General features: G+C 61.1%; 56 protein-coding genes (2 of these 56 cut by a window edge). 35 read left to right on the forward strand and 21 right to left on the reverse strand.

Annotated elements, in window-relative coordinates:
* Both Q1A20_RS16700 and Q1A20_RS16705 read left to right on the forward strand, forming a co-directional pair.
* Positions 1-68, forward strand: the 3' end of a protein-coding gene (locus Q1A20_RS16700; protein ID WP_299917729.1) for an ABC transporter ATP-binding protein. The gene continues 616 nt to the left of window position 1, outside the view; the window shows 68 of its 684 coding nt (coding positions 617-684); its start codon lies off the left edge, out of view; it ends in the stop codon at positions 66-68.
* 74 nt (positions 69-142) lie between these two features.
* Complete coding sequence (locus tag Q1A20_RS16705) at positions 143-1,129, forward strand: Ldh family oxidoreductase (RefSeq protein WP_299631664.1); 987 nt, start codon at positions 143-145, stop codon at positions 1,127-1,129.
* Here the strand turns inward: Q1A20_RS16705 and Q1A20_RS16710 are convergent.
* The gene (locus tag Q1A20_RS16710; RefSeq protein ID WP_299917732.1) at positions 1,126-1,560 is read right to left on the reverse strand and encodes a DMT family transporter; all 435 of its coding nucleotides are present in this window, start codon (positions 1,558-1,560) and stop codon (positions 1,126-1,128) included. The genes Q1A20_RS16705 and Q1A20_RS16710 overlap by 4 nt on opposite strands.
* Positions 1,561-1,708: 148 nt before the next feature.
* Here Q1A20_RS16710 and Q1A20_RS16715 point away from each other — a divergent pair, with 148 nt between their 5' ends.
* A complete protein-coding gene (locus tag Q1A20_RS16715) occupies positions 1,709-2,089 on the forward strand; it encodes a c-type cytochrome (protein WP_299917734.1) in 381 nt (126 codons plus the stop codon).
* Here Q1A20_RS16715 and Q1A20_RS16720 read toward each other — a convergent pair whose 3' ends face one another.
* From Q1A20_RS16720 to parE, 3 genes are all read right to left on the reverse strand, one after another.
* Positions 2,090-2,767, reverse strand: coding sequence for a hypothetical protein (locus Q1A20_RS16720; RefSeq protein ID WP_299406350.1), 678 nt, complete (start codon positions 2,765-2,767; stop codon positions 2,090-2,092).
* Positions 2,768-3,121: 354 nt separating this feature from the next.
* On the reverse strand, positions 3,122-3,943 hold the full coding sequence (locus Q1A20_RS16725) for an NYN domain-containing protein (RefSeq protein WP_299406348.1): 822 nt from the start codon (positions 3,941-3,943) through the stop codon (positions 3,122-3,124).
* Positions 3,936-5,894, reverse strand: a complete 1,959-nt coding sequence (gene parE, locus Q1A20_RS16730; protein ID WP_299406345.1) for a DNA topoisomerase IV subunit B — start codon at positions 5,892-5,894, stop codon at positions 3,936-3,938. The genes Q1A20_RS16725 and parE overlap by 8 nt, the downstream gene beginning before the upstream one ends.
* Positions 5,895-6,043: 149 nt before the next feature.
* Between parE and Q1A20_RS16735 the strand changes: the two genes are divergently transcribed.
* Positions 6,044-6,652, forward strand: coding sequence for a carboxymuconolactone decarboxylase family protein (locus Q1A20_RS16735; RefSeq protein WP_299917737.1), 609 nt, complete (start codon positions 6,044-6,046; stop codon positions 6,650-6,652).
* A gap of 47 nt (positions 6,653-6,699) precedes the next feature.
* On the opposite strand, the gene Q1A20_RS16740 is transcribed toward Q1A20_RS16735, so the two are convergent.
* On the reverse strand, positions 6,700-7,983 hold the full coding sequence (locus Q1A20_RS16740) for a dienelactone hydrolase (protein ID WP_299917740.1): 1,284 nt from the start codon (positions 7,981-7,983) through the stop codon (positions 6,700-6,702).
* Positions 7,984-8,381: 398 nt separating this feature from the next.
* Here Q1A20_RS16740 and Q1A20_RS16745 point away from each other — a divergent pair, with 398 nt between their 5' ends.
* A complete protein-coding gene (locus tag Q1A20_RS16745) occupies positions 8,382-9,746 on the forward strand; it encodes an MATE family efflux transporter (protein ID WP_299917742.1) in 1,365 nt (454 codons plus the stop codon).
* Positions 9,747-9,807: 61 nt separating this feature from the next.
* Entirely contained in the window at positions 9,808-11,076 is a 1,269-nt protein-coding gene (locus Q1A20_RS16750; RefSeq protein WP_299917744.1) for a tetratricopeptide repeat protein, read from the forward strand.
* Here the strand turns inward: Q1A20_RS16750 and hutU are convergent, their stop codons facing one another.
* From hutU to hutI, 4 genes are read right to left on the reverse strand one after another with little or no spacing between them, the layout of a single operon-like run.
* Positions 11,077-12,741 carry a urocanate hydratase gene (gene hutU, locus Q1A20_RS16755; RefSeq protein WP_299917746.1) on the reverse strand — a complete coding sequence of 555 codons (1,665 nt, stop codon included), beginning with the start codon at positions 12,739-12,741 and terminating at the stop codon, positions 11,077-11,079.
* On the reverse strand, positions 12,738-13,523 hold the full coding sequence (gene hutG / locus Q1A20_RS16760; protein ID WP_299917956.1) for an N-formylglutamate deformylase: 786 nt from the start codon (positions 13,521-13,523) through the stop codon (positions 12,738-12,740). The genes hutU and hutG overlap by 4 nt, the downstream gene beginning before the upstream one ends.
* Complete coding sequence (gene hutH, locus Q1A20_RS16765; RefSeq protein ID WP_299917748.1) at positions 13,510-15,075, reverse strand: histidine ammonia-lyase; 1,566 nt, start codon at positions 15,073-15,075, stop codon at positions 13,510-13,512. Before hutH ends, hutG begins: the two co-directional genes overlap by 14 nt.
* A complete protein-coding gene (gene hutI, locus Q1A20_RS16770; RefSeq protein WP_299406325.1) occupies positions 15,072-16,274 on the reverse strand; it encodes an imidazolonepropionase in 1,203 nt (400 codons plus the stop codon). Before hutI ends, hutH begins: the two co-directional genes overlap by 4 nt.
* A gap of 76 nt (positions 16,275-16,350) precedes the next feature.
* Between hutI and Q1A20_RS16775 the strand changes: the two genes are divergently transcribed.
* Positions 16,351-17,715 (forward strand): formimidoylglutamate deiminase, encoded by a 1,365-nt coding sequence (locus tag Q1A20_RS16775; protein ID WP_299917750.1) that lies wholly within the window; start codon positions 16,351-16,353, stop codon positions 17,713-17,715.
* Entirely contained in the window at positions 17,712-18,410 is a 699-nt protein-coding gene (locus Q1A20_RS16780; protein WP_299406319.1) for a GntR family transcriptional regulator, read from the forward strand. The genes Q1A20_RS16775 and Q1A20_RS16780 overlap by 4 nt, the downstream gene beginning before the upstream one ends.
* A 4-nt stretch (positions 18,411-18,414) precedes the next feature.
* Here the strand turns inward: Q1A20_RS16780 and Q1A20_RS16785 are convergent, their stop codons facing one another.
* The 4 genes from Q1A20_RS16785 to Q1A20_RS16800 all read right to left on the reverse strand — a co-directional run bounded on the left by Q1A20_RS16785 (position 18,415) and on the right by Q1A20_RS16800 (position 22,162).
* A complete protein-coding gene (locus Q1A20_RS16785) occupies positions 18,415-19,248 on the reverse strand; it encodes an NAD(P)-dependent oxidoreductase (protein ID WP_299406316.1) in 834 nt (277 codons plus the stop codon).
* Positions 19,249-19,266: 18 nt separating this feature from the next.
* On the reverse strand, positions 19,267-20,460 hold the full coding sequence (locus Q1A20_RS16790) for an FAD-binding oxidoreductase (RefSeq protein WP_299406313.1): 1,194 nt from the start codon (positions 20,458-20,460) through the stop codon (positions 19,267-19,269).
* Between the two features lie 66 nt (positions 20,461-20,526).
* Entirely contained in the window at positions 20,527-21,138 is a 612-nt protein-coding gene (locus Q1A20_RS16795) for a 2-hydroxychromene-2-carboxylate isomerase (protein ID WP_299406311.1), read from the reverse strand.
* Positions 21,139-21,142: 4 nt separating this feature from the next.
* Positions 21,143-22,162 carry a phosphotransferase gene (locus tag Q1A20_RS16800; RefSeq protein WP_299406308.1) on the reverse strand — a complete coding sequence of 340 codons (1,020 nt, stop codon included), beginning with the start codon at positions 22,160-22,162 and terminating at the stop codon, positions 21,143-21,145.
* Positions 22,163-22,258: 96 nt separating this feature from the next.
* On the opposite strand from Q1A20_RS16800, the gene Q1A20_RS16805 reads away from it, so the two are divergent.
* From Q1A20_RS16805 to Q1A20_RS16820, 4 genes are all read left to right on the forward strand, one after another.
* Complete coding sequence (locus tag Q1A20_RS16805; protein WP_299406306.1) at positions 22,259-23,494, forward strand: acyl-CoA dehydrogenase family protein; 1,236 nt, start codon at positions 22,259-22,261, stop codon at positions 23,492-23,494.
* A 220-nt stretch (positions 23,495-23,714) separates the two neighbouring features.
* A complete protein-coding gene (locus Q1A20_RS16810; RefSeq protein ID WP_299917756.1) occupies positions 23,715-24,695 on the forward strand; it encodes a membrane dipeptidase in 981 nt (326 codons plus the stop codon).
* Complete coding sequence (locus Q1A20_RS16815; RefSeq protein WP_299917759.1) at positions 24,692-26,344, forward strand: hypothetical protein; 1,653 nt, start codon at positions 24,692-24,694, stop codon at positions 26,342-26,344. Before Q1A20_RS16810 ends, Q1A20_RS16815 begins: the two co-directional genes overlap by 4 nt.
* Positions 26,341-26,847: a hypothetical protein gene (locus tag Q1A20_RS16820; protein ID WP_299917762.1), complete on the forward strand. Its 507-nt coding sequence runs from the start codon at positions 26,341-26,343 to the stop codon at positions 26,845-26,847. The genes Q1A20_RS16815 and Q1A20_RS16820 overlap by 4 nt, the downstream gene beginning before the upstream one ends.
* 27 nt (positions 26,848-26,874) lie before the next feature.
* On the opposite strand, the gene truA is transcribed toward Q1A20_RS16820, so the two are convergent.
* Positions 26,875-27,648, reverse strand: a complete 774-nt coding sequence (gene truA, locus Q1A20_RS16825; protein WP_299917764.1) for a tRNA pseudouridine(38-40) synthase TruA — start codon at positions 27,646-27,648, stop codon at positions 26,875-26,877.
* Positions 27,649-27,761: 113 nt separating this feature from the next.
* Between truA and Q1A20_RS16830 the strand changes: the two genes are divergently transcribed.
* The 5 genes from Q1A20_RS16830 to ileS all read left to right on the forward strand — a co-directional run bounded on the left by Q1A20_RS16830 (position 27,762) and on the right by ileS (position 35,490).
* Positions 27,762-29,177: a YcjX family protein gene (locus Q1A20_RS16830; protein ID WP_299406293.1), complete on the forward strand. Its 1,416-nt coding sequence runs from the start codon at positions 27,762-27,764 to the stop codon at positions 29,175-29,177.
* Positions 29,174-29,623: a GNAT family N-acetyltransferase gene (locus Q1A20_RS16835; protein WP_298972122.1), complete on the forward strand. Its 450-nt coding sequence runs from the start codon at positions 29,174-29,176 to the stop codon at positions 29,621-29,623. The genes Q1A20_RS16830 and Q1A20_RS16835 overlap by 4 nt, the downstream gene beginning before the upstream one ends.
* Positions 29,623-30,627, forward strand: a complete 1,005-nt coding sequence (locus Q1A20_RS16840; RefSeq protein WP_299406290.1) for a YcjF family protein — start codon at positions 29,623-29,625, stop codon at positions 30,625-30,627. Before Q1A20_RS16835 ends, Q1A20_RS16840 begins: the two co-directional genes overlap by 1 nt.
* Positions 30,628-30,669: 42 nt before the next feature.
* Positions 30,670-32,286, forward strand: coding sequence for a cyclic nucleotide-binding domain-containing thioredoxin-disulfide reductase (locus Q1A20_RS16845; RefSeq protein WP_299917767.1), 1,617 nt, complete (start codon positions 30,670-30,672; stop codon positions 32,284-32,286).
* 237 nt (positions 32,287-32,523) lie between these two features.
* Positions 32,524-35,490, forward strand: a complete 2,967-nt coding sequence (gene ileS, locus Q1A20_RS16850; protein WP_299917770.1) for an isoleucine--tRNA ligase — start codon at positions 32,524-32,526, stop codon at positions 35,488-35,490.
* A gap of 41 nt (positions 35,491-35,531) precedes the next feature.
* Here ileS and Q1A20_RS16855 read toward each other — a convergent pair whose 3' ends face one another.
* Complete coding sequence (locus Q1A20_RS16855) at positions 35,532-35,915, reverse strand: nuclear transport factor 2 family protein (protein WP_299917771.1); 384 nt, start codon at positions 35,913-35,915, stop codon at positions 35,532-35,534.
* Between the two features lie 145 nt (positions 35,916-36,060).
* Here Q1A20_RS16855 and Q1A20_RS16860 point away from each other — a divergent pair, with 145 nt between their 5' ends.
* A complete protein-coding gene (locus Q1A20_RS16860) occupies positions 36,061-36,516 on the forward strand; it encodes a methylated-DNA--[protein]-cysteine S-methyltransferase (protein ID WP_299917773.1) in 456 nt (151 codons plus the stop codon).
* 22 nt (positions 36,517-36,538) lie between these two features.
* Here Q1A20_RS16860 and Q1A20_RS16865 read toward each other — a convergent pair whose 3' ends face one another.
* The 5 genes from Q1A20_RS16865 to fsa form a co-directional block, all read right to left on the reverse strand.
* Complete coding sequence (locus tag Q1A20_RS16865; protein WP_298972134.1) at positions 36,539-37,255, reverse strand: phosphatidylcholine/phosphatidylserine synthase; 717 nt, start codon at positions 37,253-37,255, stop codon at positions 36,539-36,541.
* 94 nt (positions 37,256-37,349) lie between these two features.
* The gene (locus tag Q1A20_RS16870) at positions 37,350-37,934 is read right to left on the reverse strand and encodes a cytochrome P460 family protein (protein ID WP_299406278.1); all 585 of its coding nucleotides are present in this window, start codon (positions 37,932-37,934) and stop codon (positions 37,350-37,352) included.
* Positions 37,935-38,039: 105 nt separating this feature from the next.
* Entirely contained in the window at positions 38,040-38,960 is a 921-nt protein-coding gene (locus tag Q1A20_RS16875) for a tyrosine recombinase XerC (protein ID WP_298972136.1), read from the reverse strand.
* Positions 38,957-39,664: a DUF484 family protein gene (locus Q1A20_RS16880; protein WP_299406275.1), complete on the reverse strand. Its 708-nt coding sequence runs from the start codon at positions 39,662-39,664 to the stop codon at positions 38,957-38,959. Before Q1A20_RS16880 ends, Q1A20_RS16875 begins: the two co-directional genes overlap by 4 nt.
* Before the next feature lie 154 nt (positions 39,665-39,818).
* The gene (gene fsa, locus Q1A20_RS16885) at positions 39,819-40,472 is read right to left on the reverse strand and encodes a fructose-6-phosphate aldolase (protein WP_298972141.1); all 654 of its coding nucleotides are present in this window, start codon (positions 40,470-40,472) and stop codon (positions 39,819-39,821) included.
* A 121-nt stretch (positions 40,473-40,593) separates the two neighbouring features.
* On the opposite strand from fsa, the gene Q1A20_RS16890 reads away from it, so the two are divergent.
* The 5 genes from Q1A20_RS16890 (at position 40,594) to Q1A20_RS16910 (ending at position 46,872) form a co-directional block, all read left to right on the forward strand.
* Positions 40,594-42,789 carry a primosomal protein N' gene (locus Q1A20_RS16890; RefSeq protein ID WP_299917776.1) on the forward strand — a complete coding sequence of 732 codons (2,196 nt, stop codon included), beginning with the start codon at positions 40,594-40,596 and terminating at the stop codon, positions 42,787-42,789.
* A 142-nt stretch (positions 42,790-42,931) separates the two neighbouring features.
* The gene (locus Q1A20_RS16895; protein WP_299406268.1) at positions 42,932-44,164 is read left to right on the forward strand and encodes an MFS transporter; all 1,233 of its coding nucleotides are present in this window, start codon (positions 42,932-42,934) and stop codon (positions 44,162-44,164) included.
* A complete protein-coding gene (locus Q1A20_RS16900; RefSeq protein ID WP_299406265.1) occupies positions 44,161-45,552 on the forward strand; it encodes an MATE family efflux transporter in 1,392 nt (463 codons plus the stop codon). Before Q1A20_RS16895 ends, Q1A20_RS16900 begins: the two co-directional genes overlap by 4 nt.
* Positions 45,552-46,427, forward strand: a complete 876-nt coding sequence (locus Q1A20_RS16905; RefSeq protein ID WP_299406263.1) for a 50S ribosomal protein L11 methyltransferase — start codon at positions 45,552-45,554, stop codon at positions 46,425-46,427. Before Q1A20_RS16900 ends, Q1A20_RS16905 begins: the two co-directional genes overlap by 1 nt.
* 103 nt (positions 46,428-46,530) lie before the next feature.
* On the forward strand, positions 46,531-46,872 hold the full coding sequence (locus Q1A20_RS16910) for a hypothetical protein (RefSeq protein WP_299406260.1): 342 nt from the start codon (positions 46,531-46,533) through the stop codon (positions 46,870-46,872).
* A gap of 145 nt (positions 46,873-47,017) precedes the next feature.
* Here the strand turns inward: Q1A20_RS16910 and Q1A20_RS16915 are convergent, their stop codons facing one another.
* Entirely contained in the window at positions 47,018-47,236 is a 219-nt protein-coding gene (locus tag Q1A20_RS16915) for a DUF1127 domain-containing protein (RefSeq protein WP_298972153.1), read from the reverse strand.
* Positions 47,237-47,566: 330 nt separating this feature from the next.
* Here Q1A20_RS16915 and ruvC point away from each other — a divergent pair, with 330 nt between their 5' ends.
* The 12 genes from ruvC to ybgF form a co-directional block, all read left to right on the forward strand.
* Positions 47,567-48,073: a crossover junction endodeoxyribonuclease RuvC gene (gene ruvC / locus Q1A20_RS16920; RefSeq protein WP_299406258.1), complete on the forward strand. Its 507-nt coding sequence runs from the start codon at positions 47,567-47,569 to the stop codon at positions 48,071-48,073.
* Complete coding sequence (gene ruvA, locus Q1A20_RS16925; RefSeq protein WP_299917777.1) at positions 48,070-48,729, forward strand: Holliday junction branch migration protein RuvA; 660 nt, start codon at positions 48,070-48,072, stop codon at positions 48,727-48,729. The genes ruvC and ruvA overlap by 4 nt, the downstream gene beginning before the upstream one ends.
* Positions 48,730-48,758: 29 nt before the next feature.
* Complete coding sequence (ruvB, locus tag Q1A20_RS16930; protein WP_298972159.1) at positions 48,759-49,781, forward strand: Holliday junction branch migration DNA helicase RuvB; 1,023 nt, start codon at positions 48,759-48,761, stop codon at positions 49,779-49,781.
* A gap of 57 nt (positions 49,782-49,838) precedes the next feature.
* Complete coding sequence (locus Q1A20_RS16935; RefSeq protein WP_299406643.1) at positions 49,839-50,462, forward strand: hypothetical protein; 624 nt, start codon at positions 49,839-49,841, stop codon at positions 50,460-50,462.
* The gene (locus tag Q1A20_RS16940) at positions 50,459-50,818 is read left to right on the forward strand and encodes a nuclear transport factor 2 family protein (RefSeq protein ID WP_299406252.1); all 360 of its coding nucleotides are present in this window, start codon (positions 50,459-50,461) and stop codon (positions 50,816-50,818) included. Before Q1A20_RS16935 ends, Q1A20_RS16940 begins: the two co-directional genes overlap by 4 nt.
* Positions 50,815-51,213 (forward strand): tol-pal system-associated acyl-CoA thioesterase, encoded by a 399-nt coding sequence (ybgC, locus tag Q1A20_RS16945; protein WP_299406641.1) that lies wholly within the window; start codon positions 50,815-50,817, stop codon positions 51,211-51,213. The genes Q1A20_RS16940 and ybgC overlap by 4 nt, the downstream gene beginning before the upstream one ends.
* Before the next feature lie 99 nt (positions 51,214-51,312).
* Positions 51,313-52,008 (forward strand): protein TolQ, encoded by a 696-nt coding sequence (gene tolQ, locus Q1A20_RS16950; protein ID WP_298972163.1) that lies wholly within the window; start codon positions 51,313-51,315, stop codon positions 52,006-52,008.
* Between the two features lie 3 nt (positions 52,009-52,011).
* The gene (gene tolR, locus Q1A20_RS16955; RefSeq protein WP_298972165.1) at positions 52,012-52,509 is read left to right on the forward strand and encodes a protein TolR; all 498 of its coding nucleotides are present in this window, start codon (positions 52,012-52,014) and stop codon (positions 52,507-52,509) included.
* A gap of 7 nt (positions 52,510-52,516) precedes the next feature.
* Entirely contained in the window at positions 52,517-53,638 is a 1,122-nt protein-coding gene (locus Q1A20_RS16960; protein WP_299917782.1) for an energy transducer TonB, read from the forward strand.
* Positions 53,635-54,966 (forward strand): Tol-Pal system beta propeller repeat protein TolB, encoded by a 1,332-nt coding sequence (gene tolB, locus Q1A20_RS16965; protein WP_299406247.1) that lies wholly within the window; start codon positions 53,635-53,637, stop codon positions 54,964-54,966. The genes Q1A20_RS16960 and tolB overlap by 4 nt, the downstream gene beginning before the upstream one ends.
* Positions 54,967-55,052: 86 nt before the next feature.
* The gene (gene pal, locus Q1A20_RS16970) at positions 55,053-55,568 is read left to right on the forward strand and encodes a peptidoglycan-associated lipoprotein Pal (protein ID WP_299406244.1); all 516 of its coding nucleotides are present in this window, start codon (positions 55,053-55,055) and stop codon (positions 55,566-55,568) included.
* Between the two features lie 4 nt (positions 55,569-55,572).
* On the forward strand, positions 55,573-56,229 hold the 5' portion of the coding sequence (gene ybgF / locus Q1A20_RS16975; RefSeq protein WP_299406242.1) for a tol-pal system protein YbgF. The gene runs 174 nt beyond the window's last position; only the first 657 of its 831 coding nucleotides appear in the window; its start codon is at positions 55,573-55,575; its stop codon lies beyond the right edge, outside the window.

The raw sequence follows: 56,229 nt of genomic DNA on the forward strand, positions 1-56,229 counted from the left end.
ACCTGCAGCTTGCCGCACGTATGGATCGTCAGATTCGTCTGGATGCCGGCGGTCTCGTCCCCGTCTGATGCGAAAGCCGCGCTTGACGGCGCGCGATTTTATCGAACAACCTGATCTGCAATGAACATTCGGATCGATATTTATGGCTCACCATACGCTGGACGAAATTGAAGCGCTCACCAAAAAAGCATTGTTGAACCATGGCGCAGCGCCCTTTCCAGCGGCCGAAGTCGCCCGCGCCGTGCGGGTTGCGGAAGGATACGGCAACAAGATCTGCGGTCTCTACTACGTGGAAAGCTATTGCCTGCAATTGGGGTCAGGCCGGGTCAAGGGCGACGTTACCCCCGTCGTCACAACGCCCCGCCCCGCAGTTGTTCATGTCGATGCGGGCTTCGGTTTTGCGCAACCGGCCTTTGCACATGGGTTGGTGCCGGCGCTCGATGCGGCGCGTCAGTATGGCACCGCGACCCTGGCGGTTGGCCATGCACATACCTGCACATCCCTGGGATACTTCACCGAACAGATTGCTCAGGCGGGTTGCATCGGGATCGGATTTACCAACGCATCGCCCATTGTTGCGGCCCCCGGTGGCAAGAGCCGTGTGATCGGCACCAATCCGATTGCGTTCTCCGTGCCGGATGGCGAGGGCGGCCTTGCGATGCAGTTTGATCAATCCACCAGCGCGGTTGCTCTGGGTAAAATCACGATGGCCAAGGCGCTGGGGGAGAAAATCCCCCTGGGCTGGGCGCTTGATGCAAATGGCAATCCGACTACGGATCCGGATGCGGCCTTGCAGGGGTCATTGGAGTCCGTCGGGGGTGCGAAAGGCTGGGGGTTTGGCCTGATGGCGGAGATATTGGCCGCGGGCATGACTGGCTCGGTTCTGTCACAAAACGTCAAACCGTTGAAGGCGCCGCAAGGTCCGCCCCATGATCTTGGCCAATATTACATCCTGATCGATCCCGATGCATCGACGGAGTTTCGGGCGCGGCTGGTCGCCCTGGCCAGCGTCGCCGGGCAGGATGAAGGGGCGCGCATGCCCGGTCAGTACCGGCGCATGGCGGAGGAGGTCGAAGTGAGCGAGCCGACCTGGGCGCGGTTGTTGGAGCTTGCCAACGACGCCCCTTAGGCTTTTTGGGTCACAAAAACGCCCGCTGCCATAAGCGCAATGCCAAACGCCCTTGTCGCGTCCATCGGCGTGACGCGGGCGCCGAAGAGGCCGAAATGATCAATCGCGGCGGTGCTGATCAATTGCCCCAGCAAGACAAAAAACACCGCGTTGCCGACGCCGAAAGTGGGGGCAATATAGGTGATTGTCAGCACGTAGAACGCAATTAAGACCCCGGCAAGGAAGAGGTGGCGCGGTGCAGATGTAACCTTTGCCAAAGCCTGCGGCCCGGTCAGTACCATCACCACGGCGCAGGTCAGAAAAGCGACGGCGAAAAGCACGGTTGCCGCCGCCGCCGGGGAGCCGATCCGGACGCCCAAAGCTGCATTCAGGGCAGCAAGCAGGGGGATACCGATCCCGGCCAGCAACATGATCGCGGCGTAATGAGCCATTCATACATCTCCTTTATGGTCGCGCGGGCATATCGGGACCATGGCGATGTGCCGTGTGATCGGCAAGCCTGATGAGCCCGGGATGATGCCGTAATGTCAGAATCGTGAGGGGTTCGTTGTGAACCGTATGTGTTTGATAGCTTTTGCAATGTCTCTGCTGGTCGCGGGCTGCGGTGGGTTTGGCCGTGACGATGCCGCAACGGGTGCGGCGCTTTATGCGGCCAATTGTGCCGTGTGCCACGGTGGCGATGCGCAGGGGGGTGGCGGTGCGGGCGTTGCCGGGCTCAGCAAAACACCCCCGGATCTGACGCGATTGAGCGCGCGCAACGGCGGCATCTTTCCGGCCACCGACACGCTGGAGGCGCTGCAAGGCTACGCCATGGGGGGGATGCGCGGGCGGCAGATGACAGGATTTTCCGGACTTCAGAGCGATCAGAAAACGCGCGTCAAGTTGGCAGAGGGCCGCTTGCGCACCACCGAGCCACTGGCGGAATTGCTACTGTATCTGCAGGCGTTGCAACGGCCCTGATCAGCTGCAGATGCCTTCCAGCTCAACACCGTCCCAGGGCAATCCAACCGAATATTCGCGCGCCTTTGGCAGGGGCGCGACCGGCATCGCCTGAGAGATCAGATCATGCAGGCGCTGCGTCCGCGACGCGGTCGGATCGAGCGCCCGGCAGCAGACAAATTCCTCCATGATCGCGCCCTGCTGTTCATACCCGAAATCGCTGAACTGCGGATCCGCGTCCAGCTCGAACAGATAGGGGTCGCTGGCCCCATCATGCTCGAAGGCCGCACGCAGTGGCGTATATCCCGTCTCCTTGCGGTTCTGCCACTGCCAGACGTGCACGACCTCATGGGCAAAGAGCATCGCCGCCACCAGACCGATGCTATCGGGATACTCGGGCAGGTAGTCGTCCAGATACCAATCCCGATCAAACAGGATGTGGTTGTAGACGGCGACGGCGGCGGGTTTCGAGGTGACGGTTTCCGATTTGATCGGCGGCAGGATGCGTTCGCGACAGGTTGTGCGCGGGCGTGGCTTGCGCTCGAAGGTGACGGCCCGGGTGGGCGCGCCGTCGACAAGACGCACTTTGCTGGTATCGAGCGTGTCCCCATGAATGGTGCGCGCAAAGGCGGTCTCGTTGGGGGTGAGGGGACGCCCGCAGGCGGCCAGCAGCAACAGGGAAATCAGAACAAAACGCATGAGTTAAGTGGGCCTGAATCCTCGGGTAGGATCAAGCCACTTTTTGCGCAGGGTTGGAAATGTGATCGCAGGCGGCGCGCCGAATGTAGCTGTTGTTACGCGAAGCGGTTGCTAAGGGCCGCGCCCGACCTCGGGCCGGAGGGCGTCTTGCAAAAGCTCCAGTGGAGCGTTTGAGCCCGGAGGGGGGCGTGAGCCCCGGGGAGCACGTATGTGCGCCCTCTCCGTGGCGGAGGGTGATGGGCTTCCCGGAAATCATCCGGGGGGTGATTTCGCCCAATCACGGGCGGAGCCCCGGATGAGCGCGGCCCGAGGCGGGGCCTCGAGCTACTGAGGATATACAGTTTCGGGCAATGCTTAGTTGAGAAGGTGATGATTGAAGATGTTCTCTTTGAATGGGGCGAGTTTGAGCCAGAGCCTTAAGTCATCTATTTCACTTGATGTAAAAAGATTGAGTGGGCGCTTGGCGTCTAAACATACTGCATATTCGCTACCAATTTTTCTAATCTCATATTCTTCATCTCCAAATCTATCGGAATAGATTTCTTCACTCGACAGCCAACTATGAATAAGATTTGGGCGGCTATGGACGGTACTCCTTTTCTCCGAAAGCGTTTCGTAGAGCCAAAATCGATTCATTCGAATGTATCTATCCGACGCTGCGCGCAATCGAGGAGCCACCTCTCCTTGCTCCGGGTCATTGAATGAGGCCACGTTCACAAGAGTGCCAGATTCGGTAATGGCTTCAACCAGCGGGATGAAATCACCATCTGCTCCATAAAGCGTACAGGTTTTTATTATGTTCGAAAAAGCAAATCTGGTAGCATCAATCGCTAGCTTTACGTCCACCCCCTCCTGCTTTAGTTCGTTTTTTCTGCGAACTAGCCTCCCTGTTTTCAGAATGAATCCATCCGTGTGCTCCAATTGTTCTAGCCAAAAGGGTTTTGGCCCTTCATCACGTATCGCGCAGTAGACGAAACAACGGTCGTGCGGGATCAATTTGAATAGTCGGGAAAACTCGAAGTGTTCTAATTCATCATTTGCAATACCGAACGAGCTAAGTTTCGACTCAAATGTTCTCCAGACATTATCCGCATCGATAAATGCGATATTTGGGTGGTGATGCGGAGGAAGGGTTGCTTCGGCAATTCTTGTAAGGAATTCGCGATTCCTAAACATCCAACTCCTCCACGAACTTCGCGTTTTCCTGGATGTACTGATAGCGCAGCTCCGGCTTTTTCCCCATCAACCGCTCGACCAGATCCCCCGTCTCACCCGGCATGTCCTCATCAATCGACACGCGGATCAGTTTGCGCGTTGCCGGGTCCATGGTGGTTTCTTTGAGGTCCTTCGCGTCCATTTCGCCCAGACCCTTGAACCGCGACACATCGATCTTGCCCTTGCCGCCCAGACCTTTTTCGAGCCATTCGTTCTTCTCGATCTCATCGAGGCAATAGACCCGTTTGGCGCCCTGGGTCAGGCGGAAGAGCGGCGGGCAGGCCAGATAGAGGTGGCCTGCGTCGATCAAGGGCCGCATCTGGGTAAAGAAAAACGTCATCAGCAGCGACGCGATATGGGCACCGTCCACATCCGCGTCGGTCATGATGATAATCTTGTCATAGCGCAGATCGTCGAGGTTGAACTTGGTGCCCATGCCGCAGCCAAGCGCCTCGCAGAGGTCGCTGATTTCCGCGTTTGTGCCCAGTTTGGACGAGGCAGCCCCCAGCACATTGAGGATTTTGCCCTTGAGAGGCAGCAGGGCCTGCGTGTTGCGGTTGCGCGCGCCCTTGCCGGAGCCACCCGCAGAATCGCCCTCCACGATGAAAAGCTCGGTGCCTTCGCGGGATTTCGAGGTGCAGTCGGTCAGCTTGCCGGGCAGGCGCAGCTTCTTGGTGGCGGATTTGCGGGCCGTTTCCTTTTCCTGACGGCGGCGCAGGCGCTCCTCGGCGCGTAGCACGAGGAAATCGAGGATGGCGCCCGCGGATTTCGTATCCGCCGCCAGCCAGTTGTCAAAGTGGTCGCGCACGGCGCCTTCGGTCATCTTTGCCGCCGCCTCGGTGGACAGGCGGTCCTTGGTCTGGCCGACGAAGGCTGGCTCCGCGATAAAACAGGACACCAGAGCGCAGCCGCCTGAGATCAGATCTTCCCGTGTGATCTGGCCGGCTTTCTTGTTGTTTGCCAACTCGCCGTAAGCCTTGATGCCCTTGAGGATCGCGGCCCAGAAGCCCGCCACATGGGTGCCGCCTTCGGGTGTGGGCACGGTGTTGCAATAGGACTGGATGAAACCGTCGCGCGACGGGGTCCAGTTGATCGCCCATTCCACCTTGCCGGCTGCGCCGAATTTCTCTTTGAAATCAACCGAACCGGCGAAAGGGTTATCCGCATAGGTGGTTGCCGATCCGAGCGTTTCGCGCAGGTAATCCGACAGGCCGCCGGGGAAGTGGAAGGTCGCTTCCTGCGGGGTTTCGCCATCGGCAATCGCGGATTTCCAACGAATTTCGACACCGGAGAAGAGGTAGGCTTTGGAGCGGATGGATTTGAAAAGCCGCGCGGGTTTGAACCGGTGCGAGCCGAAGATTTCCGCATCGGCGTGAAAGGTCACGGTGGTGCCGCGGCGGTTCGGGGCGCTGCCGACCTTTTCGACCGGACCCAACGGGATACCGCGCGAGAAGCGTTGTTCGAAGACCTGCCTGTCGCGCGCGACCTGCACGACCATGGAATCCGACAGGGCATTGACCACCGAGGCGCCAACGCCGTGCAGACCGCCCGAGGTCTCATAGGCTTTGCCGGAGAATTTGCCGCCCGCGTGCAGGGTGCACAGGATCACCTCCAGCGCGGATTTGTCAGGGAATTTCGGGTGCGGATCGATGGGGATGCCGCGCCCGTTGTCGCGGATGGTGATGGCGTAATCCTCGTGCAGTTCCACCTCGATCCGGTTGGCGTGACCGGCAACGGCCTCGTCCATGGAATTGTCGAGAACCTCCGCCACAAGGTGATGCAGGGCGCGCTCGTCGGTGCCGCCGATATACATGCCGGGGCGTTTGCGCACGGGCTCCAGCCCTTCGAGCACCTCGATGGAGGAAGCGTCATAGGCGGGGGCATCCGTATTGGACAGCAGATCATTGGGCATCGTGCTCGAACCTCTTTGTCTTGATTGCGCCTGAGTATGGCAGAGCGGGCAGGGCGGGGAAAGGGCTGCGCGCATGGCGTGTGCCTCTTTCCTTTCCTGACCACCTGAGCTCTCATGCAGGGCGATAGTCCTTAACGAAGTGTGAAGAAATGACCTGGATCGCAACCGTTCCCTTTGAGCAGGCCACCGGCAAACTGAAGCGGCTTTATGAACGCATCACCGGGCCGGGCAACAACGTCGACAACATTATGATGGCACACAGCCTGCGGCCCCACACGATGGAGGGGCATATGGCGATCTACAAACATGTGCTGCACCATTCGGGCAATACGGTCCCGAAGTGGTTTCTGGAAGTGCTCGGGGTCTGGGTCTCCGCGCTGAACAAATGCGACTACTGCGAAAACCACCATTTTGCGGGTATGAAGCGGTTGCTGGGCGATGACACGCGCGCCGATGCGATCCGGTCGGCGATTTCCGCAGCTGATGTTGAGGCCGCGCCGCTAGATACAGGCCAGCGGGCCGCGCTGCGCTATGCACAAAAGCTGACGCGCACGCCCGGTGACATGGAAATCACGGACGTTCAAAGCCTGCGCGCGGTGGGGTTTGACGACGGCCAGATTCTGGAGATCAATCAGGTGGTGAGTTACTTCGCCTATGCCAACCGAACGGTCCTCGGACTGGGATGCTCGACGGAGGGCGACATCATCGGGCTGTCACCCGGCAATTCCGATGATCCGGATGACTGGGGTCACCGGTAGGGCACGGAACCCGGCGCCTTCGTGATGCCGAAAAGCGCGGTTGTGGATCACTCGCCCTTGAGCAGTGTCTCGAATCGCAGCCCCTTGGCCGTGCGCGGCGCAAACCCTGTCCAATAGGTATGATCTTCGGTCGGATTGGCTTCCTCATCGAGTGCCAGAATGCCAGCCTCCGCATCCGGGATCAGTTCGAGGTAGGGGCGTTTGCTGACGTCGCCCTTGAGGTGCAGATCCATGAAGGCAGTCGCAAAATGCTGCGCGATGTTGTTCATGCGCGTGGTGTCCCAAACCGGGTCGGCGTAGTGCTCAAAGGGCACGAATTCCAGGTCTTCGACCGGCACCCAGGCCTCGCGCGGCGCCGGGATCGGGGCGGCGGCGTTGTGATTGGCGTGATCAAACGTCAAAAGATGGCGGTCCGTGCCGCTGGCCTCCTGAAAAATCGTGCGGATGGCGTCATAAACAGACACATCATCCGCGCCGCCTGCCATGAACATGGTGGGAACGCGCAGACCGCCCATGCCATTGGCATCCCAGAACCCTGCGTTTCGACCCCATGGGCCAATGGCAATGATCGCCCGGACGCGTGGATCGATCAGCGCCTCGTGGCTTTCAGATCCGGCAAGATGGCGGGACAGAAGCCCGTTGGGCGTGCCCCAGCTGTATTCGGTGGCCGATTGCGTGACCCCCGCGCCGCCAAAAATCAAAGCGCCATAGCCGCCCAGCGAATACCCGATCACACCAACGGCGCTGGCGTCGATGATTGCGCCTAGATCCCCCTCAAGGGCTGCCATCTGATCCAGCACAAACCGTTGATCGAGGGGCCTGTTGAAGAGGGTCGAGCCCAAAACGGCCTGATCGGAGTAGGTGCTGTCGGTATGGTCGATCGAGACCGTGACAAAGCCCTTGGAGGCAAGGTTTTCCCCCAGATGTGACATCAGGAAGCGATTGCCGGGATAGCCGTGGCTGATGATGATCAGCGGATAGCGTTCCCCAATGGCAGGGCGCGCGTCGCGCACCGCCCGCCCAGTGAGCGTTACCTCGGTTTTGCCGTCCCGCAGAATCGCCTGATAGCTGCCGCCGGGCTCGGTCCCGTCCGCCGCCGGGTACCAGATCTCCGCCGTGAGTGATCTGTCATAAACCGGCTCTTTGTCGCCATTGGTGTTGACGATATCGATCTGGCTCGCGTGCACCAGCTCAAGGGTTTGCACCCCGATTGGCAATAGCCCGTAGTCTGCAAGTTCGGGAGCATCTGGGCGGATCATGTCGATGGGATTGGCAAGCGCCGGCGCCGCCATGAAGGCTGCGATGGCAGCAAGGTTTCGTTTGGTCGTCATCGTCGTGCTCCGCGCGGATGTCTTATCGTACTCGCGCCGTCAGATTGACAGGTTTTCTCCGCCATTCAAGCACTTATGGTGTGTTATTTGTGTCGAACTCCAAGATTTTCGACCCGCTACAGAACAGCATGTGTTTCAGATTTGTGACCGGTGTCCCGGATTTGTTCCTGCTGCGGCCAGTGTCCATCGGGTTCTATCCCGTGCAAACGGCCTGTGGCCTTGCACCGTTTTGCTATTGCGGATGGCGTATCCAGCGGCATTCAGCGGTTTCGACATCAAGGCTGGAGCCTCGGTTTTCGGCTTCGAAGCTGAGATGTCCCCGCCACCGCGGCAGGTTTTTTGAGCGAGGATCATCGAGACCTCTTCCCCCCGGCGCGCACTGGGCGTAATGCAGTTTCATGCGCAAAGTGATGACATATCCCGAACACGGTCGCGCTATCCTGACCCTTGGCCTGCCGCTGATCGGCGGGCATCTGGCCCAGATGGCAATCGGTGTCACCGATACCGTCATGTTGGGGTGGTATGGCGTCGAGGCATTGGCCGCGGTGACGCTGGGTTCAACCTTCTTCTTTGTACTGTTCATCTTTGGCTCGGGCTTCGCATGGGCGGTGATGCCGATGGTCGCCTCCTTTGACGCGGAAGGCGATGAGGTCGGATTGCGTCGGGCCACGCGGATGGGGCTCTGGCTGAGTTTCGGATTTGCCGTGCTGGCACTGCCCGCCATGTTCTGGTCGGAGCCCTTGCTCATCGCTTTGGGACAGGGCGAGGGCCTTGCAGCCGATGCGAGCGCCTATCTCCGCGTCGCAGGCTTTGGCATTCTGCCGGCGCTCCTGGTCATGGTGATCAAATCCTATCTGGCGGCGCTTGAGCGGACACAGGTGGTTTTGTGGATCACGGTGCTTAGCGCAATTCTGAACGCCGTGGTGAATTACGCGTTGATTTTCGGCAATTGGGGCGCGCCGGAACTTGGCATCACCGGTGCCGCGATTGCTTCTGTCGCGACCCAGCTCTTTGCGCTCATTGGTATCGTCATCTACGCACGTGTCGCGCTGCCGGAACACGCGCTTTTCCAACGCCTGTGGCGCGCGGATGGTCAGATGCTGGCGCAGGTGTTTCGTCTTGGCTGGCCGATTGGGCTGACGGGTCTCAGCGAAGTGGGTCTTTTCGCCGCCTCCGCCATGATGATGGGATGGCTGGGCACCGTGCCGCTGGCTGCACATGGCATTGCGGTGCAGCTCTCGGCCCTTGCGTTCATGGTACATATGGGGCTGAGCAATGCCGCCACCATTCGCGCGGGCAATGCCTACGGTCGCCATGACCCCGACCACATGGACAAAGGTGCGCGGATGGTGACCGCAATGTCGCTGATCATCGCCATGATGACTGTGGTACTTTTCCTTGTGATGCCAGAGCCTTTGATCTCGATCTTCATGCAGAAGGATGAGCCGGAAAGGGACACGATCCTGCTGATTGGGACCGGGCTTCTGGCGATGGCCGCGCTTTTTCAATTGGTCGACGGCGCTCAGGTGATTGCCCTGGGATTGTTGCGCGGGGTGCAGGACACCCGGGTGCCGATGATCTGCGCCGCGCTGAGCTATTGGGGTGTCGGCATCCCTTGCTCCTATGTGCTTGGCTTCGTGCTGGGCTATGAGGGTATCGGGGTCTGGGCCGGTCTGGTCATTGGCCTCGGCGTTGCCGCCCTGCTGTTGTCGGCAAGGTTCTGGGGGTTCGCCCTGCGCAGGCTCAAGACAGCCGCCGCCTGAGGTGCGGCTTGCGCCACCGCCTCAGCCGTTCTAGCGTTTCGCCTGATATCCGGGGGGCTTCATGTACAAAGATCGCTACGGCAACGCGCTGACGACCACATCTCAGGCTGCGGCAGACGCCTATGAGCGCGCGCTTGACCGGCTGCTTGCCGGGCGACCGGAAATGGACGCAGGATTTCTCGCCGCGATCGAGGCCGATCCAGGATTTGCCGCCGCATACGCGGGCCTGTCCCGCGCCCGGCAAACGGTTGGTGACATGGCGGGGGCGCAGGCGGCCATCGCTCAGGCGCAGACGCTTGTTGGTGGCGTGACCGCGCGCGAAGCCTCGCAAATCCATATGCTGTCCTTGATGATGGGCGGCAAGGGGGCCGAGGCGTTGCAGGCGGTCTATGACCATATGGACCGTTTCTCGCGGGACGCCGTGGTCGCGCAAACCAGCTCGTCGATCTACGGGCTGATCGGGTTTTCCGGGCAACCCGGGCGCGAAGCGCAGATGCTGGCTTTTCTGTCGCGTCTGATGCCGCATTACGGTGAGGATTGGTGGCTGATGAGCCAATACGCCTTTGCGCTCTGCGAAACGGGGCAGCTGGCGCAGGCGGGTGACATGATCGACCGGTCGCTTGCACTCAACCCCGACAACGCCCATGGCGCGCATGTGCGCAGTCACGTTTCTTATGAAGAGGGGGATGTTGACAGCGGGATCGCCTATTTGAAGGAGTGGCTGCCCGGCTATGCCAAGGCGGGTGTGATGCACGGGCATCTCAGCTGGCACCAGGCGCTCTGGATGCTGCAGACCGGCGATGTCGCGGGCATGTGGGCACTGCTGGATGATGCCGTGACGCCGGATGCGGCGATCGGTGGCGCGCCCCTGAGTGTGCTGGTGGATACGGCGTCATTGCTGCATCGAGCGGAACTGGCGGGTGTTGCTGTGCCGCAGGAGCGGTGGGTGTCCATCAGCGAATTCGCCGCACGGGCCTTTCCGCGCACGGGCAATGCTTTTGTCGATATGCATGTCGCGGTGTCGCATGCCATGGCCGGTGAGGCCTCGGGCATCTCCCGGATCATCTCGGAGCCCGCAGGTCCCGCTTCGGATCTGGTGCCCAGCATCGCGCAAGGGTTTCAGGACATGGCGCGCCGCGATTGGGCCGGTGCCGCGCGCCATTTCAAGAGTGCGATGGCCGATACCGCGCGGATCGGCGGCAGCCGCGCACAGCGTGATCTGGTGGAGCACAGTCTGTTGGCCTGTCTCATGCGGCAGGGTCTGAGGGCTGAGGCACATGATCTTGCAGCGCTCAGGCGCCCTGTGATTGCAGGTGCTTACGCATCATAGCTAAAGTATACTCGGCAGGTTCAACTCGTGCTCGCGGGCGCAATCGAGCGCCTCGGCATAGCCCGCATCCGCATGCCGCATCACGCCGGTCGCTGGGTCATTCCAAAGCACACGCGCGATCCGCCGGTCCGCGTCCTCGGTGCCATCGCAGCAGATCACCATGCCGGAATGCTGGCTGAACCCCATGCCGACACCACCGCCGTGGTGCAACGATACCCAAGTGGCCCCGCTGGCCGTGTTCAGCAGCGCATTCAGCAAGGGCCAGTCACTGACAGCATCTGAGCCGTCCTGCATCGCTTCGGTCTCGCGGTTGGGTGACGCGACTGAGCCGGAATCCAGATGGTCCCGCCCAATCACAATCGGGGCGGATAGCTCGCCGCTGCGCACCATCTCGTTGAAGGCCAGCCCCAATTTGTGGCGTACGCCCAGACCGACCCAGCAAATCCGCGCGGGCAGCCCCTGAAAGCTGATCCGGTCGCGGGCCATATCCAGCCAATTGTGCAGATGCGTGTCATCGATCAGCTCTTTGACCTTGCGATCAGTCTTGTAGATATCTTCCGGATCGCCCGACAGGGCGCACCAGCGAAACGGCCCGATCCCCCGGCAAAAGAGCGGACGGATGTAGGCCGGCACGAACCCGGGAAAGGCAAAGGCGTTTTCGAGGCCTTCCTCCAGCGCGACCTGCCGGATGTTGTTGCCATAGTCGAGGGTCGGCACATTGGCGTTCCAGAAATCCACCATGGCGGCGACATGTACCTTCATGCTGGCGCGCGCGGCGCGTTCCACGGCCTTGGGGTCGCTCTCGCGCTTGGCCTTCCAGTCGCCAAGGCTCCAGCCCTGCGGCAGGTACCCGTTGACCGGATCATGCGCGCTGGTCTGATCGGTCACGATGTCGGGCCGTACCCCACGCCGCACCAGTTCCGGGAAAACATCCGCCGCGTTGCCCAGCAGACCCACGGACTTCGCATCGCCTGCCGCTGTCCATTTTTCGATGAGCCCCAGTGCTTCATCCAAAGTCTCAGCTTTCTCGTCCAGGTATTTGGTACGCAAGCGAAAATCTATGCTATCCGGGTTGCATTCGACCGCGAGGCAGCAGGCCCCGGCCATGACCGCGGCAAGTGGCTGCGCGCCGCCCATGCCGCCCAAGCCCGCGGTCAGGATCCAACGCCCGGTCAGATCGCCGTCGTAGTGTTGTCGGCCTGCCTCGACAAAGGTCTCATAGGTACCCTGCACAATGCCCTGCGAGCCGATGTAGATCCACGATCCCGCTGTCATCTGGCCGTACATTGCCAGACCACGCTTATCGAGTTCATTGAAGTGGTCCCAATTGGCCCAATGCGGCACCAGGTTGGAATTGGCAATCAGGACGCGCGGGGCGTCCTTGTGGGTCTGAAAAATGCCCACGGGTTTGCCGGACTGCACCAGAAGCGTCTGGTCTTCCTCAAGCGTTTTGAGGCTGGCGACGATATGATCGAAATCCGCCCAGGTGCGCGCGGCCCGTCCAATGCCACCGTAGACCACCAATTCATGCGGGTTCTCCGCGACGTCGGGGTGCAGGTTATTCATCAGCATCCGCATCGGCGCTTCGGTCAGCCAGCTTTTGGCGGTGATCTCCGGCCCTGTGGCCGGGAAAACGTCGCGGATATTCTTGCGCGGATCACTCATGTGGGCCTCCAGTGTTTCAGATAAGTCAATACGTCTTTGAGGATTTCGCGCAGGGGGGCTGCCTTGGCCGCGTCATACTGCCATGGGGCTGCCTCATCGGTCAGGTAGGTGGATTGGGCCAATTCCATCTGGATGGCATGCACGTTGTTTTCCGGACGGCCGAATTTGCGCGTCGTCCAGCCGCCTTTGAAACGCCCGTCAACGACGGTGGAGTAATCTGCCGCCTGCTTGCAAAGCTGCGTGACCTGCGCCGCGATTTCCGGATCGCAGGACGCGCCCATGTAGGTGCCGATGCTGAAGTCGGGCAAGGTGCCTTCGAACAGGTAGGGGATCTTTGACCGGATCGAATGGCAATCGTAGAGCACAGCAAATCCGTGTTTGGCCCGCAGGCGCGCGATTTGCGCGGCGAGGGCGGCATGATAGGGCGCGTGGCAGGCAGAACGCCAGGTGGCTATTTCGACCTTGCTGGGCGGGTCGTCCCAGATGTCTTCCCCGTCGAAACTCGTCAGCGGCACCAACCCTGTGCTGTTTTGCCCCGGATAGAGGCTGGCGCCGCTGGGGTCGCGGTTCGCATCGCAGACGTAGCGGTGAAAATTCGCGCGCACGGTCGTTACATCATCAATCAGATCGCTGTACAGCCGATCAACATGCCAGTCGGTATCCGCCACGCGCCGCCCGATCTCATTCAGCCGCTGCAGGATCGGGGCCGCGATTTCGGTCCCGGCATGCGGGATCGCAAGGATCAGCGGGCTTGACCCAACAGTGACATCAACGGGCATCAGGTCTGGTTCCTTCTTGCAGGCAGGGCAGGTCGAGACCCTGCACCAACGTGCCCGTTGATATCATACGTGCCGCAGTCTCGATATCCCGTGCCAGATAGCGATCCGCTTCCAGGGGCGCGATCTCCGCCCGCAGACGGTTTATCGCAGTTTGCAGCGCTTGGCTGGTTTTGAGCGGCGCGCGGCATTCGATCCCCTGCGCCGCGCAGATGGCTTCGACCCCGAGAATTACATTGAGATTGGTATTCATCTTCTGAAGACGGCGCGCGGCATGGGCGGCCATGCTGACATGATCCTCCTGATTGGCCGAGGTTGGGGTGCTGTCGGTGGCGCAGGGTGTCGCGAGGTGCTTGTTTTCGCTCATCAGTGCCGCGGTCGTCACCTCGGCGATCATCAGCCCGGAATTCAGCCCCGGATCAGGTGTCAGGAAAGGCGGCAGATCAAAGCTGAGCGTGGGGTCCACCATCAGCGCCACGCGGCGTTGCGCGATGGCTCCGATCTCTGCCAGCGCGACGGCGATCTGATCGGCGGCAAAAGCCACCGGTTCAGCATGGAAATTCCCGCCCGACACGATCTGACCGCCCGCCGGATGCGCGGCATCCACCAGAACCAGGGGATTGTCCGTCACCGCATTGGCCTCAGTCTCCAAGGTCGCGCCAGCCACGCGCAGCAGGTCCATCGCTGCCCCTGAAACCTGCGGCTGGCAGCGAATGCAATAAGGGTCCTGCACACGGGTGTCACCGTCGCGGTGGCTTTCGCGGATCTCTGACCCCTGCATCAACGCGCGCTGCGCACTGGCGGCTTCAATCTGGCCCTGATGCCCGCGCAGCAGGTGAATTTCTGGGACCAAAGGCGCTGTCGATCCCATGATCGCATCGGTGGACAGGGCCGCCGTCAGGATACAGGCGCGGGCGTTCTCCCAGGCGGCGAAAAGACCCACCAAAGCGCAGGCGGTGGAGAATTGCGTGCCATTGATCAGGGCCAGGCCTTCCTTCGCCCCCAGCGTGACCGGGGACAGGCCAGCGGCTTTCAGGGCCGCCGCACCGGGCATCAGATTGCCCTGAAAAACCGCCTCTCCCTCGCCGATCAGCACTGCGGCCATGTGTGCCAGGGGCGCCAGATCGCCAGAGGCCCCCACCGACCCCTGGACCGGTATGACGGGCATCACATCATGGGCGAGCAGGTCCTGAAGGAGCGCGACGGTCTGCCAGCGCACCCCTGATGCGCCGCGCCCCAGTGACAGCAGCTTCAGCGCGATCATCAGCCGGGTGGCGTTGGCCTCCAGCGGCTCGCCGACACCGCAGCAATGGGAAAGCACCAGGTTACGTTGCAGGGCTTGAGTGTCACGGGCCGCGATCTTGATGCTCGCAAGTTTGCCGAACCCGGTGTTGACGCCATAGACGGCAGCGTCGCCCTGTGCTGCTCGTTCCACCAGTGCCGCGGCGGCATCCATGCCAGCGCGGGCGCTTGCGGCCAGCGTCACAGGTCCCGTACCCGTCCAAACCGCATGAAGATCGGGCAGCGTGGTCGCGCCGGGCACCAGAATTTGCGTCATGCCCCGGGCCCTTCCAGTCGGCCGCCAAAGACCCGCGCATACAGCGGGTTGAACCCGATGTGGTAGGCCAGCTCCGCAGGATGCGTGACATCCCAGATCGCCAGATCGGCGCGACACCCGGTCGCAATTTTCCCGGCGTTGCTTTGCCCAAGGGCCTGGGCGGCATGGCAGGTCACGCCCGCAAGCGCCTCCGCTGGGGTCATGCGGAAAAGCGTGCAGGCCATGTTCATCGCAAGCAACAGCGAGGTCATCGGCGACGACCCCGGATTGCAATCGGTGCTGATCGCCATCGGCACCCCCACCGCCCGGAAGGTTTCGACCGGCGGTTTCTGGCGTTCCCGCAGGGTATAGAAGGCGCCGGGCAAGATCACGGCCACCATGTCTGCCGCTGCCATGGCTTTGGCGTCTTTCTCGGTGGCGTATTCCAGATGATCCGCCGACAGAGCGCCATGGGCGGCGGCCAACGCCGTACCGCCCTGGTGCGACAATTGTTCGGCGTGCAGCTTGATGGGCAGATCCAGGGCATGGGCGGCATCGAAGACGCGCGCGATCTGGGTGGTGTCAAAGGCGATGTTTTCGCAAAAGCCATCCACCGCATCCACCAACCCTTCGGCGTGGGCCGCCTGAAGCGTGGGGATGCAGATCTCATCAATATAGGCATCCGCATTCTCCGCGTACTCCGGCGGCAGCGCATGCGCGCCCAGGAAGCTGGTGCAAATGCGTATGGGGCGACGTTCGGCAATGGCCCGCGCGGCGCGGAGCATTCGCGGCTCGGTCTCCTGATCGAGCCCGTACCCGGATTTTATTTCCAGCAGGGTCACGCCCTCGGCGATCATGGCATCCACGCGGGGCAAGGCTTGCTCAATCAACGCCTCTTCAGAGGTTGCCCGTGTCGCCGTCACCGTCGACATGATGCCACCGCCACCGCGTGCGATGTCTTCGTAGCTTGCGCCTTCGAGCCGCATTTCGAATTCGGTTGCCCGGTTGCCGCCAAAGACAACGTGGGTATGGCAATCGATCAGGCCCGGCGTCACCAGGCGCCCGCCCAGATCGACGTGATCGCCTTTGTGATATTCCGCTGGCAGGGCGGTGCGGGCCCCGGCCCAAACGATCCGATCCCCCTGCATCACGATGGCGGCATCCGGCAGGGGCGCGGCCGCGCCGGTCATCGCCATGAGGGTGAGATTGGACAGAATCATGCATCAAACCTCTTGCGGAACGGAGTGGCTTTATTATTATGTATGTACATATTTTCCTGTCAAGACGGAGAAGCCGGTGCCGGTGATTTGGTCGAAATATGCGCTGACATCGGAGGGTTGGGCGCGAGACGTCCGCGTCGATGTTGATGACGCGGGGCGCATTACGGATGTCCAGGCAGAGCAACCGGCGCAGGGCACGCGCACCGACATCTTGCTGCCGGCGCCGGTGAATGTGCACAGTCACGCGTTTCAGCGGGCGATGGCCGGGCTTTCCGAGCGGCGGGGCCCCGACCCGCGTGACAGCTTCTGGACCTGGCGACAGCTGATGTTCCGCTTTCTCGATCAACTAACCCCGGATGACGTGGCAGCGATCACGGCTTTTGTGCAGATGGAGATGCTGGAGGCCGGGTTCGGCGCTTCGGTCGAATTTCACTATCTGCACCATCAGCCGGGCGGCGCACCTTATGACCGCCTGTCCGAGATGTCAGAGCAGATCGTGGTGGCGGCAGAAACAAGCGGTATCGGCTTGGCGCTCTTGCCCGTGCACTACCAATACGGCGGCTGTGACAAACGCGGCCTGGGGCTGGGGCAGGTACGGTTCGGTAATGACCCTGAGCGGTTTGCGAAACTGTGGCAGGGGGCGCAGCAGGCTGTGAAAACCCTGCCCAAAGATGCGGCAATAGGTGTCGCACCCCATTCCTTGCGCGCTGTCGCTCGGGAGGATCTGGCGACAATTGCCGGGCTTTCGAAAGACGGTCCGATCCATATGCATTTGGCGGAACAGCAAGCGGAGGTCGAAGAGGTGGAGGCCGCCTGGGGGGCGCGCCCGACCGAATGGCTGCTCGACAACCTCGACATAACCAAGCGCTGGTGCTTGATCCACTGCACCCAACTGTTGCCGCGTGAGGTGGTACGGTTGGCGGCAACCGGTGCCGTTGCCGGGTTGTGCCCGATCACCGAAAGCAGCCTTGGCGATGGGATTTTCGACGGGGTGGGCTGGCAGGCTGCAGGCGGGGCCATGGCGATTGGGTCAGACAGCAACATCCGCATCTCCCTGTTCGAGGAACTGCGTACGCTGGAGTATTCGCAACGGTTGCGCGATCACCGCAGGGCGGTATTTGCAACGCAAGCGCAGTCGACCGGTCGGGTCTTGTTCGACGCGGTGGTGTCGGGTGGGGGCCAGGCTGCGGCGCGGGGGCGCGGGGGGCTGCAACCGGGCACCTGGGCGGATATGCTGGCGCTCGACGGTGCCGCGCCCGACCTAGTGGGGCGCGAGGGGGATACGATCCTCGACAGTTTCATGTTTGCGGGCGACCATCGGATGATCCGCGATGTCTGGTCCGGGGGGCGGCATCTGGTACAGGACGGAAAACACATTCACCATCGCGCGATCCGCGACCGCTATGTCAGGACCCTCGCCAAGCTCCGGGATGTGATGTGACGGCGCCCGTCTTCAACGGCTGGCAGGCGGTGCGCGACGAGGTGTTGCGCCGCTTGCAAGCACGGATCTGGCGCCCCGGGGAGATGATTCCGAATGAGGCGGATCTGGCTGATGAACTGGGCTGCGCGCGGGTCACGGTTAATCGGGCCTTGCGGGCGCTCTCTGATGCCGGGCTGTTGGAGCGCCGACGCAAAGCGGGCACGCGCGTGGCGCTGCATCCGGTCCGACGGGCGACGCTTGAAATTCCGATGATCCGGCGGCAGGTGGAGCAGGCAGGCCACGCCTATGGGTATCACCTGACTTCGGCTGGGCGGGCCGAACCAAGCGCTGCGCTGCAAACGTACATGCGGGCAAGACCGGATGCGTTTTTGCAGGTCCATGCGGTGCACCTGCAAGATGGCATACCGTTTGTGGCGGAGGATCGCTGGATCAATCTGGAAACCGTGCCATCTGCGGCCAGCCAGGATTTTTCACAGGTCAGTGCCAACGAATGGCTGTTGCAACACGCCCCATTCTCCCGTGGCGATATCGCCTTCGCGGCAGAAAATGCCGCCGCCGAAACGGCTGACCTGTTGAAAACGCAGGTTGGAGCGGCCGTTTTCGTGACAGAGCGCACCACGTGGTTTGAAGCGCGCTCCGTCACTTTTGTGCGGTTGAGCTTTGCCCCCGGCTACCGGATGCAGACCGAGATCTGACGGCTCAGGTCTCTTTGCGGTCGTCGACGATGTTCAGCTGGGCCATGCCGCTTTGCCCCAGATCGACCGAGGAGAACGGTCCGCCGTGGCACATCTGCCCCGGGTCGGTCACATCTACGGGGCCCGCCTCGGCGAGCACAGTTTGCGCAAATTGCTCGGCGTTGTCCTTGGGCCGGTAGCCCAGAAAGGCGGCTTTGGCGTTGTCCACCGGCGCGCGGTCGTTGTTGGACACGCCGTAGATGACGGCAAAGCCCACCGAGGGGGTATCGATGGCGCGGGTGACCAACTGAATGAGATCATCGTAGCTGAGCCACGATCCCAACGCGCGGGTGTTGCTGACCTGGGCGCAGGAGAGAATTCGCAGATGCACCGATTCCAGCTGGCGCTTTTCCCAATACATGCGGCCCAGATCTTCGGTGAAGCATTTTGCGAGGCCGTAGAATGTGTCGGGGCGATGCGGGACGTCGATGCCGATGCATTCGGATTTGGGGTACATGCCCACCGCGTGGATCGAGGAGGCGTAGACAATCCGTTTGACGCCCGCCTTATAGCCCGCTTCCCAGATGTTATAGGAGCCGACGAAATTGGGGCCGAGCAGCTCTTCGAAGGGTTTTTCATCGACGATGGCCCCGAAGTGGATCACCATGTCCGCGCCCTCGAGGACGGGGGCGATCTGTGCCATGTCTGCCAGATCGGCCTGCACATAAGTTTCGCCGTCATAAAGCGTGCCGATGTCTTCAGCGATATCCGTGCTGACCAGCGTGTCGCACATCGCCGCCAGCGGTTCACGCAAATACGATCCCAAACGGCCTGCGGCCCCTGTCAAAACCAGTTTCATAGTTGTCCTTCCTTGCCGTCAGATGACGGCCTTTTCCAAGAATTTCTCACCGCGCAGAACCCGGTCCACATAGAAGGGTGCGAGGTCCAATGTGCGGTATTCACCATAGGCAATCTGTTCCGCCAGCCCGCGCCCCAAAGCCGGTGCTTGCTGCAACCCGTGACCGGAAAACCCATTGATGAACATGAAGTTGTCAATCTCCGGATGCGGGCCGACGATCGCGTTCTGATCCAGCGTATTATAGTCGTAATGCCCGACCCACATGTTGATCAGCTTGATCTCTTCGAATTGCGGGATGCGGGTGGCGATGATCGGCCAGAACTTGTCTTCCCACAAAGCATGATCGGCATTGAAATCGTCATGCGCCACCGCAGGGTCATCATCCGGCGGGCCGCCCGCAAGATAATAGCGCCCGTCGGTGCGCATGTGCACGCCGGAGGGGTCGATGGTCAGCGGCAGATCACGGTCCAACGGGTGCGCGGCGTCAAAGATATAGGTGTAGCGCTTGCGCGGCTCAATCGGGATATCAAGCCCCGCCATCTGCGCGGTCAGCGCCCCGTGCGTGCCGGAGGCGTTGACCACCGTACCGCAGGCCACATCGCCGCCCGTCTTGAGCGTCACGCCTGCGACGCGATTGCCCGCGCGCGCGATGGCTATGACCTCGTCGGCCACATATTCCACACCGTTTTTCCGCGCCATGCGTTTGAACCAGTCAAACATCGTGCCGCCGTCAAAATACCCTTCGTCGATCAGATTGTGGTTCGCCCCCAGAATGTCATCGAGCATGTAGAAGGGGTAGTCTGCCGCGATCTCCTCCGGGGTCATGAATTTTGTTCCCGCCCCGAGGCCTGCCTGTACCTTCTGGCTATCGCGCAGGGTGTCCGCAAATTCCGGCGTATCGGCCATATACATGTAGCCGTAGCTTTGCAGCACCAGTTCCGGCACGTCCGGGTCGTCGCCCATGAAACTTTGGAAATTCTTGATGAAGTCCGCACCGAACTGCGAAATGCCGATGTTGATCTTGTTGGAGAACTGCTGCCGGATGCAGCTGTTGGTGTGGCTGGTACCGGCGAATTCATAGGTGGGGTCCTTTTCGACCACCAGAATGCGACCGTCAAACCCGGCCATCTGTGTCAGCCACCATGCAACGCTTGACCCATAGATGGCCCCGCCAATGATGATGACATCATAAGATGAATGCTGCTGTGTCATGATCCCCCCACGTCCGCATTGCCTCTGGAACATGGGCGATATGGGTTCGTCAAGCTTTGTGAATTCTCATGTTGAAAAGGGCTGGTCCAGCGCGCGTGCCACAAGCTCCAACCGATCCTGACCATAGAACATATCACCGTCCACGAAATAGGTCGGAGAGCCAAAGACACCCAGGCGAATGGCGTCGGCCGTATTGGCGTCATGTTGTTGCTGTGTCTCTTCACTGCAGGCCGCATCCAGCAGCGCATGGCCGTCCAGCCCCAGGGAGCTTGCGACGCCAGATATCATCTGCGGATCGGCCTGATCCGCGTCGTCCCGCCAATGCGCCTGCAGCAGCGCGCGCGACAGTGCATCGACGTCCAGACCCGCGGATTGCGCCGCAATGATCGCCCCATTCCCCAGAGCCAGCGGGTTGTCGTGATGCTTGGGACGGCGCTGGATCCACGGCAGATCGCGATACTCTGCCCACCGCATGATCTCGCGGCCAAAGTAATATGCTTTATGGGCTTTGGAGCGCGCCTTGAACGGCGTACTGCCCACGGCCACCATGACCGGATCAAGATCAAACGGGCGGTGAATGACCTTTGCCTCTTTTTCCGCGGCAATTTCAGCCAGCCGCCACGCGCCCAGATAGGCAAAGACCGAGTGACAGGAATAGAAATACTCAATGGTTTTCATCTGGTCATCCTTTCTGCGCCAGGCTGCGCGCATCTTTGGCCATCAAGGCGATCACGTCGCGCAACCGGCCGGTGTCTTTCGGGTTTGAGGCGTTGCCGTCCAACCCCCGGCGCAACACGCCCTGCAAAATGGCAAGCAGCCGGAAGTAGGAAAAGACGACATAGAAATTCCAATGCGCGGGCGTCGGGATATTGCGGCGCGCGCAATAGGCGGCCACATATGCCTCCTCCTCCGGCAGGCCAAGGCCCGCGCGGTCCACGCCGCCAAGACCCCGAAAGTGCCCCTTGTGCGGCAATCGCCAGTGCATGCATTGATAGGCAAGGTCGGCCAGCGGGTGCCCCAGTGTGCTCAGCTCCCAATCGAGCAGGGCAACGACCTCCTGGCCCCCCGGGGCAAAGATCATGTTATCGATGCGGAAATCGCCATGCACGATGCTGCTGGCCCCGTCATCCGCCACCATATGCTCACCCAGCCAGTCCATCAGCCACTCCGCATCTGCGAGCACCTCCGTTGCCGTATCACGATACTGGCCGGACCAGCGCCCGACCTGCCGGGCGAAGTAATTGCCGGGCTTGCCATAGTCTTCCAGCCCGACAGATTTGGGATCAATGCTGTGGAGTGCTGCGAGCACGCTGTTCATCGCATCGTAGATTTGAGTGCGGGCACCCGGTTCCAGCTCCGGCAAGGCCGGGTCCCAGAAAATGCGCCCGTCCACCATCTGCATGACCATGAACTGCGTGCCCATCGGGGTCTCTTCACCCGAGAGGTGGTAGACGTGCGGCACCGGCACGTCGGTGTCGGCCAGCGCCTGCATCACCCGATATTCTCGGTCCACCGCATGGGCGGATTTCAGGAGCTTGCCCGGCGGTTTTGCCCGTAGCACAAAAGCTTGCGCGCCACTTTTGATCAGATAGGTGGGGTTGGACTGCCCGTCAGAAAACTTCTGGATACTGTCCAGCCGCTCAAACCCGGTCACATGGTCGGCAAGATAGGCTGCAAGCGCGTCTGGGTCGTACCGGTGCATCGCGAAATCCTTCATGGCCCATGGACAAGTCCCGGTGATCTAAGCAAGTCTGCGGCGGCGGGGAAAGTCCCGATCGTGTCAAAGGAGGAGTGCGACGTGGATATGAACTTTGGCATGGCGGAGAAAAACCGTGACCTTCTGAGCCGTGTAGCGGCGATGATCCGCGATGAGGTGATGCCGATTGAGGCAGAATATCATGCAGAAATTGGCAAGGGGGATCGCTGGCAATACACCGACCGGCAAGCGGAAATCCTCGAAGGGCTGAAGGCCAAGGCCAAGGCGGCGGGGCTGTGGAATTTCTGGCTCACCGACTCCGAAAAGGGATTCGGCTTGAGCACCGTTGAATACGCCTATTTCGCCGAAGAAATGGGCAAGACGCCGCTGGGCGCGGAGGTTTTCAACTGCTCGGCGCCGGATACAGGCAACATGGAGGTGTTCGAGCGCTACGGGACATCTGCGATGAAAGAGCGATGGTTGGCGCGGTTGCTGGAAGGTGAGATTCGGTCCGCCTACCTGATGACGGAGCCGGAGGTTGCCTCGTCAGACGCCACCAATATCGCGATGTCCTGTGTGCGGCAGGGCGATGATTATGTCTTGAACGGCGAGAAATACTGGGCCTCGGGCGCAGGCGATCCGCGCTGCAAGGTCTACATCGTGATGGTGCGCACCGGAAACGACGGCGCCCCCAAACACAAGCGCCATTCGATGATTGTGGTGGACGCCGCGACGCCGGGCATTGAGATACTGCGCCCGATGAAGGTCTTTGGCCATGACGACGCGCCCCACGGGCATATGCACATCCGTTTTTCCGACGTGCGGGTGCCTGCGGAGAACATGTTGCTGGGCGAAGGGCGGGGCTTTGAGATCGCGCAGGGCCGGTTGGGGCCGGGGCGGATCCACCATTGCATGCGGTCGGTCGGGCAAGCGGAAGCCGCGCTGGAATTGCTGTGCCGCCGGTCTTTGCAGAAAGAGGCCTTTGGCAAGCCGCTGGTGCAGTTGGGTGCGAATTTCGACATCATTGCAGAGGCGCGTATGGAGATCGAACAGGCGCGGCTATTGTGCCTGAAAGCGGCGTGGATGATGGATCAAGGAGATGCCCGCGCGGCAGCACCCTGGATCAGCCAGATCAAGGTGGTTGCCCCGCGCATGGCGTTGAAAGTGATCGATGAGGCGATGCAGATGCACGGCGGGCAGGGCATCAGCCAGGACACGCCGCTGGCCATGGCCTGGACCTGGCAACGCGCGCTGCGTTTTGCCGATGGGCCTGATGCGGTGCACCGCCGGCAAGTCGCGCGCGCGGAGTTGCGAAAGCATACGCAGGAAAAGATCTGAGTTTTGATGATCATTTTGCGACGGCTCTCTATACCCGCTGGTTTCGGCCACAATATCGCATATTGTTAACTTGGCGACTTTTTGATGTTAGATGTGAAATTATATGATTGATTATTATCAATCAGCTTCAGGTGAATTCAATCACACGAGATGCCGGTTCACAGCCATTTCGGTCGTTTTTTGAATTGAGCGGCGCCGGTTTCTCTCTCACAGTGCACACATGCGCGCGCCACTCATAGACAATCTGCAATACGCAAATTTTTCACCCCGCATCTTTGAGCAAATGCGGGAGGGCGGCGTCGACGCGGTGCATGTCACCATCGCCTATCATGAGTCGTTCCGTGAAATGGTGCTCAATCTGGAGCGTTGGAACCGGTGGTTCGAGGATCACCCCGATCTGATCTTCAAAGGAACAACGGGGCAGGATGTGCGCAGGGCGCAAGAGACCGGGCGCACCGCGATTTTCTTTGGCTTCCAGAACCCGAGCCCGATTGAGGACGACATTGGGCTGGTGGAAATTTGCCACCAACTGGGCATCCGTTTCATGCAACTGACCTATAACAATCAGTCGCTGCTGGCGACGGGCTGTTACGAGGAGGATGACACCGGCCTGACAAGGATGGGCAAGCAGGTGGTGGCCGAGATGAACCGGGTCGGCATGGTCGTCGACATGTCGCATTCGGCGGAGCGTTCCACACTTGAGGCGATTGCGCAGTCGACCCGTCCCATTGCCATCACCCATGCCAACCCGCATTGGTGGCATGCGGCGCTGCGCAACAAATCCGACCGTGTTTTGTCCGCGCTGACGGAGGCCGGAGGGATGCTGGGGTTTTCGATGTATCCGCATCATCTGGCGGGGGGCGGGGCCTGCACGCTGGAAAGCTTCTGTGGTATGATTGCGGAGGCCGCGGAACGGTACGGCGCGCGCAATCTGGGTCTGGGATCGGACCTCTGTCAGGATCAGCCCGATAGCGTCGTGGAATGGATGCGGGTGGGGCGGTGGTCAAAAACCATAGACTACGGCGAGGGATCAGCCGCAAACGCGGGCTTCCCACCGATGCCGGACTGGTTTGAGGACAACAGGGATTTTGGCAATATACGCAAAGGGTTGCTGGATCAGGGCATGACCACTGAGGAGGTAGACGGGATCATGGGCGGCAACTGGCACCGTTTCTACACAGAAAGCTTCGGTCCGCTATGAAGGATCTTTCCGCCCCGCCACGAGCGCCGCTGCGCCCGCCCGGTCAGGTGATGCGCCTGTCGCGGATGGGGTCGATGTTTCCCACGCGTCTGTCTTTTCTGCGCACGCTGACGCGGTTTCTGGCAGCTGAAAACGCCCAGGTAACGCGGCATGTCTGGCAGATGTGTCCCGAGGGCTACGGTCACGCGGTTTATTGCGTGACCCTTGGCGGATACACCTATTCGCTCGTCGCGGTGTCAACGCAGCTCGCCCCCGAAGAGCGCACCGACCGGGTGATCGCGACCGCCTGGGACACCGCCTATGTGCTCTATGACGGCGTGCCCGATGCGGATGAAATTGCGCGGATTTGCAGCGCTGCCCCACAGCAGGAAGCCGCCCGTTTTACCGAGCGTGATCTTGTGCTCAGCCGCGCCAATAAGTCGGTCAGGTTGTTTGCGCATGTCGTCGAGCGTTTGCGCGCTGGCCAGCAGCCTGACGCCGCAATGGTGCGCCAGATCGGATACCTGATGCGCACCACGGCCGTTTACGGCAACGGCAAATTCGGGATCGCCGATCGCGCTGTCATAGAAACGCGCCCCGGTCTTTCCGGGCCTTTCATGGCCGAGATGCTGACCGTCTGGCTGATCCGCCACTTCACGCATGACTTGGTGGAGCACGTGGGCCAAGGCACGCTCGACCGCGGGCTCAAACGACACCTGGGCATCGGCAATTCTACCGGGCTGGGCATGGCGCCCTTCTTGGTGACGCATCCGGTTTTGCTGAACAACTGGATGTTGGCACGGGAGGCGGCATTGGCGCGGGTGCGGGCGGTGCTGAGGTTGGATGCTGCATCCGTGCAGCGGTTGCACGATCTGGCGACCCGGGCGGCTCAGCATCTGAGCGAATGGCAGGTGCCTGACACACAGCATCAGCAGCGCATCGACGACCTGCGGCGGGATTGGGCGCGGGTTCTGGACTGGCTGACGCCAGAAAACATGACGGCAGATCACGCGATTGAGGCCCTGCTGAGCTGGTCATCGGACCAGACCGAAGATGTGCAGGAATTGATTGTAGCACTCGTGATCGAACTCTTCCCGGACCTGGTGGACGGATTGACGGAATGCATGGCTGATACCATCGGGCCGATGGCAGCGCTGCCCAGGGATACAAATGCGTTACGCAACGCCATTGAGGCGCATTTCGCTTGGGCGCTGCAGCTGGACTATGCCGCGCCGGATCAATGTCAGCAATTCTGGTATGTGAGTGCGGCGAAACAGGAGCCGCGGCTAGGTAACCGTTTCGCAGAAGCGGGTGCGGAATTGGAAAGCCCGCTGGATATCGCGCGTCGGATCAGAGCGTTATACGACGACCTGCCGTCGGAACCCCTTGGCATTTGTGCGTTTTTGGAGCTTCACCCCGAGCATTTTCTGGCGGTATCGCGGGCGGGTCTTGCAGATCACTACCCCTATGCGGAAATCCGCGACAATCTGATCGCAGAAAGCTGTCTGCCCATTGATATGCTGCGGTGCAAGCTGTCGTTTTTTGGGGCCTCCAAGTTTGACCCGAAGTCGGATCGCTGGACGCGGATTACCCTGTGCCAAGGGGCGCCCTTGGCGGATGAGTTGGACGCGCGCACAGACGACTGGTGGTTGCCGGTTTTTGACCAATGAGCTGGTCGCGCGCCGAAATTCTGGCCTTGGCCACAAAAGCCGCGCGCGGGGCAGGGGCGCCGCCGGGACAGGCCACTCAATTTGGCCAAGCCGCTGCGCAACATCTGGGTCGGGGACGGTCGGCGGATGATCTGCTGCGCGCGTTGGCGCAGCTGCCCTCAGGGCCGATCTTGCAGATACCGGTTGAGATCAGCCGGGTCATGATCTCCGCAGAGGGACATCAGAGCATCGATGCCAGTTTCGAAGTTGGAGCTTATGCGGCGCTTTTCGAAAGCTATCTGGAAAGCTTACCGTGCAAGGCCGCGATCACTGCGCGAAAGCCTGAGACCTTTCATATTATGCTAGAACCGAACGTTCCGGCACCACGTGAGCCGTTGGACCGGATCACGGGCTGCGACCTTGCGATTGAGAAGATGGCGGCCCTGGCGGCGCGCACTTTTGTCCCGGAGAGCGAGGCCTCGCGTCTTGCTGGCGCGGGTGCCGGTCTCACGGACAATGACTAAGCAAGTCGAATTGAACCTCGCAGGATCTTACGCGCCCGCGAACGGATCCGTCTCATAAACCACATGCGCAAGGTAGAGGCCCTGGGGCGGGCAAACCGGGCCACAGGCCGCGCGGTCTTGAGCCGCCAGTGCATCGGCGACCTGATCGGGCTCCCATGATCCCGCGCCCACCCGTTCCAGCGTGCCGACGAAGCTGCGGACCTGATTGTGCAGGAAAGACCGCGCACGCACATCGAAATGCACCTCGCGCCCGTGCGGTGTGTCGACAGCCGTCACCTCCAGCCGGTTCAGTGTCTTCACCGGGCTGTCGGCCTGGCAGATGGTTGAACGGAAGGTCGTAAAGTCATGGCGCCCGACCAAATGACGTGCCGCGGCCTGCATCGCATCGACATCAAGGTCGTGTTTGACCTGCCAGACCAACCCGTCCTGATGCGTCGCGGGCGCGCGGCGGGTCAGGATGCGGAACTGGTACTGACGCTCCTGCGCTGAAAACCTTGCATGCCAGCCTTCCGTTACCTCCGCGCAGTCGATGATTACGACAGGCGCAGGTTTGAGATGGTAGTTGAGCGCCTCGGACAAACGAAACGGAGTCCAAGTCGCAGCCATATCGCAATGAGCAACCTGACCCAGTGCGTGAACGCCTGCATCCGTCCGCCCGGCGGCGGCAATCGTATGCGCGCGCGGCTCCAGCCGGGCCAGAGCGGCCTCGATGGATCCCTGAACCGTCACCTGGTCTTTCTGGCGTTGCCAGCCGGCAAAGGGGGCGCCGTGATATTCGATTTTCAGTGCATAGCGGGGCATGGCGCTGCCCCTAGCCTGTGCCGCCCATTGCGTCAAATGCCTTTGTTCGCACTGGCGTGCCCTCGCAGCAGGGCTTATGTATCTGGAAACAGAACCGCAGGGGCAGTCAGGCTTTGGTCATTTCGTCACTCGCCGATACGGTGCTGCGCCAGATTGAAACGGTGCAGGACACGGTCAACGAGACCCTATTTGAACCCGTGATCCGAATTGGCGTGACCGGTCTTGCGCGCTCTGGCAAGACGGTTTTTATCACGTCACTGGTGGCCAATATGCTGGACCGCGGACGGATGCCGCATCTTGTCGCCGCCGCTGAGAGTCGTATCGAGGCTGCGTTTTTGCAACCACAGCCCGATGACACCGTGCCGCGGTTCGATTTCGAAACACATCTGTCGCAGCTTACCGCGCAGGCGCCGAAATGGCCCGACAGCACGCGGGCCATCTCCGAATTGCGCCTGTCGTTGCGCGTCCGCCGTGCCGGCTTGCTGGCCGGGCTGCAAGGGCCGCGTACGATCCACGTGGATATCGTCGACTACCCCGGCGAGTGGCTGCTGGATCTGGCCCTGCTGGATAAATCCTACGCCGAATGGTCGCGTGAGACGCTCGACCGGTTACAAAGTCGCGAGGCAGCGCAGGAGTTTGCGGCGCTGGTGGGCGACACCGAGGCCACCGCGTCGTTGGAAGAAACCACCGCGAAAACACTGGCCGCCCGCTTCACCGACTATCTGAATGCGGCGCGCGCCGCCGGGTTTTACGATTGCACGCCGGGTCGCTTCCTGCTGCCGGGAGATCTTGCTGGATCACCGGTTCTGACGTTCGCGCCACTGCCGGGGGAGGGCACGGGACCCCGCGGGTCGTTGCTGCGGGAGATGAACCGCCGTTATGAGGCTTATAAACGCGAAGTTGTCCGCCCGTTTTTCCGGGACCACTTCTCCCGCATTGACCGTCAGGTGGTGCTGGTCGATGCCTTGGGGGCGATCCACAAGGGACCGCGCGCCGTCGAAGACATGCGTGGTGCAATGGCCGATATTCTGGGCGCTTTCAGACCGGGGCAAAACGCCTTTTTGACGCAGCTTTTTCAGGGCAAGCGGGTGGAGAAAATCCTCTTTGCTGCGACCAAGGCAGATCACCTGCACCACAAACAGCACAAGCGTCTCACCGCCATCATGGAGGCCTTTCTGCGTGGCGCGGCGGATCGCGCGCGGTTTGCCGGTGCCGAAACCTCCGCCATGGCGATTGCTTCTTTACGGGCGACGACCGAAGACAGCATCACCCATGATGGTCAGGCGCTGGACGTGGTCCGCGGCACCCTTTTGGACAGCGGGAAAGAGGCGGCATTCTATCCCGGTGCGCTACCCGAGGATCCCAGCCATTTGTTAACACCTGCGCGCGAGGGAGCCGAAAACTGGCTGGACCAGGACTACCGTGTGATGAATTTCGCACCTTCGCCGCTAAGTTTGCGCCCCGGCGATGGTCCACCGCACATCCGGCTTGATAAGGCAGCCCAATTCCTTTTAGGGGATAGGCTATGAGCACGATCATGATCACCCCGGCACGCAGTCTTGATGCAGGCGCCGTGGGCCACATTCTGTCAGTGTCCAATGACACCATGCCCTGGCTGCCGCGACTTCACTCCGCAGCTGAGGAAATCATGTATGCTGGCGACATGATCGAAGCCGGATGGGTGCGCGTGGCGAAAATCGATGGCAAGGTCGTGGGCTTCATTGCGCGGCACGAAAGCGATGTGCATGCGCTCTATGTTCTGCCCGAGGCGCAGGATTGTGGCGTGGGTACCGCGCTGCTGGATGATGCCAAGACGGAATGTGATTTTCTGGCGCTGTGGAGCTATCAGGCGAATTCGTCAGCGACCCGGTTTTACGGGCTGCGCGGGTTTATCGAGACCGCCCGCACCGATGGCAGCGAAAATGACGTGGGCCTGCCCGATATCCGGTTCGAGTGGGCCAAGGGCGCCTTCTGATGGCCAAGGGGCCGGTTCTTATTGAAATAGACGCGGAAGATCGCACCGGGCCGAGCGTTGCCGATGCGCCGCCGGTGCCGGACGAGGATCTGGCACTTCCACAGGGTCAGGCGATGCAGGTGGCCGCGGGCATTGCCCTGCGCAAACCGTCGCGCCTGGTGCGCTGGTTTTGGTCGTTGGCGGTCGCCTTAATCGGGGCCGTGGTGTCCATCGCCGCCTGGGACTTTCTGACCGGGCTGGTGCTGCGTAACCCGATTTTGGGGTGGGGCGTGACGGCGCTGACCGGGGCCTTTTTGCTGACGCTGGTTGCAATCTGCCTGCGTGAATTTGCGGCATTGGGCCGGTTAGGCCGGCTGGATGGATTGCGCCGCGCTGCAGATACCGCGCTTGAAGCGGAGGATCTGACGGCGGCCCGCGCCGTCACGGATCGGCTTCTCGCGCTCTACAAAGGGCGTGAAGACACGCGCTGGGGCCGCGGTCGGTTTGAGGAATTGCAGCGCGACCAGATGGATGCATCGAGCCTTCTGGTGCTGGCAGATGCTGAAATTCTCGGCCCGCTGGATGTGGCGGCGGCGCGCGAGGTTGAGGCCGCAGCCCGTCAGGTGGCTACGGTCACGGCACTTGTGCCCCTGGCGCTGGCCGACGTCGCGGCAGCGCTGACCGCAAACCTGCGGATGATCCGGCGGATTGCCGAAGTCTATGGCGGGCGCTCCGGGTTCCTGGGCGGATGGCGGCTGACCCGTGCAGTGATGGCGCATCTGGTGGCCACCGGTGCGGTGGCCGTCGGAGATGACCTGCTGGAGCCGGTCTTGGGCGGGTCCATCCTGGGAAAACTCTCCCGCAGGTTCGGTGAGGGGCTGGTCAATGGCGCCTTGACAGCCCGCGTGGGCGTTGCGGCGATGGAAGTGTGTCGACCGCTGCCGTTTGCCACTGGAAAAAAGCCAAAAGTGCGCGATATCATCAAGAGGAGCCTTGGCGGACTGTTTTCGACGTCAAAATCCTGAATGCAAACAGGCGCGATGACCGCGCACGCAAAGGAGTGATTGATGGAAAGCTTTGCCGCTGATCTGGCCACGATGGTTCGCAGACCTTTGGAGCCCGCGCATGTTGCGGCCATGCAAAAATACGGCAAACTCATCGATTTTCCGCGCGGGGCTTTTGTGCAGGAGCCGGGGGAAGCGACCGAGCTGTTCCACTATCTGATCGAAGGTGAATTGGAGGCGGTTGACCCCAACACGCTGGAGCGCGTCGGGATCGCGACGCTTGGTCCGGGCCAGTTCTTTGGCGATCTGCAATTTCTCTCGGGCGGGCTGTCCTTGGCCGGCGCACGTGCCATTCAGGACAGCAAGGTGTTATGCGTGCCCCGCGCCGACATGTTGCGGTTGATGTCGGACATGCCGGAGATGAGCGACATTATCGTCACCGTGCTGGCGGCGCGGCGCAGACGGGCGGTCGAAGCGTCTGACTCTGCGCTGACCTTGATCGGGTCGGAAATCAGCCGAGACATCCGCCATGTGGCCAGCTTTGCAGCGCGCAACCGCATCCCTTTCCGCGAGATCGAGGTCACCTCGGAAGAAGCGATGGCCCTGGCCGCGCAATGCGGCATCGAACAGGCGCAACCGGGGGTGATTTTCGGGCGCGAACGCAAGATTGATCCCGCGACGCCGCGCGGTGTTGCAAAAGCACTGGGTTTGCATCTTGAGGTCGCTGACGACAATGCCTTTGATGTCCTGATCGTCGGCGGCGGTCCGGCGGGCGTGGCCGCGGGGGTTTATGCAGGCGCAGAGGGGCTCAGCGCGCTGGTGCTCGAAGACATGGCCATCGGCGGCCAGGCGGGCACATCAAGCCGGATTGAGAATTACATGGGTTTTCCCACGGGTATTTCCGGCGGCGATCTGGTCGGGCGTGGCGAAGTGCAGGCGATGAAATTCGGCACAAGGTTTTCCGTGCCCCGACGGGCGGCGGCGCTGCGTCAGTGCGATGAGAAGTGGTTTCACGCAACGCTCGATGATGGTCAGGAGGTCAGCGCCAAGGCCTTGATCGTGGCCACAGGTGTGCAGTATCGCCGCCTGCCGCTGCCGGGATTGGAGCGATTTGAAGGCGCAGGCGTGTATTACGCGGCCACAGAGGTTGAAGCACGCTATTGTCGCGATACTGAGGTTGCGGTGATTGGGGGCGGCAACTCGGCCGGTCAGGCGGCGATGTTTCTCGCCCGCACCACCCGGCATGTGCATGTCCTGATCCGCGGGGAATCCCTGGCCGCATCGATGTCGGATTATCTGTTGCAGCGGCTGAACACGCACCCGCGCATCACCATTCACACCCGTACCGAAGTGATGGAACTGCACGGGCGCGACACGTTGGAAAAGATCACCATTTGCGACCGGGCATCGGGTCAGAACTGGGATCTGCGCACGGCGGCGCTCTTTGTGATGGTGGGTGCGGCCCCTAATACCGGTTGGCTCTCGGGGCTGATCAAGCTGGACGACAAGGGGTTTGTGCTGACCGGGGCCGAGGCTGGCGGCCGCTCGCAATATGAAACCTCCTGCCCAGGGGTCTTTGCCGTCGGTGATGTGCGTGCGGGCTCCGTCAAACGCGTCGCTTCTGCCGTCGGCGAGGGGTCGGTGGTGATGTCCGCCGCGTGGGAACACGTGAACGCCTGATCTCTGCAAGAGGCTGAATTGGCTGGTCGCTGCATTGGTGTTTGCGGCTCCGGGTGGTCTTGGGACTTGTTCCCCTTGGCGCCTCTGCTTATAAGGCCCGCATGATAAAAGTCCGCGCGATCATTATTCGAATTATATCCCCGGCGCTCTGAGCTTTGAGACGCCGGGCCAAGGTGTTTGAGCCGCTCGCACCGACCGCTTTTTCCTGTTCCACGACCCATCCGAAGGACGCCCGCAATGTGCGCCGACACGACCGACACCGCCCCACAACTCGACTATAAATCCACGCTGAACCTGCCAAAAACCGACTTCCCGATGCGCGCGGGCCTGCCCAAGCGCGAACCGGAGTGGCTACAGCGGTGGGAGGAGATCGGGGTCTATGACCAGCTGCGCAAGAAGGCGGGCCGCACGCCTTTCACGTTGCACGATGGCCCGCCTTACGCCAACGGGCATTTGCACATCGGGCATGCGCTCAACAAGACCATCAAGGACATGATCGTGCGCAGCCATCAGATGATGGGCTTTGACGCACGCTACATCCCCGGGTGGGACTGCCACGGTCTGCCCATCGAATGGAAGATCGAGGAGCAGTACCGGCAAAAGGGCAAGAACAAGGACGAGGTGCCGATCAACGATTTCCGCGCCGAATGCCGCAAGTTTGCCGCCGGTTGGGTGGACATCCAGCGCGAGGAATTCAAGCGTCTGGGCATCACCGGCAATTGGGCTGACCCCTATCTGACCATGGATTTTCACGCAGAACGGGTGATCGCTGAGGAATTCATGAAATTCCTGATGAACGGCACGCTCTATCAGGGCTCCAAGCCGGTGATGTGGTCGCCAATGGAGCAAACCGCGCTGGCCGAGGCCGAAGTGGAGTACCACGACAAGGAAAGCTTCACCATCTGGGTGAAGTTCAAGGCCTTGATCAATGAGACCACACCCGCGGTGACGGGTGATGCGGGGCAGGTGCAGGCGCTTTCGGATCTTGATGGCGCCTATGTGGTGATCTGGACCACCACACCCTGGACCATGCCCTCCAACAAGGCGGTGGTTTATGGATCAGATATTGCCTACGGGCTTTATGAAATCACCGGGCGGCCTGAGGAATGCTGGGCCCGGATCGGGGAGCGCTATCTGCTGGCTGACAGCATGGCGGCGGATGTGCTGGGCCGTGCGCGGCTGGATGAGACCATGTATCGCCGGTTGCGGGACGTGACGGCGGAAGAACTTAGCCATCTGCGGTTGGCGCATCCATTTAGCGGTGCTGAGGGGAGCGCAGGCGAATGGGATGACATCCGCGATTTCCGTGCGGCGGATTTCGTGACCGATACCGAAGGGACGGGCTTTGTGCATTGCGCGCCCTCCCACGGGATGGAGGAATACGAGCTCTACCGTGATCTTGGCATGTTGAGCCAAGTGATCACCTATAATGTGACCGATGAGGGCATGTTCCGCGAGGGTCTGCCGTTCTTTGGCGGCAAATTCATCCTGAACCGCAAGGGCAAGGAAGGCGATGCCAACGCTGCCGTGATCGACAAGCTTGCGGAGGTTGGGGGCCTGCTGGCGCGCGGCAAGATCAAGCACAGCTATCCGCATTCCTGGCGCTCCAAGGCGCCAGTGATCTACCGCAATACGCCACAGTGGTTTGCCGCCATCGACAAGCCTGTCGGGGACGGGCAGGACATGCATGGCATCACCATCCGCGAACGCGCGCTGACCGAGATCGACAACGTCAACTGGACCCCGAAGTCGGGCCGCAACCGTCTGCATTCGATGATGGAGGCGCGCCCGGACTGGGTGCTCAGCCGCCAGCGCGCCTGGGGTGTGCCGCTGACCTGTTTCACCAAGAAAGGCGCATTGCCCACGGATGATGATTTCCTGCTGCGCGACCCGGCGGTCAACCAGCGGATCGTCGAGGCCTTTGAGGCCGAAGGGGCGGATGCCTGGTATGAAGAGGGGGGCAAAGAGCGGTTCCTTGGCAATGACTACAACCCTGATGACTATGATCAGGTCACGGATATTCTGGATGTCTGGTTTGATTCCGGCTCCACCCATGCCTTCACCCTGCGCGACCGCGCGGATGGTACCGAGGACGGCATTGCCGATGTCTATATGGAAGGCACCGACCAGCACCGCGGCTGGTTTCATTCTTCCTTGTTGCAATCGGTGGGAACGACGGGCCGTGCGCCCTATCGCAACGTTGTGACGCACGGGTTTACGCTGGATGAGAAGGGCATGAAGATGTCCAAATCCCTGGGCAATACCATCGTGCCGGAAAAGGTCGTGCAGCAATATGGCGCGGACATCCTGCGGCTTTGGGTGGCGCAGACGGATTATACGCTGGACCAGCGGATCGGGCCAGAAATCCTGAAAGGGGTAGCCGACAGCTACCGCCGCCTGCGCAATACCATGCGGTACATGCTGGGCTCGCTGAGCGATTTCAGCGATGCGGACCGGGTGGATCCTGCGGAAATGCCGGAACTGGAACGCTGGGTGCTGCACCGTCTGGCCGAGCTCGATAACACCGTGCGTGATGGCTATGCCAAATACGATTTTCAGGGTGTCTGGCAGGCGGTCTTTACCTTCGCGACGGTCGATTTGTCAGCCTTCTACTTCGATATCCGCAAGGATGCGCTTTATTGCGATGGCGATACGCTGCAGCGCCGTGCCGCGCGCACCGTTCTGGATCTGCTCTTCCATCGCCTGACCACCTGGCTGGCACCAGTGATGGTGTTCACCATGGAAGAGGTCTGGTTGGAGCGGTTTCCCGGAGCGGACAGTTCGGTGCATCTGCAGGACTTCCCGGACACGCCGGAGGCCTGGCTGGCCCCCGATCTGGCGGCCAAATGGTCAGGGGTGCGGGGTGCACGGCGCGTTGTGACGGCGGCGCTGGAAATCGAGCGTACCAACAAGGTGATCGGTGCCTCGCTGGAGGCGGCGCCATTGGTCTATGTGGCCGATGCAGAGGTGCGGGCCGCGCTGGACGCGTTGCCCTTTGAGGATATCTGCATCACTTCACAGATCACCGTGAGCGGGGATCCCGCACCGGCGGATGCATTTACTCTTCCTGAAGTGTCGGGTGTTGCCGTGCAATTTGCCAAGGCCGAAGGCGAGAAATGTGCGCGCTGCTGGAAGGTACTGCCCGATGTCGGACGGCACAGCCACGCAGGCGTTTGCGGTCGCTGCGACGACGCCATCGGATAAGCAAAAGGGGCAGGCGGTATCACTGCCTGCCCGCTGCGGGCTCAGGTCGTGCCGTCGATCTGCCGCTGATAGTCTTCGGCGTCAAACCACCCCAGCGATGCGGCAATGACCATGTCGCGGGTCAGATCCCATTCTTCCCAACCGGATACAGTGACCGGGTTACGCGTCTCCGCGTGATGCCCGCGCAGGGTCCAGAGATAGACAGCATGGTCCGCGTTGCCGCGCACGGCGTCGCAGGTAAGCTCTAGGTCTGGGAATTCAGCATGAAACCCGGCCGCCATATCATTCAGGGCCTGTGTGCCCTTGTGCGGATCGCCCCGGTTGATGATGATCTGAGCGTCGGACGCAAAGTGGGCAGCAACCGCGCCGGGGTTTCCGGAATTCCACGCCACCGTATAATCGCGGGCTTTTTCGTCAAGGGTCATGATCGGTATCCCTTTGAGCTATGTGCATTTTTGCCAATGCACGCAGGATGACCCCTGAGATCCTCGGTGGCCAGAAAATTCGCATGTTGCCAAGTTGCGCAGGAACCGGGTTGCTCTCACCCGGCACATCCGACAGGGTCGGGTCATGTTTGAAACCACCGTCCATACGCAATTCGGATCCCTGGTCATCGTCGAAAAGGACGATGCCATTGTTGCCCTGCGTTGGGGGACCTCGGCGCGCAATGACACCACCGAATTGCTTAAGGACGCGGTGCGACAAATCGAAGAATATGACGCGGGCACGCGGGAGGTGTTCGATCTGCCGCTGCGTGTCGAGGGGTCGGCTTTGCAGCGGGATGTCTGTGATGCGATCTACGCCATCGGGTTCGGAGATACCTGCACCTACGGCGATATCGCGAAGGCGCTGGATGTCCCTGCGCAAGCCGTGGGGCAGGCCTGCGGTGGCAACCCAATCCCGATCATCATTCCCTGCCACCGCGTGATGGGCGCCAAAGGCCTGACCGGGTTTTCAGGTGCCGGTGGGGTGGAGACCAAGGTTGCCTTGCTGCGTCACGAAAAAGCGGCAGGGCTGCTGATCTGACCCAGGCGTGGGCGCAGTAATCTCACCGCTGTTGCTGCAGAGCGCTCGCTTTTCTGGGGGGGAAAATCTGCTGTGCGATGCCCGCAAAGACCAGGTAGATCGACGTTGTGACAAGGCCCCAATGCGCCCAGCTTTCAGGGTGAAAATCGACCCAGGCCGCCCATCCCGCAAAGAAGGTCCAGGCCAGCGCGACCGGCAGCGTGATAAACCGCCAGCGTTCGGTGCGCACGGGATGCACGAATTTCAGCGGCACGAACATCGCGATCGCCAGCACCGTCACCATGGTCAGCGAGACCCAGAAATTGGGTTGCAGAGCAAAGATCACCAGCACCAGCATGTTCCAGCAGCCGGGGAAGCCGGAGAAGGAATTATCCTTCGTTTTCATACGGGTATCTGCAAAGTAGAGAGCCGAGGCGAAGGTGATGATGATGATCGCACACCATCCCGTCCACCCGTCCATCAACCCGCTCTTGAAAAGCGCAAAGGCGGGAATGAAAACATAGGTCAGATAGTCGATGATCAGATCCAGCAGAACACCATCGAATTCCGGCGCATTGACTTTGACATGGTAGTGGCGGGCCAAGGGGCCATCGATCCCATCCACGAAAAAGGCCACGACAAGCCACAGGAACATCAGGTCCCACTTGGCATCCACGGCGGCCAGCATCGCCAGCATCGCAAAAACGGCACCTGTGGCGGTAAAGAGATGCACGCCAAGCGCGCGTAGTCGAAGTGTCATCCAATGTTCTTGCCGCAAGCGGCTGAGGGATGCAAAAGGAAAAGGCCCATCCCTGATTAGGATGGGCCAATCCGCAACACTTCGGGACATCGCGTCAGTTGCTGATGCGCACGTTTTCCAGTGGATAGGCGAGCGAATCCTGATCTTCCCACCCGGCATGGCAATCGTGGCAGAACGCCTGTTTGAATTTCATCGGTTTGCCGTTTGGCTGCAGGCCCGCATAAAGCCAGTCATCGGTTTCCGGCGCGCCACCTGCGTCCAGTTTGGTCATGATGAACAGCGGTCCAGGGCGGGCGGCTTTTTTCTTCTTGCTGATGGAGATGCTTTCCTTGGCCAGCACGGAGCCGACAGGCATCTCCACCCCTTCTTCGGCGAATTTTAGATATTGCTCTGCGGCCACGTCATTGGCGAAGGTCTGTAACAGACGATTGCCATGGGGGCCGGCGACGGCAGGGCGGGTCGATGTCACGGTCCAGCTGCGATAGGTGCTGCCGACCGCATCGCCTTGCTTGGCATAGCCCGTTGCCATGGCATCCTTGACGCAATTATAGAGGGCCACAACCTCTGCCTCTTCCAGATCGAAGGCGCTTTCGACGTCCACGGGGCAGTCGGCGGCGTAGGAAGCAGTCGCGGTGAGTGAAAAGGCCATGGCGAATACGGCTAGGCTGAAACGTGTCATTGTAGTCCCTCGGATTTTGGTATGCGGCGGTATGCCGCAGCAGGACCCTGACACATAACCCGTACGGCATGCGGTAAACCTTCGCGCACATTGTCGTGAGCATTTCTACGCTTTGGGATGTGCCCGGTCGTAGACTTCCATCAAACGGGCGGTGTCCACAGCCGTGTAGGCCTGCGTCGTGGAGAGGGAGGCGTGGCCCAGCAATTCCTGAATGGCCCGCAGGTCGCCGCCCGCATCCAGCAGGTGCGTTGCGAAACTGTGCCGCATGGCATGGGGCGTGGCACTGGCAGGCAGCCCCAGCTGCATCCGCGCCCGCGCCATCACCTTCTGGATCGCGCCGGGGGCCAGCGGGCCGCCCCGCACCGCGCGAAAGAGCGCTGCATTGGGCTCCAGCGGATAGGGGCAGGCGCGCAGGTAGGCATCCACGGCTGTGCGGGCGGCGGGCACAACCGGTACCACCCGTTCCTTGCCGCCTTTCCCGATGATCCGCAGCGTTTCGGGCAGCGGGGCATCGGCACCGGTCAGGCCAAGCGCCTCGGAGATGCGCAAGCCGCAGCCCCAGAGCAAGGTCACTACCGCCACGTCGCGCAGTGCGACCCAGGGCTTTTCTGATTGCATCTCGATGGCGTCGATCAGGCTGCGGGCGGCATCCTCGGCCAGCGGGCGGGGCAGTTTTTTCTGAAACTTGGGCGCGCGGACGGATAAGACAGCGGTTGGCTCAAACCCTTCGCGCTCCGCCAGCCAACGGTAGAACGCCTTTACCGCGGAGAGTTTGCGCGCCAATGACCGGGCGCCGATGCCTGTGCCGCGGGCCTGCGCCATCCAGGCGCGCATATCGGTCACGGTGATCCGTGCCAACGGCGCCAGGCCCTGCTGTTCTGCCTTGTATTCGGTGATGAACGCCAGAAATTCCGTGACATCGCCCTGGTAGGCGATGATCGTATTGTCCGAAGACCCCTTTAATGCCCGCTGATGGCTCAGCCACATCTCCAGCGCATCGCGCGCGGCAGGGCTGATCAGGCTCACGACAGCCAGCGGCGCATGATCCGTTCGAAAACGCCGGTAAAGAAGGTCAGAAGATCGGTGCCTTGCTGCGGGCCGAACATATGTGGATCCTCGGCGCCCAGAACCAACAGGCCGGGCAATCTGCCGGGGCCAAAATCCAGCATCAGACAGGCCTCGGATTTGATCCAATCCGCCTTGTCGCCATAGAGAAATTCGGAACCGCCCTGGATTTGCCGCAGGGTGACCTGCCGCGTCGCGCCATGACGGCCTTGTGCGAGGTAGCCCTCGACAAACCCCGGGTCAGCCACCGCCAACACACCATCAAGGCTGCCCAGCACCAAATCCATATCGCCCTGGGTGGATTCCAGGACAAGCTTCACTGCATCCACCCGCAGGATTTCGGCGACCTCGCCGCTGAGCTCTTTCAGGAAATCCTCAAAGGCGACCGGATCCAGCATGCGCAGGATGGCGCGATGGATCTGATTGGTGCCGGCAAGGTTTTCATAGGCGGCGGCAATCACGGACCGGTGCGTGTCTTCGAGACGATCAAGACGGGATTCCATCCGGTCCATCGCGATGCCGCGCAGATCGACGATATTGGCCCCCATGGACCGTTCATTCGCCGCGATCAACGCGTTCATCACATCGGTATCGTCAAGGATCACATCGGGTCGCGAAATGATTGCCTCGCGCAAGGCATCTTCGATTTTTGGGCTGCTGCTCATCTCGTGCTCTTATATTTTTGCAAGATCATAACATGATCTATGCGCAAAAGCTGCCAAGAAATTTGCGGGCTGGCCGGAGACCCGCGAGGTGTTGCCGATGGGTGCCAGCGCCGGGTCAGCGCTGGCGATTTTCAGGAAGGGTTGCGATCCGCGATCAGAGAATGTTCTGGCCCGTCTTGGCCCAATCGGCCATGAACTGCTCCAACCCTTTGTCGGTCAGCGGATGCGTGGCCAGTTTGCGGATCACCTCGGGCGGGGCGGTCATCACATCGGCGCCAATCAGGGCGGCATCCTGCACATGGTTCACCGACCGGATGGAGGCGGCGAGGATCTGCGTTTCAAACCCGTAGTTGTCATAGATGGTGCGGATATCCTGAATGAGGTCCATGCCGTCGAGGTTGATGTCGTCCAGCCGCCCGATGAAGGGGCTGATGAAGGTGGCCCCCGCCTTGGCGGCCAGCAACGCCTGATTGGCGGAGAAACAAAGCGTGACATTGACCATCTTGCCTTCGCCCGACAGAACCTTGCAGGCTTTCAACCCGTCCCATGTCAGGGGCAGCTTGACGGTGATGTTTTCGGCGATCTCGGCCAGCTTGCGGCCTTCTGCAATCATCGCCTCAGCTTCGAGCGCCACCACTTCCGCGCTGACCGGGCCTTCGACGATGCCGCAGATTTCCTTGGTCACTTCGAGGATATCGCGCCCGGATTTCAGGATCAGGGAGGGGTTGGTCGTGACCCCGTCTACCATGCCAAGATCGTTCAGTTCGCTGATGGCCTGGGTGTCGGCCGTGTCGACAAAGAATTTCATCGCTGCTGTTCCTTTCGAAGGTGTATGTGAACGCTAACATCGTTCTCTCTTGCGCTTGGCTTTACCGCATGATCTGCGATGCTTAAACCCTCAATTGTCCACCCCTGCCGGAGCATGCCTGTTGACGCTGCCGCAATTTTACGACCATGGCGATCTGATTGGCGTGCTCACAACCCAGCCTTTGGGCCGTGCGCTGGATTACCGCGCGCCAGAAGGCGGTTGCCATCTTGGGGCTTTCGTCGAAGTGCCATTGGGCCCGCGCAAGGTGCTGGGCGTGGTCTGGGGGCCCGGGAAAGGCGACTATGATCTCGCGAAGATCCGGTCGGTGATGAGGGTGCTGGATGTGGCCCCGATGCGCGAAGAGATGCGCAGCTTTCTGGAACGCGCGGCGGATTACACGCTGACCCCGATGCCTGCGATGCTGCGGCTGGCAACGCGCGCGCCGGGGTTGGGCGATCCGCCCTCGATGCGCAAGATCTATCGGCGCGGGCCGGGCGAGCCTGACAAGATGACCGCTGCCCGGCGCAAGGTGCTGGAGGCGTTGAGCGCCTATGGCGATCTGTCCTTCACGCTTAAGGAACTGGCGGAAATGGCGGGGGTTGGCACCTCTGTCGTCAAGGGGCTGGTGGCGCAGAACGCCGTTGCCGAAGAAGACAGCCCGCGCGATTTGCCGTTTGCACGGCTCAATCCGGCGCTGCCCGGTAAGGAACTGACCGCTGATCAGTCAGCAGGTGCCGCGCAACTGGAGGCGGCGGTCACTGGCGGGCGATATGGCACGACGCTGCTGCGGGGGGTGACCGGGTCCGGCAAAACCGAAGTCTATCTGGAGGCGGTTGCCGCAGCCCTGCGCGCCGGGCGACAGGCGCTGGTGCTTTTGCCCGAGATCGCCCTGACGGCAGAGTTTCTGACCCGTGTTGAGGAACGTTTTGGCGCAAAGCCCGCGGAATGGCATTCCGGTGCCACCATGACCGAGCGGCGGCGTATCTGGCGCATGGTCGGGCAGGGCGATGCGCAATTGGTGATCGGCGCGCGGTCGGCGCTGTTTCTGCCGTTTCAGAACCTCGGTCTGATTGTGGTCGATGAGGAACACGACACCTCCTACAAGCAGGAAGAGGGCGTGCTTTATAATGCGCGGGACATGGCCGTGTTGCGGGCTTCGATCTGCGGCGCGCAGGTGGTGCTGGCCTCCGCCACGCCGTCGCTGGAGAGCTGGGCCAATGCCGAGGCGGGCAAATACCGGCGCTTGGAGCTGACCTCGCGGTTTGGCCCCGCTGTGATGCCGCAGATGCGTGCGATTGACATGCGCGCAGAGGCGTTGCCGTCGGAAAGGTGGGTGTCCAAAGAGTTACAGGACGCGGTGACCTCCCGACTGGAGAAGGGGGAACAGTCGCTGCTGTTCATTAACCGGCGCGGCTATGCGCCCATCACGCTCTGCCGGGCCTGCGGGCATCAGATTGGCTGTGATCATTGTGATGCGCGCATGGTGGAACACCGGTTTCTCAAGCGGCTGGTGTGCCATCAATGCGGCGAGACCAAACCGATGCCGGATGTCTGCCCCGCCTGCGAAGTCGAGGGGCGTCTGGCCGCCGTGGGGCCGGGTGTCGAGCGATTGGGAGAAGAGGCCGCAGCGCTGTTTCCCGAGGCAAAGATCGCCACGTTGAGTTCCGACATGTACGGCTCCGCCCGGGCGCTGAAAGCCGAGATCGAGGGGATTGCCGAGGGGGCTGCGGATGTGATCATCGGCACGCAGCTGGTGGCCAAGGGCCATAACTTCCCCAAGCTGACGCTGGTGGGGGTGATTGATGCCGATCTGGGGTTGCAAGGCTCCGATCTGCGGGCTGCGGAGCGCACGTTCCAGCTGATGCGACAGGTGGCGGGGCGCGCGGGCCGCGCAGAAAAGCCCGGCACCGCCCTTTTGCAGACCTACCAGCCTGAGCACCCGGTCATTCGCGCCATTCTGGCGGGGGATGAAGATCGGTTCTGGGCGGCGGAAGCGCGTGAAAGAGAGGTGGCAGGTGTGCCCCCCTACGGCCGCATGGCGGGCATCATCCTCAGTGGGCCGGATGTGGCGAAGGTATTCGACGCGGGCAACCAGCTGGCGCGGCAGGATGGGCCGCTGCGCGCCATCGGGGCGCAGGTTTTTGGGCCCGCACCGGCCCCGATCGCCCGGGTGCGCGGGCGCCACCGGGTGCGGCTGCTGGTCAAGGCCGAGAAGTCTGCGCCCCTGCAGGACGCATTGGCCAAATGGGTCGGACAGCTGCGGATCAAGGGGGATTTGCGTCTGGCCGTGGATATCGATCCGCAGAGTTTCTATTGAGTTTTATGGGTCTGGTGCTGACGCACCAGACCGGCCTCCGGCGGGGATATTTAGGGCCAGAAGAAACCCCTGCGCGTCACCTGACAGAGCTTGTGCTTTTTTGCGCCTCGCCAAAGGGGGGCAAACAGCATATGCCGGGTCCATGGCCCAATTTGTTCCTCTCTCAGACGCGCAACAGATGCCGTTTTGGCGGCGTCCGATCACCTTGCTGTTTCTGATGGCCTTCGCGATGCCGGTGGCCTTTTTCACCTGGTACGCGCTGCTGAACAATTTCACCAAAGAAGTCGCGGGGTTCGATGGTGCCGACATTGGCCTGCTGCATACGATCCGGGAAATACCGGGGTTTCTGGCCGTGGGAGTCATTGCCGTCATTCTGTTCGTGCGGGAACAAGTGCTGGGGCTGGTTTCCCTGGTGCTGCTGGGTGCGGCGACGGCAATCACCGCGCAATTCCCGCAGCTGACGGGCATTCTGATCCTCACCTTCCTCAGCTCCGTGGGCTTTCATTATTATGAGACGGTCAACCAGTCGCTGCAATTGCAGTGGTTGCCCAAGGACCGCGCGCCGCAGATTTTGGGATGGTTGCTGGCGACCGGCTCTGCTGCGACTTTCATTGTCTACTTCGTGATCATGATCCTGTGGGAGCCTCTGGGGCTCAGCTACAACATCGTCTTCATGTTCGGTGGCGGGATCACCGCGGCCATCGCCCTCTTTGCGCTCATTGCCTATCCGCAGTTCGAAGCGCCCCATCCGCAGATCAAAAAGATGGTGCTGCGCAAACGCTACTGGCTCTATTACGCACTGCAATTCATGTCCGGCGCGCGGCGGCAGATCTTCATGGTCTTTGCGGGTTTCATGATGGTCGAGAAGTTTGGCTTTGAGGTGCATGAGGTTGTGGGCCTCTATCTGATTAACCTGGTGATCAACATGTGCGTGGCGCCGTTTCTGGGGCATATTGTGGCCCGTTACGGGGAGCGTAATGCGTTGGTTTTCGAATACGCCGGGCTGGTTTGCGTGTTTCTGGCTTATGGCGGTGTCTATTTCTTTGACTGGGGGTTTGCCGTCGCCGCAGCGCTCTATGTGATCGATCACATGTTCTTTGGGCTGGCGCTGGCGATGAAGACCTATTTCCAGAAAATCGGTGATCCGGGGGATATCGCTCCAACCGCAGCGGTCGCCTTTACCATCAATCATATCGCTGCGGTGTTCCTGCCGGTGCTGCTCGGGCTGATGTGGCTGGTGTCTCCTGCGGCCGTCTTCTTTTTGGCGGCGGCGATGGCGGGGGTGTCACTGATCCTGGCGACGCTCATCCCGCGCCATCCCGAAGCGGGCAATGAGACGATCTTTTCGCGGCCGGTGCCGACCGCGGCGGAATGAGCGACGCGCGCTTTCTGACAGGCTCCACCATGGGGCATGTCGTGCGGATGACCGCTACCGGCGCGATGGGCATCACATTTGTTTTCCTGGTGGATGCGGCCAATCTGTTGTGGATTTCGCAATTGGGCGATCCCACGCTGGTGGCCGCCATTGGTTTTGCCTTTGCTGTGCAGTTCTTTTCGGTCTCCTCCGGCGTCGGCCTGATGATCGCCGCCACCGCGCTGGTGTCGCGCAGCATCGGTGCCGGTAAGCGGGACGCCGCGCGGGCGCAGGCAGGGGCGGCCATTGTCATTGCGACCAGCATTCAGGCCTGTGTTGCCACCCTTGTGGTGGTTTTCAGACATGATCTGGTGGCCTTCGCCGGGGCCTCGGGCGAAACGGCGGCGCTGGCGGCGCGGTACCTCGGCTTCACCATGCCGTCACTTGTCTTCATGGCCGTTGGCATGATCGCATCGGGTACGCTGCGGGCAGAGGGGCTTGGCGCCAAGGCGATGTATGTGACGCTGCTGTCCGGCACACTGCTGATGGTGGTCGACCCGATCCTGATCCTGTGGCTGGGCCTTGGGCTTGACGGAGCCGCCATTGGGCTCGTCAGCTTTCGCATCGCGCTGATGGGCCTGGGCCTCTATTTCGCGGCGGTTCAGCACAACTTGATCGCATGGCCGACACTGGCCAGCACGCGCGCGATTTTGCGCCCCTATATGGTGGTGGCACTGCCCGCCATCGCCACGCAAATGGCAACCCCGGCGGGCAACTATTTTCTGACCATCGTCATGGCACCCTTTGGGGATGATGCCGTGGCCGCCTGGGCCGTTGTGAGCCGATTGACAGTGGTGGCCTTTGGCGGGATTTTTGCGCTTTCGGGCGCGATTGGCGGTATCTTCGGGCAAAACTTCGGCGCTGGCCATTGTGACCGGCTGCGCAGCACCTATCGCGATGCCTTGATCTTTTGTCTGGCCTATACGCTGGTCACCTGGGCGCTGCTGGCACTGGCCACCCCATTTGTCACCCGCGCTTTCGGATTGACCGGGCAGGGGGCGGAGGTGCTTTACGCCTTCACCATGATCGGCGTGGGCGGGTTTGTCTTTATCGGGGCGCTTTTTGTCTCAAATGCCGCCTTTAACAATCTGGGCAAACCGGGGCGGTCCACGCTTGTGAACTGGATCAAGGATGGCCTGCTCAGCTGGCCGTCCGCTGCGTTTCTTGCGACGTATTACGGCGCGCCCGGCGTGATCTATGGGCAGGCGGCGGCCGGTGCATGTGTCGGTCTTGCCTCGGCGCTCTGGGGATGGCGGTACGTGCAAGGCCTCAGACCCGTACCGCCAGAGGCGCTTGACCTTCCGCCTGCGCGGCCCTACCCGAACCCGGACCGATATCGGAGACGTTGATGCCAACCTTCACTGCCCTCACAACCCTGCCGGGGAAAGCTGCCGCCGAAAAACTGGGAGCGGCGATGGAGCGGCTTGATCCAGAACCAACGGGTGTCGGGGTGTTCGAGGTCGAGGACGGCTCCGGTCTCTGGGAAGTCGGGGCCTATTTCACCGAAACGCCGGATGACACGGCGCTGACCCTACTGGCGACCGTGATGGGTGCAAAACCATTCGTCGTATCCGAATTGCCGGAAACCGACTGGGTGGCCCATGTGCGCCGCGAATTGGCACCGGTCGCGGCGGGACGGTTTTTCGTCTACGGCAGCCATGACGCCGACAAGGTGCCCGCAAATTGTGAGCCCTTGTTGATTGAGGCGGCGATGGCCTTTGGCACCGGTCACCATGGTACGACATTGGGATGCCTGCGCGCGTTGGACAGGCTCGCGACGGCGGGCAAGTCGGGGCTGAACGTTGCCGATATTGGCTGTGGTACAGCGGTGTTGGCGATGGCAGCGGCGCGGATCTGGCCGAACCCGGTGCTGGCCAGCGATATTGATCAGGTGGCTGTCGATGTTGCCGCGAGCAATGTGGCCGCAAACGGTCTGCAGGGACGGGTAAAATGCGTGGAAGCCGCAGGCTTTGACCATCCCGACTTATTGGCGGCGGCCCCCTTTGATCTGATCTTTGCCAATATCCTGAAAGGACCTCTGGTGGCGCTCGCGCCCGATATGGCACGTCACCTGCAACCGGGCGGACATGCGATTCTATCGGGCATTTTGAATGAACAGGCGGATGAGGTGATCGCGGTTTATGCGCAGGCTGGCATCAATCTTGAGCACCGAGAAGAGATTGTTGACTGGACGACGCTTACTCTGAGTAGAGAACTGCCTTAATTGCCTCACTTCCGCCTTATTTGACCTCTTTGCGTTGAGTTTTATGCGTTTTTAAGCCAATTTGATGATGATCCGGTGGGGGCCTGATTGTCAGGAGAGTGTGGTGTCTGATTACGCTCAATTTGAAAAACGCCTTGCGGTGCTTACGACCAAGCACAGAAAAATGGCGCGTGGATATACCGCAAAAATTGGCGAAGACGGCCTTATTATGGTCGAGCCCAAGCGGGTAAGGTCGCCGATCCGCCCGCGCACAATTGTTCTGATGGGTGCCGGTGTCTTTTTGTTCAAGGCCCTGCTCCTGACCTCGACCGGGCTTGCCACCTATGAAAACCGCATTGCAGCGCTAAGCTCCGGGACCGTTTTTGAACAGGCTGCGGCCTGGGTGATGCAACCCGATGTCGTTTCGCGCTATCTGGCGGAAACATTCACGAAGATGATACCTTGAATTGGTACGGAACGCGCGTGACGCGTTCCGAGTGTGTAATCGAATGTCCCTCCAATGATGTTCACTGGTAAAAAAACCGCCCCTTCCATCCAGAAGGGGCGGTTTTTCTTTTCAAAAGGCTCTGTCGTTTGAAGAGCGATACCGCTTAGCGGATGATGTGGCTTTCCGCGACGGTGTCGATGTCGGAGCGGCTCAGGCCGATGTCTTCAAGCTCACGATCGGACAATGTCGCCAGCGCGTTGCGTGTGACGCGCGCGTCGTTCCATGCCACCACAGAAGCGATTGTGGTGTTGATGAAGCTGGAGAAACGGCTTGCAACGGATGCGGAGCCATAGGTGGTGCGGGAAGTATCAAAAGTAGTCATGTTAGCCGTCCTTTGTCTGAAGGTGAACCGGTCTGGCCGGTGTGTTGTGAGGCTCAGATAGGACCTGCCTAGATTTTCAGCAAGATGTGAAAATGCATGTGTGATATGCATTTTTCGCATGGGTCGAATATGTGGTTAACGCACCGTAAACAAATGGAAAATCTTTGGTGGTGTCTGTCGAAAACGTGCCAGATCATGCCGCATTTGGACCGTGAGACCTGCTGCCGCGTCAAAACCGGTATTGCGCCTTAGGATAAAGGAACTGCTTGGCGGATGTTCGCCTTTCGTGCTAATGCGTACAAAAAGCATCAAAATGTCGGGGCAGGGCTTGTGATACGCATAATTGGTATCGATCCGGGGTTGCGCAACCTCGGTTGGGGCATGGTGGATGTTGCCGGCAGCCGGATTTCGCATGTTGCCAATGGAATCTGCAAATCATCAGGGACAGATCTGAGCCAGCGGCTGTTGTCACTGCACGAGCAGCTATCTGTCATTATCGCAGAATTCGCGCCACAACAGGCGGCGGTGGAACAGACATTTGTTAATAAGGATGGTGCAGGCACGCTCAAGCTTGGGCAGGCGCGGGGGATCGCAATGCTGGTGCCCGCGCAGGCGGGGATCAGCGTTGGTGAATATGCGCCGAATACGGTCAAAAAGGCCGTGGTTGGTGTCGGTCATGCGGACAAGGCTCAGGTCTTGCACATGGTCCAGCTGCAACTGCCCGGCGCGGAGATTGCAGGACCAGATGCCGCTGACGCGCTGGCGATTGCGATTTGCCACGCGCATCATAGCGGTGCCGGCGGGTTAAGTGCAGCCATCGAAAGGGCGCGTGCATGATTGGCAAGATTACCGGGCGGATTGATTATAGAGCCGCCGACCATGTGCTGATCGATGTGCGCGGTGTCGGCTACCTGGTCTATTGCTCGGATCGGACCATGGCGGCGCTGCCCGGGGTTGGAGAGGTCGTGGCTCTGTTCACCGATCTGGTTGTGCGCGAGGACCTGATGCAGCTTTTCGGCTTCACCACATTGGCGGAGAAGGAATGGTACCGATTGCTGACCTCGGTTCAGGGGGTAGGTGCCAAAGCTTCCCTGGCTATTCTGGGTACTCTGGGACCCGACGGGGTGAGCCGGGCCATTGCCTTGGGCGATTGGAATGCGGTCAAGGCGGCCAAGGGCGTCGGGCCCAAGATCGCACAGCGCCTTGTGCTTGATTTGAAAGACAAGGCCCCCGGCGTGATGGCGATGGGCGGGACCGTTGCCGCCGCCAGTGTAGAAGCCGTGGCGGAGGTCATCGAGACCTCCCCCCCGGCTGCACCTGCTGCGCAGGTGGCCTCCTCCGCACAGGCGGATGCGCTTTCGGCCCTGGGCAACCTTGGCTACGGCCCTGGTGATGCGGCGGGGGCAGTGGCGCAGGCGGCAGGGGAGGCGCCGGACGCTGATACACCTGCATTGATCCGTGCGGCGTTGAAACTTCTGGCGCCCAAGGGCTAGGGTGCGGTGAGCCCGGTACAGGACATCTTATGAGCGACATCGACCCCACCGTGCGGCCCGAGCCGATGCCTGAGGATGTGGACCGCGCCCTGCGGCCGCAGATGCTCGATGAATTTGTAGGGCAGGCGGAGGCCCGCGCAAACCTGCGTGTTTTTATTCAGTCGGCGCGGCAGCGTGGGGAGGCGATGGATCATACGCTGTTCCACGGGCCCCCGGGCTTAGGCAAGACGACATTGGCCCAGATCATGGCGCGGGAACTGGGCGTGGGGTTCCGCATGACCAGTGGGCCGGTTCTGGCCAAGGCGGGTGATCTGGCGGCAATCCTGACCAATCTGGAACCACGCGATGTTTTGTTTATCGATGAGATTCACCGGCTAAACCCGGCGGTGGAAGAAGTGCTCTACCCGGCCCTGGAGGATTTCGAGCTGGATCTGGTGATTGGCGAAGGCCCTGCGGCGCGCACCGTGCGGATCGAATTGCAGCCCTTTACGCTGGTGGGGGCGACCACGCGTATGGGGTTGCTGACCACGCCCTTGCGCGACCGGTTCGGCATTCCCACACGGCTGCAGTTCTACACCGAGGACGAGCTTTTTGTCATTGTGGACCGCAATGCCCGCAAGCTTGGGGCCCCGGCGGATCAAGGCGGCGCCCGGGAGATTGCGCGCCGTGCACGGGGTACCCCGCGGATTGCCGGACGGTTGTTGCGCCGCGTCGTGGATTTCGCCGTGGTTGAGGGGGATGGCCATGTGACCCGTGACCTTGCCGATATGGCGCTGACGCGGCTGGGTGTGGATCATCTGGGGCTCGATGGGGCGGACCGTCGGTATTTGCAGCTGATCGCCGAGAACTACGCGGGCGGCCCGGTCGGGATCGAGACGCTGAGTGCGGCATTGTCGGAAAGTCGGGATGCGTTGGAAGAGGTGATCGAGCCGTTTTTGTTGCAACAGGGGCTGATCCAGCGGACCCAGCGCGGGCGGATGCTGGCGCAAAAAGGCTGGACGCATCTGGGGATGCAGCCGCCCAAAACGCAGACCGATTTGTTCGAAAAATAGGGTGGAGAAGAGATTTATGCCTCCGGCGGGGATATTTCGGGCCAGAAGAAGCGCATGATGGAGGTTGCCGAGATCGAAGCGCTGTTTACCCGCGAAAGCGGTGATTTTGCCTTTGCCCGGTGGGGCCGGCCCATCGCGCCGATCATCTTTGGGGTGACGGATGAGACGTTGTCCGTTGTCAAAGGGGCTCTGGAAGCGGTGATGGTGCTGTCGGGACATCAGATGGCGGAGACGGATCCGGAGCTGGGCAGCAATCTGATGGTGTTCTTTTTTCGGGAATGGGACGAATTGCCCGAAGTGCCGGGGCTGGACCGGCTGATCCCTGAACTCGGCTCGCTGGTGGCGCGGCTGAAATCTGTTGAGGCCAATCAGTACCGGATTTTCCACTTTGATCCGGATGGGGCGATCAAGGCGTGTTTTGTGTTCCTGCGGATGGACGAAGACTTAAGTGCGGTGCCTGCCGAGACCCTGGCGCTGAGCCAGATCGTGCAGTCGGTGTTGCTGTGGTCGGATAAGGCGTTTCGGGCAAAGTCGCCCTTGGCGGTGGCCGGGGATAAAACGATTTTGCGCCCCGATGTTTCCGCGCTGATCCGGGCGGCCTATGATCCGGTCCTGCCAGCGGCTGCGCAAGACCCCAGCCACGCATTGAGGCTGGCGGCACGGGTGGGGCAGATGCAATGAGGGAGATGGATTTTCAGGCTTTTGCCAAGACCTGGCAAGCGGGATGGAACAGCCATGATCTGGATCGCATCCTGTCGCATTATAGCGAGGACATCCTTTTTCAGTCGCGCAAGGCGCAGGCGTTGACCGGTAGCGGCGTGATCCGTGGCAAGGCGGCGCTGCGAAGCTATTGGGCGCAAGCGTTGGAGGCGCAGCCTGACCTGATCTTCACCGTTGAGGACGTGTTTGAGGGGCACGACATGATGGTGATCAGTTATCTGAACCACCACGGGGTGCTTGCCGCCGAAATCCTATATTTCGGCGCTGATGGGCTGGTGGTGCAGGCCGCCGCCTGTCATCGTGCGGAAGACGGCTGATGCACAGATTCCCGATCCGCGTCTATTATGAAGACACCGACATGGCGGGTATTGTCTATTACGCCAATTACCTGCGCTACATCGAACGGGCCCGCAGCGACTGGGTGCGCGAAATAGGCATCGACCAGTTGGCGATGAAGGCGCAGGGCGTTGTTTTTGCCGTGCGCCGGATCGAAGCCGATTATATTCAACCCGCGCGGTTTGACGATGCGCTGGACGTCCACACAGCGCTGGTGAAATTGACACCCGCCCGGATGATCATGGCGCAGAAAGTGCTGCGCGGCGATGACGTGCTCTTTACCGCCGATGTGACAATTGCTTGCATCGGGGCGGGCGGAAAACCCGTCCGGCTGCCAGCAGAACTCCGCTTAATGCCAATTAGTCCTGCCTCATGACAGCATAGTGATAGCAATCCCGGTTGTTCTTCGTTAGAATCGCGTGAAATTGAGGTCGGCAAAACGGCCCAAAGCGGTACAAAGTAAAGAGCAGGCATCATGGAAGCAGAAACGCTGGCACTGGCGCATGAGATTGATTTCTCATTCTGGGGGCTGTTTGCCCGCGCGACATTAATCGTCAAACTCGTGATGATCATGCTGATCGTGGCCTCGTTCTGGTCCTGGTCGATCATTGTGATGAAGCTGCTGATCTTTCGGCGCGCCCGTGCCGAGGCCGGTGAATTTGATCAGGCGTTCTGGTCCGGTGAACCGTTGGACGGGCTCTTTGAGGCCGTTGGCCCGGCCCCTTCAGGCAGTTCGGAAAAGATATTCGCGGCCGGTATGACGGAATGGCGGCGCTCGCACCGAGATGATGGTGGGCTTATCGCGGGGGCGACATCGCGGATTGACCGGTCGATGGATGTGGCCATCAACAAAGAGGCTGATTACTTGCGCGGTGGGTTGACCGTTCTGGCAACCGTGGGGTCATCCGCACCCTTCATCGGCCTTTTCGGGACCGTCGTGGGCATCATGAATGCGTTTATCGAGATCGCGGAGCAGCAGAACACCAACCTCGCGGTTGTGGCGCCCGGCATTGCCGAGGCTCTGCTGGCCACCGGGCTTGGCCTTCTGGCGGCGATCCCGGCGGTGATTTTCTACAACAAGCTGAGTGCGGATTGCGACAAGATCCTCTCCGGCTACGAGGCTTTTGCCGACGAATTTGCCACCATCCTCAGCCGCCAGTTGGACAGCTGACCGATGGGCGCGGGTGTTATACAAAATCAGGGCGAGGGCACGCGGCGCAGACGTCGCGGGCGCGGCAAGCCACAGCCGATGTCCGAGATCAATGTCACCCCTTTCGTAGACGTAATGCTGGTGTTGCTGATCATCTTCATGGTGGCAGCGCCCCTTTTGACCGTGGGTGTGCCGGTCGAGCTGCCCAAAACCGCCGCTGGCGCTTTGCCTGCAGATCAGGAAGAGCCGCTGACCATCACGATTACCGCCGAAGGCAGCCTGCAGATCCAGACCACCGAGACCGCGCGGGGCGAATTGATCCCAAAACTGCGCGCTATTGCCGCCGAACGCACCAGCGATCAGGTGTTTCTGCGTGCGGATGGTGCGGTGCCCTATTCCCGGGTGATGGAAGTGATGGGCGCGCTGAACGCGGGTGGGTTTTCCAATATTGGGTTGGTGACGGATATCGGCGGGCCCACGCTCGACGGCCAGGACGGGGCCGCTGGCGGGGCGGATCGGTAGGGCCGAGGTGCATACCGGTCATTATATCTCGGGCGCGGGTCACACCTTGTTGATCGGGTGGCTCATCTTTGGCGATGTCTTTGCCGCCGAACCTTTGCCGTTTGAAGCAAGTGCGGTCTCGGTGATTTCGGGCGCGGAATATGCCGCCATGGTCGCTGCCGGACAGGCGCCGCAATCGACCACGGAGGTGGCGCAACCCTCCAGCCCCGAAGTCACCCCGGATGCGCCGGAGATCGCAGCGGCCGACGACACCGCAACCGAACAGACGCCCCCCGCGCAGGCCGAAACGCCGGATGCCGAGGATGCGCCGGATGTGTCTCAACTGGCCCCACCACAGGCAGACGTGAGTGATGAGGCGCCAATCTTGCCAGAGCCGCCTGCGGATGTGGCTGTCTTGGTGCCTGAGGTCAGCGATACACCTGTCCCGGAGGCTTCCGAACGCGTTGCGCCCGAAGCCGTGGCCCAGCCCGACCCCGAAGCCATACCCGACCCGGTGGAGCAGGAAGCGGTGGTTCCAGATGAGGCGGGGGAGACACCTGAAGATCCCGCTGAAGCCACAGCGCCCGAAGCCGCCGCAACAGAAATCGTGACCGAGGCGGAAAAGCCGAGTGCTTTGCCGACCACATCCGCCCGGCCCCCGGCGCGCCGACCGGAAGCGCCGGTAGAGACGGCGCAACCGGCTGAAACCCCTGAACCCGAAGCGCCCACCGCGGAAACGCCCTCCGACACTACTGAGGATGCGGTGGCCTCCGCGCTTGCCGAAGCGTTGGCCACCGAGTCCAGTGCGCCATCCACGCCGCAAGGCCCGCCCCTGTCGGCGGGTGAAAAGGAAGCCCTGCGGATTGCCGTCTCCAGCTGTTGGAACGTCGGCTCGCTGTCCACGGACGCGCTGGCGACGACGGTGGTGGTCAGCGTTGCGATGTCGCAGGATGGCAAGCCGGTCGCCTCGTCAATCCGCATGGCATCAAGTTCCGGCGGCACCGAGCAGGCCGCCCGTCAGGCCTTTGAGGCGGCACGTCGCGCAATTATCAGATGTGGCGCAAAAGGTTTCGAATTACCCGTAGAAAAATATAGTCAGTGGCAGGATATTGAGATGACGTTCAATCCCGAAAGGATGCGTATCAAATGAGACTTCTGGGAATGATGCTGGTTGCGGCCCTTGGATTGACCGCAGTGCCCGTAAGCCAAGTGCAGGCACAAAGCGACGGCCCGTTACGGATCGAGATCACCGAGGGCGTGATCGAGCCCTTGCCCTTTGCCCTGCCGATCTTTGAAGCAGAGACCGGCGATGCCAGCGGTCTGGCCGCACAGATCAGTCAGGTGGTCTCCGCCGATCTCTCGGGCACCGGGCTCTTTCGGGAAATTCCGGCAAATGCCTTCATCAGCAACATCAGCAGCTTTGCAGCCCCCGTTCAATATGCCGATTGGAAAGCGATCAACGCACAGGCGCTGATCACCGGGGCGGTGGCCGTGCAGGGCGGGCAGTTGAACGTCAAGTTCCGCCTTTATGACGTGTTTTCCGGGGCAGAGATGGGGTCGGGCCTGCAGTTCACCGGCACCACCGATGGTTGGCGCCGCATGGCGCATAAAGTGGCCGATGCCGTTTATAGCCGGATCACCGGCGAGGGCGGCTATTTCGACAGCCGGGTGGTCTATGTGTCTGAAACCGGCGGCAAGGATGCGCGGCAGAAGCGGCTGGCGATCATGGATTACGACGGTGCCAACGTGCAGTACCTGACCGACAGCAGCGCGATTGTGCTGGCCCCGCGGTTTTCGCCCAACGGCGACCGCGTGCTTTACACCAGCTATGAAACGGGTTTCCCGCGCATCTACGTGCTGAACGTGGGGTCGGTGCAGCGCCGCGAGTTGGAGAGCCAGGACGGCACCATGAGCTTTGCGCCCCGGTTTGCCCCCGATGGGCAGAACATCGTTTTTTCGCTGAGCCAGGGCGGTAATACCGATATCTGGGCGATGAATATCGCCGGGGGCCGGGCCACCCGGCTGACCTCCACGCCGTCGATTGAAACCGCGCCGAGTTTTTCACCCGATGGCAGCCAGATCGTCTTTGAAAGTGACAGGTCCGGCTCACAACAGCTCTATATCATGCCCGCAGGGGGCGGCGAGGCGCGACGGATCTCCTTTGGCCCCGGGCGCTATGGCACACCCGTCTGGTCACCGCGTGGGGACCTGATCGCCTTTACCAAGCAGAACAGCGGGCGGTTTCATATCGGCGTCATGCGCACGGATGGATCCGAAGAGCGGCTCCTGACCGCCTCTTTCCTCGATGAAGGCCCGACATGGGCCCCGAACGGTCGTGTGATCATGTTTACCCGCGAAACCCAGGGCGAAGGCGGGCGCTCGTCGCTCTACTCCGTTGATATCTCAGGCCGTAATCTGCGACCCGTCAGTACGCCGGATGGCGGGTCGGACCCGTCATGGTCGCCTTTGCAGAATTGAACCCCTTGAAATCGTTTCCATGGGCGCTTGCCTGTGGTAAAACTCCAATAAAATAACAACCAAACTTGGAATATGAGGCAGAGACCATGACAACGACAGCAAAAATTCTTCTTCTGGTTGCGGGCCTTGCGCTTGCGGCCTGTACCGACCCGAGCCGCCTGGGCGGCGATGGTGCCGGCGGGGGTATCGGTGGTGCTGGCGGCCCCGTTGTTCCGGGCAGCGCCAATGACCCAACATCCGCGGCCTATTTCAACCAGACCATCGGGGACCGGGTGCTTTTTGCCGTGGATCAGTCGAACCTGACGCCTGAAGGTCAGGTGGTGCTGGATGGTCAGGCCACATGGCTGCTGACCAACACCGACTTCACCGCGATCATCGAAGGGCATGCGGACGAACAGGGCACCCGCGAATATAACGTCGCATTGGGTGCCCGCCGCGCCAATTCCGTGCGCGAATATCTGGTGTCCAAGGGGGTTGCGGGCAATCGGCTGCGCACCGTCAGCTACGGCAAAGAACGCCCGATCGAGATTTGTTCCAACGAGGCCTGCTACGCCAAGAACCGCCGCGCGGTGACGGTGCTGGCGGGTGGATTGACAGGGTAACGCCATGCGCATCCTAGCTGCACTTGTAACCTGCATCGCCCTTGCCCCGCTGAGCGCGGCGGCACAGAACGATCAGACCCTTGCGGACATCCGTCAGGAAATGACGGTGCTCTACGTCGAAATCCAGAAACTCCGGCGCGAACTGTCGACCACGGGCGCGCCGTCCGTGGATCAAACGGGGGGTTCCGTGCTTGACCGGATGAACGTGATCGAAAGCGAGATGCAGCGGTTGACCTCCAAGACCGAGGAGCTTGAGTTCCGCATCAATCGGATCGTCGAGGATGGCACCAACCGGATCGGTGATCTGGAGTTCCGTCTGGTGGAGCTGGAGGGCGGCGATATTGCCGCGCTCGGCGAAACCACCACCCTTGGCGGTGATGTTGCCACAGCCGCGACGCCCACGCCCGGTGCAGGCAGCGCCCCGGTCCTCCCGGAAGGGGGCACACAACTGGCCGTTGGCGAAGAGGAAGATTTCAAAAAGGCGCAGGCCGCTCTGGCGGAAGGCGATTTTCAGAATGCGGCCGCGCTGTTTGCCACGTTCAGCGCGACCTATCCGGGCGGGCCATTGGCGGCCGGGGCCGACCTTGGCCGGGGCGAAGCGCTTGAAGGTCTGGGCGACACGCGCGAGGCTGCCCGTGCCTATCTGAACAGTTTCAGCGTG

Source organism: uncultured Roseobacter sp. (assembly GCF_947501835.1).
GTDB lineage: Bacteria > Pseudomonadota > Alphaproteobacteria > Rhodobacterales > Rhodobacteraceae > Roseobacter.

Excerpts from the sequence above, each read along its gene's own strand:
- Q1A20_RS16790 (WP_299406313.1), bottom strand. The coding sequence starts at position 20,460 with ATGACACAGCAGCATTCATCTTATGATGTCATCATCATTGGCGGGGCC.
- Q1A20_RS16870 (WP_299406278.1), bottom strand. The coding sequence starts at position 37,934 with ATGACACGTTTCAGCCTAGCCGTATTCGCCATGGCCTTTTCACTCACC.
- Q1A20_RS16740 (WP_299917740.1), bottom strand. The coding sequence starts at position 7,983 with ATGACGACCAAACGAAACCTTGCTGCCATCGCAGCCTTCATGGCGGCG.
- Q1A20_RS16800 (WP_299406308.1), bottom strand. The coding sequence starts at position 22,162 with ATGCACCGGTACGACCCAGACGCGCTTGCAGCCTATCTTGCCGACCAT.
- Q1A20_RS16705 (WP_299631664.1), top strand. The coding sequence starts at position 143 with ATGGCTCACCATACGCTGGACGAAATTGAAGCGCTCACCAAAAAAGCA.
- tolQ (WP_298972163.1), top strand. The coding sequence starts at position 51,313 with ATGGAAGCAGAAACGCTGGCACTGGCGCATGAGATTGATTTCTCATTC.
- ileS (WP_299917770.1), top strand. The coding sequence starts at position 32,524 with ATGTGCGCCGACACGACCGACACCGCCCCACAACTCGACTATAAATCC.
- Q1A20_RS16745 (WP_299917742.1), top strand. The coding sequence starts at position 8,382 with ATGCGCAAAGTGATGACATATCCCGAACACGGTCGCGCTATCCTGACC.
- fsa (WP_298972141.1), bottom strand. The coding sequence starts at position 40,472 with ATGAAATTCTTTGTCGACACGGCCGACACCCAGGCCATCAGCGAACTG.
- Q1A20_RS16725 (WP_299406348.1), bottom strand. The coding sequence starts at position 3,943 with ATGTTTAGGAATCGCGAATTCCTTACAAGAATTGCCGAAGCAACCCTT.
- Q1A20_RS16750 (WP_299917744.1), top strand. The coding sequence starts at position 9,808 with ATGTACAAAGATCGCTACGGCAACGCGCTGACGACCACATCTCAGGCT.
- Q1A20_RS16795 (WP_299406311.1), bottom strand. The coding sequence starts at position 21,138 with ATGAAAACCATTGAGTATTTCTATTCCTGTCACTCGGTCTTTGCCTAT.
- ruvB (WP_298972159.1), top strand. The coding sequence starts at position 48,759 with ATGAGCGACATCGACCCCACCGTGCGGCCCGAGCCGATGCCTGAGGAT.
- Q1A20_RS16835 (WP_298972122.1), top strand. The coding sequence starts at position 29,174 with ATGAGCACGATCATGATCACCCCGGCACGCAGTCTTGATGCAGGCGCC.
- Q1A20_RS16710 (WP_299917732.1), bottom strand. The coding sequence starts at position 1,560 with ATGGCTCATTACGCCGCGATCATGTTGCTGGCCGGGATCGGTATCCCC.
- Q1A20_RS16905 (WP_299406263.1), top strand. The coding sequence starts at position 45,552 with ATGCCAACCTTCACTGCCCTCACAACCCTGCCGGGGAAAGCTGCCGCC.
- Q1A20_RS16735 (WP_299917737.1), top strand. The coding sequence starts at position 6,044 with ATGACCTGGATCGCAACCGTTCCCTTTGAGCAGGCCACCGGCAAACTG.
- Q1A20_RS16935 (WP_299406643.1), top strand. The coding sequence starts at position 49,839 with ATGGAGGTTGCCGAGATCGAAGCGCTGTTTACCCGCGAAAGCGGTGAT.
- Q1A20_RS16720 (WP_299406350.1), bottom strand. The coding sequence starts at position 2,767 with ATGCGTTTTGTTCTGATTTCCCTGTTGCTGCTGGCCGCCTGCGGGCGT.
- Q1A20_RS16855 (WP_299917771.1), bottom strand. The coding sequence starts at position 35,915 with ATGACCCTTGACGAAAAAGCCCGCGATTATACGGTGGCGTGGAATTCC.
- Q1A20_RS16860 (WP_299917773.1), top strand. The coding sequence starts at position 36,061 with ATGTTTGAAACCACCGTCCATACGCAATTCGGATCCCTGGTCATCGTC.
- Q1A20_RS16810 (WP_299917756.1), top strand. The coding sequence starts at position 23,715 with ATGCGCGCGCCACTCATAGACAATCTGCAATACGCAAATTTTTCACCC.
- ruvA (WP_299917777.1), top strand. The coding sequence starts at position 48,070 with ATGATTGGCAAGATTACCGGGCGGATTGATTATAGAGCCGCCGACCAT.
- truA (WP_299917764.1), bottom strand. The coding sequence starts at position 27,648 with ATGCCCCGCTATGCACTGAAAATCGAATATCACGGCGCCCCCTTTGCC.
- Q1A20_RS16815 (WP_299917759.1), top strand. The coding sequence starts at position 24,692 with ATGAAGGATCTTTCCGCCCCGCCACGAGCGCCGCTGCGCCCGCCCGGT.
- Q1A20_RS16900 (WP_299406265.1), top strand. The coding sequence starts at position 44,161 with ATGAGCGACGCGCGCTTTCTGACAGGCTCCACCATGGGGCATGTCGTG.
- pal (WP_299406244.1), top strand. The coding sequence starts at position 55,053 with ATGACAACGACAGCAAAAATTCTTCTTCTGGTTGCGGGCCTTGCGCTT.
- tolB (WP_299406247.1), top strand. The coding sequence starts at position 53,635 with ATGAGACTTCTGGGAATGATGCTGGTTGCGGCCCTTGGATTGACCGCA.
- parE (WP_299406345.1), bottom strand. The coding sequence starts at position 5,894 with ATGCCCAATGATCTGCTGTCCAATACGGATGCCCCCGCCTATGACGCT.
- Q1A20_RS16865 (WP_298972134.1), bottom strand. The coding sequence starts at position 37,255 with ATGACACTTCGACTACGCGCGCTTGGCGTGCATCTCTTTACCGCCACA.
- hutU (WP_299917746.1), bottom strand. The coding sequence starts at position 12,741 with ATGAGTGATCCGCGCAAGAATATCCGCGACGTTTTCCCGGCCACAGGG.
- Q1A20_RS16820 (WP_299917762.1), top strand. The coding sequence starts at position 26,341 with ATGAGCTGGTCGCGCGCCGAAATTCTGGCCTTGGCCACAAAAGCCGCG.
- Q1A20_RS16785 (WP_299406316.1), bottom strand. The coding sequence starts at position 19,248 with ATGAAACTGGTTTTGACAGGGGCCGCAGGCCGTTTGGGATCGTATTTG.
- Q1A20_RS16895 (WP_299406268.1), top strand. The coding sequence starts at position 42,932 with ATGGCCCAATTTGTTCCTCTCTCAGACGCGCAACAGATGCCGTTTTGG.
- Q1A20_RS16915 (WP_298972153.1), bottom strand. The coding sequence starts at position 47,236 with ATGACTACTTTTGATACTTCCCGCACCACCTATGGCTCCGCATCCGTT.
- Q1A20_RS16845 (WP_299917767.1), top strand. The coding sequence starts at position 30,670 with ATGGAAAGCTTTGCCGCTGATCTGGCCACGATGGTTCGCAGACCTTTG.
- hutH (WP_299917748.1), bottom strand. The coding sequence starts at position 15,075 with ATGACGCAAATTCTGGTGCCCGGCGCGACCACGCTGCCCGATCTTCAT.
- hutI (WP_299406325.1), bottom strand. The coding sequence starts at position 16,274 with ATGATTCTGTCCAATCTCACCCTCATGGCGATGACCGGCGCGGCCGCG.
- Q1A20_RS16880 (WP_299406275.1), bottom strand. The coding sequence starts at position 39,664 with ATGAGCAGCAGCCCAAAAATCGAAGATGCCTTGCGCGAGGCAATCATT.
- Q1A20_RS16840 (WP_299406290.1), top strand. The coding sequence starts at position 29,623 with ATGGCCAAGGGGCCGGTTCTTATTGAAATAGACGCGGAAGATCGCACC.
- tolR (WP_298972165.1), top strand. The coding sequence starts at position 52,012 with ATGGGCGCGGGTGTTATACAAAATCAGGGCGAGGGCACGCGGCGCAGA.
- Q1A20_RS16715 (WP_299917734.1), top strand. The coding sequence starts at position 1,709 with ATGTCTCTGCTGGTCGCGGGCTGCGGTGGGTTTGGCCGTGACGATGCC.
- Q1A20_RS16940 (WP_299406252.1), top strand. The coding sequence starts at position 50,459 with ATGAGGGAGATGGATTTTCAGGCTTTTGCCAAGACCTGGCAAGCGGGA.